Raw genomic sequence first — 57671 nt, forward strand, 5'->3', positions numbered from 1 at the left:
CGACAGGCACGGCTGCACAAAATTCGAAACCAGCTGAAAACCAAACCACCACACACGGGGGTGCGCAACGGCCTGGCCATAATTTCAACCAATCAATAAAACAATCGGCATCAACAAACTTGGCACACTATTGAGTTCTCAAACAACAGGTCACTATTCCAAAGCAGTACCACCAGCCTTCGCTGGATCGCTCCGGAGCAACTTTTCAAACTTACCGGCTGGATCTCTCGGAGTCAAATCGGCAAGCTTGACTTGATTTTTCCTTGCGGTTTCTTGTCAGCTTGGCGATCTCCACTCGGGGACCAGCGCGGGTACTAACTATACCCCTACTCAGCCGAGATGGCAAAGCCACTCAAAGAGGGGCACCTTGGCGCCACAACTACCCCGGAAACCCGGCTAAGCACCCAAACCCAACAACCCCCGGACGCAGTCAGGGAGCGTCCGGAGCATTGTTGCCCCGGACCCTCCCTGACCTTGAAGAACTGTTCGGCTTGAAGAACTACTCAGCCAGCGTGAACCAGGACGCGCCAAGCGGCGGGAGTGTTACGGTCAATGCCGCCGGCTGGCCGTCCGTTCCAGGTGAGGTGGCTTTCAGCGTTCCAGCGTTGATGACGCCCGAGCCACCGTAAGTCTCGGAATCGGTGTTCAGGACTTCAACCCACTCCCCTGCTTCCGGCACTCCCAGGATGTAATCGTTGTGCGGGCCTCCGGAGAAGTTCACTGCGCACACCAACGGCTTGCCATCGTGGTCCCAGCGAATGAAGGTCAGCACGTTGTGGTCGGCGTCTCCACCGTTGATCCACTGGAAGCCGGCAGGTTCGTTGTCGCGGACATGCAGTGCAGGCGTTGACTTGTAGAGGCCGTTAAGGTCACGGACCAGGAGTTGGAGTCCACGATGCGCCGGGATGTCAGCAAGGAACCAGTCGAGTCCGTACTGCTCGGACCACTCCGCTTCCTGGCCGAATTCGGTACCCATGAAAATGAGCTGCTTACCAGGGTGTGCCCACTGGTAGGCGAAGAAGGCGCGGAGGTTTGCCAGTTGCTRCCAACGGTCACCGGGCATCTTGCGAAGCATTGATCCCTTGCCGTGGACTACTTCATCGTGGCTGATGGGCAGGAGGAAGTTCTCCGAGAAGGCGTAGACCATGGAGAACGTGATGGTGCCGTGGTGCCAGCGGCGGTTGATGGGGTCTTCGGAGATGTATTTCAGGGAGTCGTGCATCCACCCCATGTTCCATTTGAGGCCAAAGCCGAGCCCACCGTGGTTGGTGGGTGCCGTGACACCGGGGAATGCGGTGGATTCCTCGGCAATGGTGACCGCGCCAGGGTGCGTCTTGTAGACGGTGGCGTTCACCTCCTGCATGAAGGAAATTGCCTCGAGGTTCTCGCGGCCACCGAACTTGTTGGGTCGCCACTGCCCTTCCTCGCGGGAGTAGTCGAGGTAGATCATGGAGGCCACAGCGTCCACGCGAAGTCCATCGATGTGGAATTCTTCGAGCCAATACAGCGCGTTGGCAACAAGGAAGTTCCGTACCTCGGTGCGCCCGAAGTCGAAGATCAGTGTGCCCCAGTCCGGGTGTTCGCCCAGGTTGGGATCTGAGTGCTCGTACAGTGCCTCGCCGTCAAAGCGAGCCAGCGCCCACGAATCCTTGGGGAAGTGGGCCGGGACCCAGTCCAGCAGGACGCCGATGCCGGCCTGATGCAGGGAATCCACCAGGAAACGGAACTCGTCGGGGTGCCCGAACCTGGATGTCGGGGCAAAGTAGGACGTGACCTGGTAGCCCCAGGAACCACCGAAGGGGTGCTCTGCCACGGGCATGAATTCCACATGGGTGAAACCGAGCCACTTCACGTAGTCAACCAGTTCCTTGGCCAGCTCCTTGTAGCCCAAGCCAAGGCGCCAGGATCCCAGGTGCACTTCGTAGACACTCATGGGTGAGTTGTGCGGGTCCTTTTCTGCGCGCGCAGTCATCCACTCGGCGTCCTTGAAGCGGTAGCTGGAGTCCACCACGCGGGATGCGGTCAGTGGCGGAACTTCCGTGCCGAAGGCCAAGGGGTCAGCCTTTTCCAGCCAGTGCCCGGACTTGCTCAGGATCTCGTATTTGTAGCACGCCCCTGCTACAACCCCCGGAATGAAGACTTCCCAAACACCGGACGAGCCGAGGGAACGCATTGCGTGGCTACGGCCATCCCAGCCGTTGAAATCACCCTTGACCCGGACCGCCTGGGCGTTCGGGGCCCAGACAGCAAAGGAAACACCATCTACTTCGCTCAACGAAGAGCGGTAGTGCTGGATGTGGGCGCCAAGGACATCCCAGAGGCGCTCGTGCCGGCCTTCGCCGATGAGGTGCAGGTCCACCTCACCCACGGTAGGCAGGTAGTGGTACGGATCATCAATGGTGACCGGTTCGGCGTCGTACACCACTTCCAGACGGTAGTCCGGAACATGGCCATGTTGCAGTGGATCCAGGACGACGGCCCAAATGCCGTTGGCCTCGTGCTCCATGGCAGCGCGTCCGGCCTCCGTCACCACCGTTACCGACTTGGCGAGGTGCTTCACGGTCCGGATGGTGACGTGGCCGTGATCGTCCAGGTGGGCGCCGAGCACGGAGTGTGGTGCGTGGTGGGCTCCAGCTGCCACGCGGGCCAAGGTCTCGGAGTCCACATGCAGGGGAACTCGGGGCCGTTCGGTGCGTGCAGAGCCTGTCATTTCATTACCTTCCGCTGTAGCCGCGGCGTGCTTGCCGCGGCTCGTGTTGTCGAGGATTTGCCGTGATGCGTTGACCGGAATGGACAGCCAGTCCGGCCGGTTCCGCAACTCATAGACCACCTCATATAAGGCCTTGTCCAGCCACAATGCCACAAAGAGTGGCGAGCGGCGGTCAATGGTTCCCGGCATGACTTCGCTGTAACCAGCCAGGAACGCGGTGGAGCAGTCGTCCGCCCATGTCGAGGGCACCTTGGCTTCGGCGTTCTCACGAACAGCGGCTCCTGCCGCGTAGTCGAAGGAGCGGAGCATTCCCACAACGTCCCGCAAGGGGAGATCGGGAGTGTTGCGCTCGTTAATGGTCCTGAGGGGCTCGCCTTCGAAGTCCAGGATGGCCCACCGACCCGGTGCCCCATTCTTTCCGGGAACCTTGAGGATCTGGCCAAGGTGGAGGTCGCCGTGGACGCGCTGCAGCTGACCCACATCGCGGGGATGCAGCGTGGCCAGCAGCTCTTCGAGATTGCCCTCATAAGGCCCGACGGCGGAAGCCGCTTCCGCCCATGACTGGCGGACACGTCGGGCCAGGGTACCAATGATGTTGGCGCCCTCCGTCTGGCCATCCAGTGTGCCGAAAGTTTCCGCGAGCCTGGCGTGGACCGTAGCTGTAGCAGCACCCAGTTCATGGGCCTCGTGTGTGAAATCGGCACCGGCTGCGGCCGCTTCGACAGCCAGCCGCCAGGCGTCCAGTCCGCGCAACAGGAATTCGTGGGCAACCGTGAGCTCGCCAGTGGCCGGACCGCTTGGGCCCTGGCCCTCCCAGGAACCCGTGATCCAGCCGAGCGTGGCCGGGACCTCGGTGGTCCCCGCCGCCGTCAGCGCGGCACCCAGCTCCACTTCGGGATTCCTGCCGGCCGCCAGCACGCGGAAGATCTTCACGATCGCCATTGAACCGCCGTCGTCAATGATGACGGACGTGTTGGACTGTTCCCCGGAAAGCACGCGGACCGAGGTGGGCCCTTCCGGAAGGGCCACGCGGCCACGCGTGAGATGGCCCGCGGCAAGACCGTCACCCACGGCGCCCTCGCGCCGCATGAGATCCAACCACGCGGTAATGAACTCGGGGTCGTAGACGGCGTCGTACACCAGTCGCAGCCCTTGTTCCGGGTCCGTGACCTCCCCCAGCAAAGCTGTGGGGGCCTCCGGCAACGGCTGGCTTCTGAAGCTCAACGGGACCTGGACAACGTCGGTCCGGTGACCGCCGTCGGCCGTCCGATACGTGACGGCGAGCAGTTCAACCTGCAATCCGGCGCTACCTTCCGGGTATGGGAGGTTGAAGCCGCCAACACGCTCCAGCGCAAAGTCGGGACTCTTCACCGGGAACCAGCGTTTGGTGGGAAGCCAGCTCCGGAGAAGACTTTCGATCGAGGGGTCAAGTGTTCCCTTTTTCATCTCATCCTTTGGTCGACACCACGGGAATCGCCTGGGTAAATGGCGATGAGGGGTTGGAAAACGCAGAGCGCAGCCGCAGCCAATAGAAGTTGTGGCTACCCAGCATGACCGTCAGTTGGCCGTTGTCCCCCACAGGCGGGAATGTTTGGCCACCGAAAATGTCGCGGAAGCCTCTGCCCGCGAATTCGGGCAGATCCAGCGTGGCGGCCACCGGGTGCTGCGACAGGTTGAAGACGCACAGAATCGTCTCTGCGTCCTCGCCTTCAGGATTGCCCGCCGGCAGTTCCCGGACATAGGCCAGAACAACCTCGTTGTCCGCTTCGATGTGGCGGAAACCTCCCAGGCCGAACACAGGGTGGTTCCTTCGCACGCTGAGGATCTGCCGGGTCCATCGCAACAGCGAGCCTGAATGCGCGGCCTCTGCTTCAACGTTGGCCATGCTGTAGTTGTAGACGAGGGACTGGATCACCGGCAGGTACAGTTTGCCCGGGTCCGCGCCTGAGAAACCCGCGTTCCTGTCCGGGTTCCATTGCATGGGGGTGCGGACGGCGTCGCGGTCATCGAGCCAAATGTTGTCCCCCATGCCGATTTCGTCCCCGTAATAGAGGAAGGGGCTTCCCGGCAGGGAGAGCAACAGAGCGTTAATGAGCTCAATCTCAGCCCGGGAATTGTCCAGCAGCGGAGCCAGCCTCCGTCGGATACCAATGTTTGCGCGCATCCTGGGGTCCGGTGCGTACCAGCCAAGCATGGCGGCGCGGTCGTCCGCACTGACCATCTCCAGCGTGAGTTCGTCGTGGTTCCGCAGGAAGGTCCCCCACTGGGCGCCCTTGGGAATCTCCGGAGTTTCCCTCAGGGTCTGGATGATCGGAGCCGCCTTCTGGTCCCGGAGGGCGTAGTAGAGCCGGGGCATGATCGGAAAGTGGAAGGCCATGTGGCATTCCGGGGCTTCGTCGGTGCCGAAGTACTCCACAACCTCCTGGGGTGGCTGGTTTGCCTCGGCGATGATCACGCGTCCGGGGTAATTGGCATCCACCATCCGCCGCAGATCTTGCAGGAAAGCGTGGGTGGCCGGCAGGTTCTCGCAGTTGGTCCCTTCCTCCTCGAAGAGGTACGGAACGGCGTCGGCGCGGAAGCCATCGATTCCCTGGTCCAGCCAGAACCGGATCACGTCATAGAGCGCCTCGATGACTTTGGGGTTCTCGAAGTTCAGGTCCGGCTGGTGGCTGAAGAAGCGGTGCCAGAAAAATTGGCGCCGGATGGGGTCGAAGGTCCAGTTGGATTCCTCCGTGTCCACAAAGATGATGCGCGCATCCTGGTATTTCTCATCCGTATCGCTCCAGACATAGAAATCGCCGTAGGGACCCGTGGGGTCCTTCCGCGATTCCTGGAACCACGGGTGCTGGTCCGAGGTGTGGTTCAGCGGGAGGTCGATGATCACCCGGACGCCGCGGGCGTGCGCCTCCGCCACGAGGCGTTTGAAGTCGCTGATGGTGCCAAACTCGTCCAGCACCGAGGTGTAGTCAGCGATGTCATAGCCGCCATCACGCAACGGTGAATGGAAGAACGGCGGCAACCAGAGGCAGTCGACGCCCAGCCATTGAAGGTAGTCCAGTTTCTCGATCAAGCCGTGGAAGTCACCGGAGCCATCCCCGTTGGCATCCGCAAAGGCCCGCACCAGTACTTCGTAGAAGACTGCCTTGCGGTACCAGTGCGGATCATGCTGGAGACCGGGGGCATTCAGCTCGAAGGTGTTCTTCGGAGTGAAGTACTGGCTCGGGTTTTGCGGAGAAAAACTCACTAAGGCTGCCTCCGGATGCTCAGGATGTGTGCGGGCTCCACGTGTGCGTCGAGCCTGACGTAGTTGTGTTCACCCCACCACCAGCTCTGCCCGCTGATCAAGTCATCCACCAGGAACCGGCCGTCCTCGTTGAAGTCCGCAGGGTCCAGCTGCAGGGCCGCCAAGTCCAGGGAGACCGTGCTTTCGCGGGCGCTGTGCGGATCCACGTTGACCACGATGATCAAGGTGTCCTTCGTGCCGTCCGGCAGCGTCTTGTGCTTGGAGTAGACGATCGTTGCGTCATCCGTGCTGCTGTGCAACGTCAGGTTCTGCAGGTCGCCCAGGGCAAGGTGGTCCTTGCGGATGGTGTTGAGCCTGGTGATGTACGGCGCGAGCGTGCGGCCGGACGCGGCAGCGCCTTCCCAGTCCCTGGCCTTGTACTCGTACTTTTCGTTATCGATGTACTCTTCCGCACCTGGCCGTGCCACGTGTTCGTACAGCTCGTAGCCGGCGTACACGCCCCAGAGCGGGCTCGCCGTGGCAGCCAGGACAGCTCGGATGCGGAAGGCCGCGGGACCACCGTACTGGAGGTACTCCGTGAGGATGTCCGGCGTGTTTACAAAGAAGTTGGGCCGGAAGAAAGCTGCGCTCTCGTGGCTGACCTCATGGAAATACTGCTCCAGTTCAGTCTTGGTGTTCCGCCAGGTGAAGTAGGTGTAGGACTGCTGGAACCCTGCCCTGCCCAATGCGTGCATCATGGGTGGACGAGTGAAAGCCTCGGCCAGGAAAACTACCTCTGGGTTCTTTTTGTTGATCTTTCCAATCAACCATTCCCAGAACCAGACAGGCTTTGTGTGCGGATTGTCCACGCGGAAAATCTTCACGCCATGGCTGATCCACAACTGGACGATCCTCAGGATTTCCTTGGAAAGGCCTGCGGGATCGTTATCGAAGTTCAGGGGATAAATATCCTGGTATTTCTTTGGCGGGTTTTCGGCATAGGCGATCGACCCATCCACACGGGTGGTGAACCATTCCGGGTTTGACGTCACCCAGGGGTGGTCGGGGGCTGCCTGCAACGCCAAGTCCAGTGCAACTTCGAGTCCGAGCTCGCGGGCGTGGGCAACAAAAGCGTCAAAATCTTCAAAAGTGCCCAAATCCGGGTGAATGGCATCATGGCCACCGTCCTTGGAACCAATGGCCCACGGCGAACCCGGGTCCTGGGGGCCCGGTGTCAGGGTGTTGTTGCGGCCCTTGCGGTGCTGGAAACCGATCGGGTGGATAGGCGGCAGATAGATGACATCGAAGCCCATCTCCGCAACGGCCTCCAGGCGCTTCGCTGCGGTGCGGAAGTTGCCCGAGGTCCAGATACCTGAGGCGTGATCCAAAACCGCGCCCTCGGAGCGGGGAAAGAACTCGTACCAGGAACCACGGCCCGCGAGGTCACGTTCCACCTGCAGCGGGAACGGCTCCGAAACCGTCACCAGCTCACGGATCGGAACGCGTCCGACGGCGGCCAGCACCTCTGGGCTGAAACCGGCGCCAAGGCGCTCCTCGGCAGATTTGGTGGTGTCGGCGAGGACGACTGAAGCGGCACGCAGGGTGCGCTTCTCCGCCGCGGTGCGACCGGCGTCGTCGTCGGYTGCTTCCGAAAGGAGGGCAGCGCCTTCGGCGAGCATCAACTCGACGTCAATGCCGGCGCCCACTTTGACTTCAGCGTTGTGGTGCCACGTTCCATAACGGTCGTGCCAAGCCTCAATGACGAAAGACCACGCGCCCGTGCCGGACGGCGACAGCAAACCCTCCCAGCGGTCCAAGCCTTTCCAGCGCTCATCCTTGGCCGGTGCCATGCGGACCCGCTGGCGCTCCTTGCCCTTGGGATCGAGCAGGACGGCGGAGACGCCGAGTTGATCATGTCCTTCACGAAAGACGGTCGCCCCGATGGCGAGATCCTCACCCGGAAGGGCCTTCGCGGGGAACCGGCCACCCTCAACCACCGGCTGGACGGCCGTGATGGGGAACCGGCCGAAGCGAAGTCCGGCGGTGATGTCCGTTTTCGTCTTGGATTTCAAAGCGGTCATGGTTCGCGAGGTATTCGTCACAACCACGACGTTAGCGACAAAAATCCAAGAATGCTAAGCACACGAGCCATCTTCACGACGCAAGATGACTTTTACCTAAAAGAAACCCAAACAAGTTCCGACTGCCATGTGAGTCCGTTAGTGTGGCGCTCGTGAAGGCAATTCGAAGATTTACAGTCCGTACCGTCCTCCCTGAGCCCATTCGGCCCCTGGCCCGCTTGGCGACCAACTTGCGCTGGTCCTGGCACCGGCCCACCAGGGAACTTTTTGCGAGCCTTAACCCGGCTCTCTGGGAGGCCGCGCAGCACGACCCCATCGCCCTCCTGGGGTCCATCAGCAGGGAGCAGCTGCAGGACCTGGCCAGCAACGGCGAAGTCGTAAACCGGGTGCAGGAAGCTGCAGCCGATCTGGACCGCTACCTCAGCGAGCCCCGCTGGTACCAGGGCCTGGGTGAAGAAGCCCCGGCCTGCATCGCTTACTTCTCGCCGGAATTCGGCATCACCGAGGTTCTCCCCCAGTACTCCGGTGGCCTGGGCATCCTCGCTGGTGACCACCTCAAAGCCGCATCGGACCTCGGGGTGCCGTTGATCGGCGTCGGGCTCCTTTACCAGGCCGGCTACTTCAAGCAGTCGCTGTCCCGTGACGCCTGGCAGCAGGAAACGTACCCGGTACTGGACCCGGACGGCCTGCCGCTGACGCTTCTGCGCCAGCCCTCCAAGGACGGCGCTCCGGGCAAGCCCGTGCACATTTCGCTTCCGCTTCCCAACGGCCGCGAGCTTCACGCGCACGTGTGGCGTGCCGACGTGGGACGCGTTCCGCTGCTGCTGCTGGACTCCAACGTCCCCTCCAACGACGAAGCCGCGCGCGGCATAACCGACCGCCTGTACGGCGGTGGCGGCGATCACCGCCTCCAACAGGAACTGCTGCTGGGCATGGGCGGCGTCAAGGCCCTGCGCGTCTACCAGGAACTGACGGGCACACCCGCACCGGAAGTCTTCCACACGAACGAAGGCCACGCAGGATTCCTGGGAATCGAACGCATCCAGGAAGCGATGTCCGACGCGACTGATCCCCTCACCTGGGACGAAGCCCTCGCTGCAGGCCGTGCATCCACCGTCTTCACCACGCACACCCCCGTACCGGCAGGGATCGACCGTTTCGAGACCCTCCAGATCAAGCACTTCTTCGAAGCCGGGCTCGCCCCTGCTGTGCCTGTGGACCGGATCCTGGAACTCGGCCGGGAAAACTACGACGGCGGCAACCCCTCCGTCTTCAACATGGCAGTCATGGGCCTGCGCCTCGCCCAGCGCGCCAACGGCGTCGCCAAGCTGCACGGCGTGGTTTCGCGGGAAATGTTCTCCGGCCTCTGGCCCGGATTCGACCACTCCGAAATCCCCATCACCTCCGTGACCAACGGCGTCCACGTCCCCACCTGGGTGGACCCGCGGATATCGACCCTGGCACGGCAACAATTCGGTCCAGAAGCCGAAGCCTTGGGCCGCTGGGACCTCGCCTACAACGTCAGTGACGAGGACGTCTGGGGCCTCCGCAAGCAACTGCGCACCCAGCTCGTCGAAGACGTCCGACGCAGGCTGCGCGCCTCGTGGAAGACACGCGGCGCCGCCGACGCCGAGCTTGGCTGGACGGACAACGTACTGGATCCGGACGTGCTGACCATCGGCTTCGCCCGACGCGTGCCCACCTACAAGCGGCTCACGCTCATGCTGCGCGACCCCGCACGTCTGAAGGCCCTCCTCCTGGACCCCAAGCACCCCATCCAGTTGGTTATCGCAGGCAAATCCCACCCCGCAGACGACGCCGGCAAGAAAATGATCCAGGACCTCGTCCGGTTCACCGACGACCCCGAAGTGCGCCACCGGATCGTGTTCCTCCCGAACTACGACATCGCCATGGCCCGCACCCTCTTCCCCGGCTGCGACGTCTGGCTCAACAACCCACTGCGGCCGCTGGAAGCCTGCGGCACATCCGGGATGAAGGCAGCCATCAACGGCTCACTCAACCTCTCCGTCCTGGACGGCTGGTGGGACGAAATGTACGACGGCGAAAACGGCTGGGCAATCCCCACAGCCAACAACGGCGCATCCGCCGACGAACGCGACGACATCGAAGCTTCCGCACTCTACGAGCTGCTGGAAACCCAGGTAGCACCGCGCTTCTACGGAACCACCGTGGCCCAAGGCGCCGGCGCAGCAGGACCCTCCGAATCCAGCCGCGAAACAGTTCCCACGCACTGGGTGTCCATGATCAAGCACACCCTGGCGAACCTGGGTCCGGCAGTCTCAGCCGAACGCATGCTCCACGACTACGTCAACAACCTGTACTGCCCCGCAGCAGTAGCCGGGCGTCGGGCCACCGCTGAATCGTTCAAGGAAGCCAAGGAACTCGCAGCCTGGACCTCCAAGGTCCGCAGCGCCTGGCCTGAGGTCGTCGTGGAACACGTCGACTCGGTCGGAGTGTCCGAAGAACCCCAGGTTGGCGACAGCCTGCAGGTCAACGCCTACGTGGCGCTGCACAACCTAACCCCCGACGACGTCTCCGTGGAAGTAGCGTTCGGACGCGCCGAGGAATCCGACGAGCTCGAGGACATCGTCGTAGCCGAACTGGAGTCCCTGGAGAACCTCGGCGGCGGACGCCACCTGTTCCACGGCGACCTGGTCATCAACCGCTCAGGCTCCTTCGGCTACACCGTCCGCGTGTTCCCGAAGCACTCGGCGCTGGCTTCCAAAGCTGAACTTGGGTTGATCGCGAACGCCTGATCCTTGCTTCGCCCGTTGGGCGGCCGTAACCCTCGGCGTGCTAGCTCGTTCCTCGCTTTTGACGCACGCTGCCGGGTCACGGTCGCCCATTGGGGTTTAGCTCTGCCGTGGTTCGCGGTCAATTCCGCTTTTGTGGCGCCTCGTGTCCTTCGGGTTCTCGGAGGTCCTTGCAGGAGTGTGCGGTCTTTCGTTCTTTAATTTTCGAAGACGGCGATGACGGCGAGGTCGCGGCCTGCGTAGCGCTCTGCGTCCTGCAGGATTTCGCAGACTACGGCGAAGGAGCGGTCCGTGCGGTAGGCCGCCGGGACTTGCCAGATCATCGTGACGGGAGTGCCGCCGTCGTCGGACAGGGCGTCGGCGAAGTCATGCAGGGAGTCATTGAGGGCGTCCAGGTTCACGCCGTAGTACTCCGGGAAGTCCAGGACCTGGGCGAAGACTTCCAGGACTGACTGCTTTGTTGCTGCCGGGGGGACCATCACGGTCCTGCGGCCTGCATCTGCTACCTGGTCCTGAAGTTCTTCGAGGGTCCAGGTGTCTGCGGAATAAATCTTCATGGGCTCCTACTTGCCTTCGACGATGAACTTGAACGAATCGTAATGGTCAGCGGTGTAGTACTTCGCCGTGTCCTTGCCAACAATGATTCGGCGGGCGCCGCGGTTGGACGCACCAGGTGTTTCGACTGTGTATTCCTTGTAGAAACCGCTGGATTTCTTGGGCAAGAGTCCTTCGAAGTTGCCGAAGTTTCCGTCGTCTTCCCGGTACGGGTAGGGGCCGCCTTTCGCGATCAGGGCAAGCGTCTGTTGCGCTTCCTTGGGCAGCTGCGAGGCGTTGATGGTGGGCAGCGCAGAGGGGTTTGCCACGGACGGCGGCGTTGACGCGGAGCCAGGCTCCGCCGTCGTGCTTTGCACGCTTGACGTTTCCTGAGGGGCTGTCAGCGGGCCGCCGCCCACCATTGCGACCACAAGCGCGACGACGGCAATCACCAGCGCTGCGAAGGCCAGCAGTTTACTGCTGCTCCGTTTCATGCAGGGGCTCCTAGGTGCGGTAAATGTTGATGGTGTTGGCTTGCAGGATATCCCGCTCGCCTGACGCCACCAGCGCACCCTTCCGGCGTTCATGCAGCACCGAGGTTGTGAAACGGAGTTCGAACATACGCTTGCCGATGCCCGTTTCACTGAGGATCTCGGGAAGCACCATCTTCACGTCCTGGTTGCTGCCGTTCACCACGACCAAGCCGCGGATTTCGCTGTCCTCGTGCCCCATCAGGAGCTGGATGGAGCGCGCGTTGGGATCATTCCAACGCGCGGGCGTCATGCGCTTTCCCTTGTCGTCGAACCACTGCAGGCTGGAATCATTAGTGTGGGCCGGGAAGTTCTCGGGCTGGTGGCGCAGGAACCACCGGCGGAGCCTCACAAGCTCCCTGGTGGTCTGGAACATGGCGTTGGCTTCCTGGGTACGGCTCCAATCCAGCCATGCCGTGGGATTGTCCTGGCAGTAAGCGTTGTTGTTGCCGTGCTGCGTGCGGCCGATCTCATCACCAGCGGTGATCATGGGAACGCCAATGGACAGCAGCAAGGTAGCCATCAGGTTCCGGACGGAAAGCGCGCGGGCCGCCACGATTTCCTCGTTCTCGCTGCGGCCTTCAACGCCATGGTTGTAGCTGCGGTTGTCTCCGTGGCCATCGCGGTTCTGCTCGCCGTTGGCTTCGTTGTGCTTGCGGTCGTAGCTCACCAAGTCCTTGAGCGTGAAGCCGTCGTGTGCGGTGATGAAGTTGATTGAGGCCAAACGTGTGCGGCCGGACGGCGCAAACAGGTTCGCCGAACCTGCCATCAGCTCAGCCAGCGACGCGACTGAGCCGCCTTGGCCGCCAGCCTCCATGGCAGCGCGATCGGAGAGCCAGAAGCGCCGGACGCCGTCGCGGAAATGATCGTTCCAATCGGACCATCCCTGCGGGAACCGCCCTGTCTGCCAGCCGCCGTAACCCACATCCCAGGGCTCGGCAATGAGCTTGACCTCTGACAGCACCGGATCCTCGGCAATGGCCCGCAGGAAGGGATGGTTGGGATCGAATTGGTTGCCAGCGTCCCGGCACAAGGTCACGGCGAGGTCAAAGCGGAAGCCGTCCACGTGGAAGTCGTTCACCCAGTACCTCAGGGAATCCAACGCCAGGTCCACCACCACGGGATCGCTGAAATCCAAGGTGTTGCCGCATCCAGTGGTATCCAGATAGCGCCCATGTGCATCGTGCCGGTAGTAGCGCTTCTCCCCGAGGCCACGGAAACTCAACGCGGGCCCGTCCGGTCCGGCTTCCGCGGTGTGGTTGTAGACCACGTCCAGAAGGACCTCGATGCCGGCCGCGTGGAGCAACTTAATCATGCCCTTGAGCTCGTCCTGCACAGCGTGGGGGCCTGCGTTCCGCGCAGCCTCCGTAGCGTAGTCGGAGTGAGGGGCGAAGAAGGCAGCAGTGTTGTAGCCCCAGTAGTTCGTCATGCCCAGGTCCTGGAGGTGGGACTCGTCCAGGTGGAAGTGGATGGGCAGGAGTTGCACGGCAGTGATTCCAAGCTCGGTCAGATGCTGGATCATCACGGGGTGTGCCATCCCGGCATAGGTGCCGCGGAGGTGCTCCGGGATATCCGGGTGGAGCATCGTCTGACCACGGACGTGGGCCTCGTAGATCACCGACGTACGCATGGGTGTCCGCGGCGGCGCGTCGTCTCCCCAGTCAAAATCCGATGCCATATGGACACTGGTGAGGAATTCGCCCCGCTGATCCACAGCGCGACCATAGGGATCCAGCAACAGCGACTGTTCGCCGTCGTCATCAACATCCAGTGCCGGTACTGACATCGGCAGCCCGCCCTCAGCTGGAGCGGCGCGGAAACCGTAGCGTGTGCCCGGCGGCATGCCGCTGACGATGCCAAAGTGCACACCATCCTCCAGGTTGGGAAGGGTGTGAACCCGCCAACCATCACCCGGTGCCTGGTACGCCACTTCAACGCGTTCCATGTCAGGTGCAAACACTGCAACGTTCACGTTGTCTGTCTGCTGCGTGACGGCATCAAAGAAGTCGGGCTGGGGCTTGCTCAGTCCGAATGGCCTGGGGCGCGATGCATCCAGGGCGGCTGCTGGGTCCAAAATAGGCATAACCATTGCTTGCAAGTTTAGTTCCATACAGGATGAGTGCTGAGTCAGCCTCCCGTGTGACGGCGCGCACCACGTCAAATTTCCGGTACGTACCGGCCGCGGTCGTAGTTCCGGGCCGCTCACGTGCTGCAACGCTTTGCCGGGGCAACAGCACATTCGTATCGGCTCCCCCGAATATGTCGCTGCGGCTGTAGGTTGACTGCAGCCTTGCCATACTGGGACTGACAGAACTGGAGGTTCAATCGTGCGCGTTGCACTCGCTCAAGTCATCACCGGCCGGGACCTGGCTGACAATCTGCGGCTTCTGGAAGAGTACGCCCGCCGCGCCAAGGACGGCGGCGCGGAGCTTGTTGTTTTCCCAGAAGCAATGATGCGCGCGTTCGGTAACTCCCTGACGGACATCGCCGAACCTCTCGACGGCCCCTGGGCGGGCCGGGTGCGCGAGCTCGCCAACGAATTGCAGCTGGTGATCGTGGCCGGCATGTTCACGCCCGGCTCTGCTTCGGACTCCGGTGGGCCCCGCGTGCGGAACACTCTCATGGTCACAGGCCCCGGCGTGGAGACCAGCTACGACAAGATCCACCTCTTCGACGCGTTCGGCTTCGCGGAGTCGGACACGGTTGAGGCGGGAACAGACCCAGTGACGTTCGACGTCGGCGGCGTCACCTTTGGTTTGGCCACCTGCTACGACATCCGTTTCCCGGCACTGTTCACAGCCAACGCGTTGCGCGGTGCCGTGGTGAACATCGTTGCGGCGTCGTGGGGAGCCGGACCGGGCAAGGCCGATCAATGGCAGCTCCTGTCCCGCGCCCGGGCGGTGGACACCACGACGTTCGTGCTTGCCTGTGGCCAAGGAGATCCTGCTACGCAAGGTGCTGAGGTCAAGGGTGCCGCGCCCACAGGAGTGGGGTACTCCGCTGTCGTGTCCCCCTTCGGGCAAGTCCTGGAAGCCCTCGACGGCGAACCTGGGCTCCTCTTCGCCGACCTCGACCCCGCCGTGGTGGAAGAAGCCCGTCAGAAGCTCCCAGTCCTGGCCAACCGCCGCGACTTCTGACGTTCTCTCACGTCCTGCGGCTCCTGGCCGGATCTTCTCTCACATCCGGCTACCTTTGGGGCCGATGCTCTCTCACATCCGCCCAAAGGGGACCGGACCCCCCGCGCCCGCGCCGGGTGCCGCCGTCGTCGTCATTCCTGAAGAACAGCAAACGCTCCCCCACGATGACGACGTGAGAGAGCGCTTGCCGAAACGGTCAGGAAGTGAACGAGCATCCGTAAAAAACCCGCGGGAAGCGATAGAGCATCCATAAAAAACCCGCGGGAAGCGATAGAGCATCCATAAAAAAGCCGCAGGAAGTGAGAGAGCATCCAAAGGCGGCGCAAGCGGCATCCGGAAGCGCGCGTCTAAGCGAGGAACGAGCGAGCGCGCGGAGGATGGCGCTTGCGCCGCCGCCCCGGGGGACTCGCTTGCGCCGGCCTCGGCGGACTGGCGCTAGCTAGCGCGCTGCCTCGACACCTCGTACAGCGAGATACCCACGGCCATGGATGCGTTGAGCGACTCCATGGCGGAGTCGATCGGGATCGAGACGATTTGGTCGCAGTTTTCGCGGACGAGCCGGCTCAGGCCCTTGCCTTCTGAGCCGACCACGATGCAAACGGGCTCGGTGGCTACCGTGAGGTCGGGCAGTGAGACGTCGCCGTCGCCGTCCAGGCCGAGGACGTAGATGCCCATGTTCTTGAACTGCTTGAGGGCGTTGTTCAGGTTGGACGCGCGGGCCACGGGTACGCGGACTGCTGCGCCGGCACTGGTCTTCCATGCCGATGCCGTGACGCCGACGGACCGGCGCTCGGGAACGATGACACCGTGGCCACTGAACGCGGAGACTGAGCGGATGATCGCACCGAGGTTGCGGGGATCGGTAATGCCATCGAGGGCAACGAAGATCGGGGCGTTGGAGATGTGCCCCTTCTTCCACTTGGCGATGGTGGTCTCGGCGAGGTCGTAAGCGTCCTCGTACTCGTACGGCGGGATCTGCAGGACCAGGCCCTGGTGGACTGCGTCCTCGGTCATGCGGTCCAGTTCGGGCTTGCCAGTTTCGAGGAGCGGGATGCCGCGCTCTGCTGCAAGCTTGAGGGACTCCTTGACGCGGTCATCCATTTCGATGCGGATCGCAACGTGGAGGGCCTTGGCGGGGATGCCGGCGCGCAGCGCTTCCACTACCGAGTTGCGCCCAGTGACCAGCTCTTCAGTTGCGCGACCCTTGGGGCCGGAGCGGGCGCCGGTACCCGGGCGTGCCGGACCGCGCTTAGCGGCCGAACGCTCCGAAAGCTGCTTGTTCTTGTACGCCTTGTGGTAGGTCCGCTCCTCGGCCTTAGGGGTTGGCCCCTTGCCTTCGAGGGCCTTGCGACCGTGGCCTCCGGTACCCGTGGAGGGGCCCTTCTTGCTCTTGCGGATTGCACCCGGGCGACCGTGGTTGGCCATTCTGTCCACCTTGCTTGAAATTAATGAGTCTGCATTCCAGTCTACTGACCCAATGCAATTCGGCGGTGGCGGCGGTTTGTCAGTCGCGTTTCAGGCTCCACGTAGCGCCTTCCGCACCATCTTCGACGACGACCCCGGCGGCCGCGAGGGTGTCGCGTATGGCGTCGGACGCGGCCCAGTCTTTGTTGGCTCTGGCGGCGGCGCGCGCCTCGAGTTGTGCTTCCACCAAAATCTCCAGTGCGGCATGTTCGCGGCTTTGCACGGCCTCCGGGCGCTTCACGGAATCCAGGCCAAGGACATTTGTCATGGCGTGGACGCTGGAGAGGGCGTCCTTGACGGCGCCCAGGTCGCCGGCGGCCAAGGCTGTGTTGCCCGCCCGAACGGTCTCGTGCAGCACACCCAGCGCCTGCGGGACGTTGAGGTCGTCGTCCATAGCAGCCACGAAGGCGGTGGGCATCGCGGCCTGGGCACCCTCGGTGTAGCTCGTCGGCTCACCGACCTGCTGCCCCACCTTCGCCGCGGCCTTGGCAATGAAGCCATCAATACGTTCGACGGCGGCGGCTGCTTCCTGAAGCGACGTAGGCCGGTAGTCCAGCACCGAACGGTAGTGGGCCTGCCCAAGGTAATACCGGACCACCCGGGGCGAGGCCAACTCAAGCATTTCGGCGGGACTCACCGTGTTGCCGATGGACTTGGACATCTTTTCGCCCTCGTAGGTGACCATGCCGTTGTGCATCCAGAAATTGGCGAATTCGTCGCCTGCAGCCTGGGACTGGGCCATCTCGTTTTCGTGGTGCGGGAAGCGGAGGTCCAGTCCCCCACCATGGATGTCGAAGCGCGTGCCCAGATATTTGGTGACCATGGCGGAGCATTCGAGGTGCCATCCGGGTCGTCCCGCTCCCCAAGGGGATTCCCATTTGGCGGTGACGGGTTCGCCGTCCTTGTAACCCTTCCACAGCGCGAAGTCGCGCGCATCGCGCTTGCCGCGGGGGTCGGCGTCGGGCGCTCCCTGCATGTCATCAATGTTCTGCCGCGTCAGCGAACCGTACTTGCTCCAGGAGCGGACGTCGAAATAGACGTCTCCCGAGTCGTCCAGTGCGGGGTAGGCATGGCCGCGGTCGATCAGCCGCTGGATCAGCGCGTGCATTTCCGGAATGTGCCCGGTGGCACGGGGCTCGTACGTCGGCCGCTGGACGCCGAGGGATTCGTAGGCGTTCTCGAATTCCTGCTCGTAGCGGTAAGCCAAAGCCCACCACTCCTCGTCTTTCCGCGCCGTCGGCTCGGCAGCCCAATCGGGGCCGAAGGATTGCTCGGACTTGGCCAGGATTTTGTCGTCGATGTCCGTGACGTTGCGGACTACTGTGACGCGGAGGCCACGGAATTCGAGCCAGCGGGTCAGTTGATCAAACGCGATTGCGGACCTGACGTGCCCAACGTGCGGCATGCCCTGGACAGTAGCCCCGCAGTAGTACACGCTGGCCTTGCCCTGTTCGAGGGGAACGAAGTCGCGGACTTCGGCGGAGGCGGTGTCATAGAAGCGCAGGGTCACCGCTCCAGATTAGCCGATGACGCGGCGTGACTTGCCTACTTGCAGTACTCGCCGATTTTGTTGAAATGCACGGTCAGCTGTTGTTGCTGTTCCTGAGTGGTTGCTCCCAGCGAGGAAGCCGCCGCTTTGTCCATGATGGCGGCCATCTCCTTGATGGGATCGCCGATTTCCGGAGCCAGCTTGTCCGCGATCTCGTGATAGTGGGCAGCGATCTGCTTGGACTGCTGCTGTTGGTTGCCGTCGGGCTTGAAGGTGTCACTGTTGAGAAACTCGCAACTGGCCTTCACATCCATCTTCGGCGTCCCTGCACAGCCGCCAAGCAGGAGCGCAGCAGCCACACTCGCGGACAAGAGTACGGCGGAACGCACGACGCCGGAACGCACCTTAGTCATTCAGCCCACCTTCAGTGGAACCGGGCTGGGTTTCTCCTTGGACGGGGTAGACGAGGGCGGTGGCAATCGCAGAAATCCCCTCGCCGCGGCCAGTAAATCCCAAACCATCGCTGGTGGTGGCTGTGACGCTGACTGGTGCGTTCGCGGCTTCGCTCAGGACCCTTTGGGATTCTTCGCGGCGGGGGCCGAACTTGGGGCGGTTGGCTACAAATTGGACGGCGACATTGCCGATCTCGAACCCTGCGCCCCTGACTATCCGTGCAGCCTCACCGAGGAGCTTTACCCCGGAGGCGCCGGCGAACTCGGGGCGGTCAGTGCCGAAATGGGTGCCAAGGTCACCAATTCCACACGCGGAAAACAGAGCGTCGGCAGCCGCATGGGCGACGCAATCGCCGTCGGAATGTCCTGACAGCCCCTGCTCACCTTCCCAAAAGAGGCCACCCAACCAGAGCGGCTGGGGATCGTCCTCCGGTGCGAATGCGTGCACGTCGATGCCGATTCCGGTACGAGGCAGGACCAGGTGTCCGGGAAGGCCTGCAGCTTGCGGAGCCGCCATCAGCCTTCCACCCAGCGCATTCCGAGAGGGCCCTCCAGGAGGCCTTCGGCAATGATGAGATCCAGGGGCGTAGTGATCTTCAGCGACTGGCTGGCCCCGCGGACGGCATGGACTGGAACGCCCAGAAGCTCAACCAGCATGGCGTCATCGGTGACGGCGGCGGCCTGCTTGTCATCGAAGAGCTCAGCGGCGTCGTGGGCGCGCCGCAACGTGGCGAGGTCGAAACCCTGGGGAGTCTGAACTGCTCTGAGCTGTTCTCTGGGCGCTGTTCCCGTGACTACTTCCGGGGCGATGCCAGAGTCTGAAGCGCTGGTCTGGGCCACCGTCTTGATGGTGTCCACCACAGGCATGGCCGGAATAACGGCCTTGGCGCCGGAGGCCAAAGCATCGGCCACGCGCTGGAACACTCGCTCGGGAGTCAGGGCGCGGGCTGCGTCATGAACGAGCACGGCTTCCGTCCCGTCCTCCAAAGCAGCCAAAGCCGCGCGGACGGAATCAGCACGGGTGGAGCCGCCGTCGACCACTGTTATTTCAGGGCCACCATCTACCAGTTCAACGGTGAACCCGGCAATCAGTTGGCGGAGTTCCGTATCCCCCTTGGGCACGGCGACGCAGATCTGGCGCGCAACATCGGCAGCGACAACGCCACGAAGGGCGTGCATCAGGATGGTTTCGCCACCCAACGGAACTTTGGCTTTGGGCATACCGTAGCCGAGGCGCTCGCCCGAGCCGGCAGCCACCACGATCACCGCCGTAACAGCGCGCTTGGAAGGAATACTCATGCGCCCAAGGTTATGCGGAATGTGCATGGAATACCCACATGCCCGGTAATTCCGCGCAGCTGCGGCTGGCTTGTGGCAAAAAGAAACCCGGCGGCGCTTTCGCACCACCGGGTATCAATTCTTAGGAAGCCAAGACTTCGTCGAGAACGCTTGCTGCCTTCTCTTCGTCTGTCTTCTCAGCCAGGGCCAGTTCTGAAATCAGAATCTGCCGCGCCTTGGCCAGCATGCGCTTCTCACCTGCGGAAAGGCCGCGATCGTGATCACGACGCCAAAGATCGCGAACGACCTCCGCCACCTTGATGACATCGCCCGAAGCAAGCTTCTCCAGGTTTGCCTTGTAACGACGTGACCAGTTGGTAGGCTCCTCAGTGAACTCGGCGCGGAGAACGTCAAATACGTGCTCCAAGCCTTCTTTGCCCACTACGTCCCTGACCCCAACAAGGTCAACGTTCTCTGCTGGAACTTCAATGGTCAGATCACCCTGAGCCACCTTTAGCTTGAGATACATCTTCTCTTCGCCCTTGATGGTGCGCATCTTGATTTCCTCAATTTTTGCTGCACCGTGGTGAGGGTAAACTACTGTCTCGCCGACCTCAAAAACCATGTGGACTTTCCCCTTTCCCGCAGACTAGTCTATCACGATTAAGGCATACGACTGGCACCCGACGGGGCCTCCAGCCGCGCCAATAAAGGGAAATAGGCCCCAAACGAGCTCGCGATACCCCTTGACGTGAGCCAGGAAAGATGCTTCACGGAAGCAAGCTGCGCGCCGGATCTTCCCGGTCGCGTTCGCCACAATGCCTTCTCGAATCCTTATTTCGGCCGCTTTGCCGATAGGCTATGGCTGAAAAGTGTTCCAATGACTCTTGAGGAGTAGGTGTCGTGCGCATTACTGCGATGAACCCTGTCCAGCGCGGCAAGCTGGCAATTGCGGCGGCTGCAATCGGCGTCGGTCTTCTGTCCGTTACCGGCTGTGGCTTCGTCAACGCCCAGCAGACTTCCCACCAGTACTCAGCATCGGACGGGATCAGAGCAGATCTCGGCCAGCTGCAGTTGCGCAACATGCTGATCGTCGCTTCCGGCGAGAACCAGCCCGGCCGCGTGATCGGCGCAGTGTTTAACAAGTCCAACTCGGATGCAACCCTGACCATCAGTGGTGCAAATGGGGCCCAGACGGAAATTCCCGTCAAGGCGAACTCGGAGACGTACCTGAATAGCGAATCCGACGCCGCGGTCCTTAGCTCCGCCGGCACCAAGCCCGGTGGACTGAGCCCGGTAACCATTCGCAGCGGTTCGGACACCGCAAAAATCAACGTTCCCGTAGTTGATGGCACGCTCCCGGAGTACAAGGAATACCTGCCCTCCTCAAGCGCCTCGGCAACCCCGTCTTCGACTTCCACGGCAACGTCGACTGCGACGCCGACGGCCACCGAATCTGCAGCTGCCGGCCACTAGCAGGCGGCGAGCTACAAGCAAGACAACAAAAGGAAGGGTTCCGCTGCGGCGGAACCCTTCCTTCGTCGTTGTCTGCCGTCAGTCTGCTGACTAAAGGCCGGCCGACTGAAGCTTTACGGCTCGAACTTGTAGCCCAGTCCACGCACCGTCACCAGGTACCTCGGAACGGACGGATCCGGCTCAATCTTGCTGCGCAGGCGCTTTACGTGGACATCAAGGGTCTTGGTATCGCCTACGTAGTCTGAACCCCACACGCGGTCGATCAGCTGGCCCCGGGTCAGCACACGCCCGGAATTGCGGAGCAGCATTTCAAGGAGTTCAAATTCCTTCAACGGCAGTGATACCTGTTCGCCGTTTACGCTCACCACGTGGCGCTCAATATCCATGCGGACGGGTCCGGCCTGCACGGTGGAGGTGATCAGCTCTTCGGGTTCACCCTGCCGGCGGAGCACTGCACGCACCCGCGCTACGAGTTCGCGTGAGGAGTACGGCTTGGTGACGTAATCGTCTGCACCCAGCTCCAGGCCAACCACTTTGTCGATCTCCGAGTCCTTGGCGGTCAGCATGATCACCGGCACGCTGGAACGCTGGCGCAGTTGACGGCACACCTCCGTGCCCGGCGTTCCAGGCAGCTGGAGATCCAGCAGGACGAGGTCGGCCCCATTCCGGTCGAATTCCACCAAGGCGTCGGTGCCGTTATCCACTACCTCGACGTCGAAACCCTCTTTGCCCAAAAGGTAGGACAGGGGGTCGCTGAAGGACTCTTCGTCCTCCACTATCAAAATCCTGCTCAAGCGCTGGCTCCTTGCTCTTGGGCGCCGCCGGCGCCCCTTGTTGATTCCCGTGATGCGGTTGTTTCGCGTGATGCGGTTAATTCGCGTGATGCGGTTGCTGAGTCGCGTGGTGGGTTTCGACGGCGGCACCCCCCGCTGGTAGCTCCGGGGACTCAGCAGTGGACGCAGCATGAGCCGGGAGGCCGGCGTCGTCGTCCTGGCCTTCCATCTCGGGCAACCGGATGGTGAACGTTGAGCCTTGACCAGGCTGGGACCACACGGTGACCTCGCCACCATGGTTGGACACAACATGCTTAACGATGCTGAGGCCCAGGCCGGTGCCACCGGTATGCCTGGAGCGTGCAGCATCCACCCGGTAGAAGCGTTCGAAGACGCGTTCCTGGTCCTCCGGTGTGAGGCCCTCGCCCTGGTCCGTGACTGAAATAGCCACGACCCCCTCCCGCGTCCGGACTCCAACGCCCACGCGGGTGTTCTCCGGCGAGTAGCGGATGGCGTTGTCGATCAGGTTGCGCAGGGCGGTAACCAGCAGGTCCCTGTCACCGAACACCAGGGAATCTGAATGGCCACCCACCAGGATCTGGATATTCTTGCTCTCGGCCGGGAGCTGCGAGCGGTCCACTGCCTCGGTAATCACAGTGTTGATGTCCACCGTGTGGCCCTGCTGGGCAACATTTGCGCCCTGAAGCCGGGAAAGCTCAATGATGTCCTGGACCAGTGCTGCGAGGCGTCCGGATTCTTTATGCATGCGCTTGGCGAAGCGGCGAACCGCTTCCTCATCGTCAGGCGAGGCTTCCAGTGCCTCGGCCAACAGCGAAATAGCGCCCACCGGTGTCTTGAGTTCATGGGAAACGTTGGCCACGAAGTCGTTGCGGATCTCCTCCGTCCGGGTGATCTCGGTACGGTCGTCGGCCAGGAGCACGATGTACTCCCAACCCAACATGGCTGCCCGCACTTGGACCACGATGGTGCCCTTGCCGAGCGGGCCGCGGGGAAGTTCGTATTGTTGCTCCAGGATCACGCCATCGCGGCGTACCTTTGCGGTCATGTCCAGGAGCTGCTTGTGAACCACCGTGTGGCCGCGGACCAGGCCGTAGGCATACGCTGCCGGACTCGCGCGGACCACGCCATCGATCGCATCGACCACCACAAACGCGCGGCCGACGACGGCAAGCACCTCCGCTGCACCTTCCGGAAGCAGGGGCTCGGTAACATCCAGGTCGACGATCCTGCGCTGCCGCTCGCTGATCCTGAAAGCGAGCATGCCAAAGACGCCCAGTGACAGGCCAACCAAGCCTGCAACGACACCTATAAGCAACGGATCCACGTGTCCAGCTTATGCTCTTGAATCTCGCCAAAGTGTTGATCCGATGCCAAACGGGGGCGGTTCAACTAACGTTCATCTAAAGGTGCGCAACCGTTCACTGGCTGCTGACACAGTTACTGGTTGGACTGCCAATGGTATTTGAAATCCGCGCCCCACCATGGGACAGGATTTCCAAGGAAAGGACGCCTTAGTGCGCAAGGTTTTTCAGGAGGAGCTCACCCAGGTCGGTGACGACCTCGTCGAGATTTCCAAACTGGTTCACGAAGCAATCACGAAGGCCACTACGGCCTTCGAAGGCGCCGACGTCGATCTTGCCCAGGACGTCATCGCTGCAGACGCACGCATCGACTTCCTGCAGAACAGCCTCGACGAACGTGCGATCGACATCCTGGCATTGCAGGGCCCCGTTGCCAGCGACCTCCGCATGATTGTTGGTTCGCTCCGCATGAGCGCATCGCTGGAGCGGATGGGTGACCTCGCCCGCCACGTAGCGCAGCTGGCCCGCCTCCGCTACCCCGCCACCGTCATTCCGGCGCCGCTGACCCAGACCTTCAAAGCGATGGCCCAGCACGACATCGACATCACGGCCAAGGTCATCGAACTCCTCGAGACCCGCAACCTTGAGGTGGCCCGGGACATCCTCAAGATCAACATCGCCGTGGACGACCTCCACCTCAGCGTCTTCAAGGCGATCGCTTCCCCGGACTGGAACGAAACTGCCTCCACCACCGTGGACGTGGCCTTGGCCAGCCGCTACTTCGAGCGCTTCGCCGACCACGGCGTCTCCGTTGCCCGCAAGGTCACGTACCTCGTCACGGGCGAATGGCAGCCTGAGGGCTTCTAGCAGCTTCCCAGCAACGTAAACAGCGACGGCGGCCGGTCACCAAAGGGAATCGCATCTGCCGCAGCCTCGGGGTCCAGGTACGTGCCGCCCGGGTTGATCGGCTGGAAGTCCTCGTCCAGTTCGTAGACCAGCGGGATGCCCGTGGGGATGTTCAATCCTGCAATGGCGTCATCGCTGATGCCATCAAGGTGCTTGACCAGGGCGCGCAGGGAGTTGCCGTGCGCGGTGACCAGGACGGTCTTGCCAGCCTTGAGGTCTTCCTTGATGTCCGATTCCCAGTACGGGAGGAGGCGGACAAGGACGTCCTTGAGGCATTCGGTGCGCGGAAGGGCGTCGCCGAGGTCCTTGTAGCGGACGTCGTGTGCCTGCGAGAATTCGCTGTCGTCGGACAGGGGCGGCGGCGGGGTGTCGTAGCTGCGGCGCCATTCCATGAACTGCTCTTCGCCGAACTCGGCGAGCGTCTGGGCCTTGTCCTTGCCCTGCAGCGCACCATAGTGGCGCTCGTTGAGTCGCCAGTCGCGCTTGACGGGGATCCAGCCGCGGTCGGCCTTGTCCAGTGCCATGTTGGCAGTGTTGATGGCCCGCTTCAGGAGCGAGGTGTACAGGATGTCCGGGAGGATGTTGTTCTCAACCAGGAGTTCCCCACCGCGCACTGCTTCTTCGCGGCCTTGGTCGTTCAGGTCTACGTCCACCCAGCCGGTGAACAGGTTCTTGGCGTTCCAGTCGCTGTGGCCGTGGCGCAGCAGAATCAGCTTGTAAGTCATGGTTTTCATCCTAGCCGAGGGGTCCTGTGCCTTGCCGGGCGTTACGTTTCTCAACGCGAGGTCACTTATGGCCCATTAGACGGCTCCGAAGGGGCCATAAGTGACCCCGCGTTGCAGGATAAAGTGGGGATCGTGGTGCAAAAAGCGGAACGGGTCAGTACGTCCCGAAGTCGAAGTGGGAAGCCTGTTGGCAACGTCACCCGCGGCACCACCAATCCGAACCGTATGCGCCGCCTCGATCGGTGGCTCGCCGGTCCGCAGGCGTGGCGGCTCCGCGCCGCCGTCGACCCCTTGGTTGTGGACCTGGGCTATGGCGCCTCGCCGGCCACCGCCGTCGAACTTTTTGAGCGTCTTCAGGCCGTCCGCGCGGATGTGCGCGTCTGCGGGATCGAGATCGAGCCTGACAGGGTGCGAACCGCTAAGGCGCTGGAACGTCCCGGGCTCAGCTTCCACGTGGGTGGTTTCGAACTGCCGGTTCCCGGTGACCCCATAGTTGTGCGGGCCTTCAACGTGCTCCGTCAGTATGAGGAAGCCGATGTGGCCGGGATCTGGCGGCTGGTTCAGTCCCGCTTGGCTCCGGGCGGCCTGTTCATTGATGGCACCTGCGATGAGATCGGTCGGTGCGTCACGTGGGTGGCACTGGATCCGGAAGGGCCCCGGAGCCTCAGTTTCTCAGTGCGGTTTGGCAATTTCGAGCTGCCGTCGGAAGTGGCCGAGAGGCTGCCTAAGGCCCTTATCCACCGCAATGTGCCTGGCGAACCCATCCATACATTCCTGCAGGCCATGGACAAGGCCTGGCTGGAAGCGGCGCCGCTGGCATCGTTCGGCAACCGGCAGCGCTGGACAGGAATGTGCCGCTTACTGCGCGACGCCGGATGGCCGCTTCAGGATGGTCCGTCGCGGTGGCGCCTGGGTGAAGTTACGGTGGACTGGGACGCGGTTGCGCCGAGGGCTGTTTACCAGGGGCCGTAAGGACCGACGTTGCGGTTGCCGCCGCTGCCTGCTTCCCGGACTGCTGGACGGACGTCCGCAAGGTACACACAGGAAGCCGTCACCGCGGCGATGCCGAACAGGCCGAGGCCGCTTCCACCGCTCAACAGGGTCAGCGCGCCGATGGCAAAGGCAACGCCGGTAAGGGCCAACCAGAACGTCTTGGTGCGCTTGGATGCGGCCACGAACAGCGTGGGCCGGTGGCGCAGGCAATCCACAAAAGCCCACAGTTCAAGGACAACGGCCACCAAGCCAAGGATGAAGTAGACCGCGTTGGTGACAATCGCGATCAAGAATTTTCCGTCCACGCCCCTTAGCCTAACTGTCCAGCGACTTCAGTGCTTGCTCAAGGTCGGACCAGAGATCTTCCACGTTCTCGATCCCGACGCTCAAACGGACCAGGTTCTCCGGGACACTGACCGGCTCAGCTGCGTGCCGACGTCGACGTTCGATCAGCGACTCAACCCCGCCCAAGGATGTCGCCGGGAGCCAGAGCTGAAGGGCACGGACCAATTCGTCGGCAGCTTCGGCGCCAGTGCGCGCATCGTCTCCGGCGATCTGGATGCAGAGGATGGAACCGAAGCCCTTCATCTGGTCCTTGGCGCGCTCATGCCCCGGGTCCGCGGGTAGGCCCGGATAGCGGATGGACTCGACCCTCGGATGGGTGCTGAGGCGCTCGGCCAGCACTGCCGCGGATGCTTGCGAACGTTCGATCCGCAGCGCAAGCGTGCGGAGTCCCCGCAGCGCCAGCCACGCTTCGAACGGGCCGGCGATGCCGCCGTGGATGATGCGGTGGTGAAGGAGCGTGGCCCGGAGTTCCGGATTGGAGGTCACCAAGGCGCCCAGGACGACGTCGGAATGGCCGGCGAGGTATTTGGTCACCGAGTGAAGCACGACGTCGGAACCCAGGCTGAGCGGCTGCTGCACCAAGGGCGTGGAGAAAGTGTTGTCCGTGACCACGATCGCGCCTACAGCGTGGGCGGCGTCGGTGAGTGCCCGGACATCGGCAATGCCAAGCATGGGGTTGGTGGGACTTTCCAGCCAGAGCAGGTCCGCGGCTTTGCCATCTGCCGGGCTGATCAAGGCCTTCACTGCTTCCGTGTCCGTAATGTCCACAATCCGGAGGTCCAGGAAGCCCTTCTCCGCGAGTTCGGTCGCCATGACCAACGAGCCCGAGTAGCTGTGTGATGGCATGACAACAACGCCACCGGCAGGTACCAAGGAGAGGGCCGAGCTGACGGCCGCAAGCCCGGATGCATAGAGCAAGCCGGGCAGGGCAGCGCCTTCCAGCTTGCCCAGGGCGTCCTCGAACGGGTCCCAGGTGGGGTTGGCGTAGCGACCATAACCGCGATCGCCGTCACCCAGAGAACCAGTTCCAAAGTATGTGGAGGACAGGACGATGGGCGGATTGACTGGCTCATCGTGTTTACGCTCGGGGCGGCCAGCGGCCACCACAACGGTTTCCGGGGACAAATCGGCAGCGCGCTGATCGGAAAGGCTCATGGTTTCAGGGTAGTCGTGGGCGAGCCTGTGGATGAAAGCCGTTACGGTTTGCCCCTGATCGGTAGGCTAGACAGGTGAGTATTCAGAGCCCCGGTCTTTTCATCGCGTTCGAAGGCGGAGACGGAGCGGGCAAGTCCACCCAGGCTGCCCGGCTCTGCGACGCCCTTGAAGCGCGGGGCCTGTCCGTGCTGCGCACCCGCGAACCGGGCGGGACTCCCATTGGAGAAAAGCTGCGCTCCCTTGTCCTGGACCATGGCCACGGCACCATCGATGCCCGCACGGAGGCCCTGATGTTCGCCGCGGCGCGTGCAGCGCACGCCAGCCAGGTGATCCGCCCGGCGCTTGCAGCAGGGCGGGTGGTCATCACGGACCGCTACATTGATTCGTCTGTTGCCTATCAGGGGGCTGGCCGCGGGCTTGGGGCAGAAGGCGTTTTGTCCCTCAACGAATGGGCCACGGAAGGCCTGCATCCGGACCTGACAGTACTGCTCGACGTCGAGCCTTCCGACGGCCGCGAACGCCGCACCGCCGGGGCGGCTGCTGAGGACCGTTTGGAATCCGAACCCGACGCGTTCCATTCCACCATCCGCCATGCTTTCCTCGACCTCGCAGCCGCTGCTCCCTCCGGTTACATGGTGCTGCCGGCCAAGTCCGACATTGCCTCGCTGGCCGCGCAGATCCTTGAACGGGTGGAGGCCTTGCTGGCTGAGCGCGGGCTGGGCGAGCGGGTTTCAGGGAACCATCTGTGAGCGTCTGGGACGACCTCCAAGGCCAGGCACCGGTCGTTGCCCAACTGAAGCAGGCAGCCCAGGGCGAATCCGGCCTCACTCACGCCTGGCTCTTTACCGGCCCTCCGGGCTCGGGCCGTTCCAATGCTGCCAAGGCTTTCGCTGCCGCGCTGAACTGCGAGCAGGACGACGTCACTTTGCGGGGCTGCGGCGAGTGCGCCGCATGCCACACGATCCTCGGCGAGACCCATTCTGATGTCACGTTCGTGCGGACCGAAAAGGTCACCATCACCATTGACGAGGCCCGCGAACTTGTTTCAAAGGCTGGTGACCGCCCCGCCACTGGCCGTTGGCGGATCATCATCGTTGAGGACGCGGACCGCATGGCGGAACGAACCACCAACGTCCTGTTGAAGGCCATCGAAGAACCAACTCCGCGTACCATCTGGATGCTGTGCGCGCCATCGCCAGCAGACGTATTGGTCACCATCCGTTCGCGCTGCCGTCCCGTCAGTCTGCGACTTCCGCCAGCCTCCGACGTCGCCGCACTGCTGGTGAGGCGCGACGGCATTGATCCCGAACTCGCGGACCGGGCAGCACGCGCCGCGCAAAGCCACATCGGGATCGCTCGCCGCCTGGCCCGGGATGCGGACGCCCGCGAACGCCGCCTCGAAACGGTTCGCATCCCGCTTGGGCTCCGTGGGGTTACGGCAGCGGTGATGATGGCGGAGAAGCTCGTCAAAATCGCCACCGATGAAGCCAACAGCTCCAATGATGAGCGCGACGCCGCCGAAAAAATCGCGCTCCTGGCAAGCCTTGGTGCCCCGGAGTCGGGCACACTGCCACCGTCCATGCGGAGCCAGGTGAGGCAGCTTGAGGACGACCAAAAGCGCCGTGCCAAGCGCTCCATCACGGACTCGCTGGACCGCACGCTGACAGATCTGTTGTCCTTCTACCGGGACGTCCTGATCATCCAATTGGGGAACGCGGTAGAGCTGGTCAACGTTGAGCTCAAGAGCGATCTTGAAGAATACGCCGCCCGCTCAACCCCGGAAGCGACCCTCGCCCGGATGGACGCGATCAACAAGGCCCGTGTCCGCATTACCACCACCAACGTTGCGCCGCTGTTGGCGGTCGAGTCCATGGCGACGAGCCTCATCCAGCAATAGGAGAATCCATGAAGTCCGCACCTCGCCGGCCCGCCGGTACCCCCTCAAGGGACCGGTCTGTCCAGCCTGCTGCGGCCGGGGGTGGCCGGCGGGGTTTCGCGGCCCTCTGTTTGGCCCTTGCTTCCGTGCTGGTGCTCAGTGCCTGCTCCTTGCCGTTCCTTCCAACACCAACAGCGAAGCCGAGCACCAGCACTGTCGACCCGTCCATTGCAGCGTCCGCGCCTAAAGGCCTCGAAAAGTACTACTCACAGTCCGTGAAATGGAGCTCGTGTGAGGACGGCTTCCAGTGTGCTGAGGTCAAGGTTCCCTTGGATTACGGCAATCCGGACTCCGCCGAGATCACGCTGTCCGCCATTAAATTGCCCAGCACTGGCACCAAGAAGGGCTCCATCCTGGTCAATCCCGGAGGCCCGGGCGGCTCGGGTGTCGATTTCCTCAAGGACGCGGGAAACACCCACTTCACTGAAAAGCTCCGCGGCAACTTCGACATGGTGGGCTTCGACCCCCGCGGCGTCAAGCGGTCTGCTCCGGTCACGTGCCTGTCAGATGCAGAACGCGATGCCGCCCGTGCGAAAGTATTCCGGGAGGACACTGACGAGGGCCTGGCCGCCGCTTTGGCCTTCAACAAGTCCCTGGCTGAGAAGTGCGTAGAGAAGACCGGACCCGTGCTGGAGCACATTGATACCGTCAGTGCTGCCAAGGACCTGGACGTCCTGCGTGCCGTTGTCAACGATGCCAAGCTCAATTACCTTGGCTATTCCTACGGCACTTTCCTCGGCTCCACGTACGCGTCGCTGTTCCCAGAGAACGTCGGGCACCTGGTATTGGACGGCGCCGTTGATCCGTCCATCAGCAATGAGGAACTGACTGCGGGGCAGGCAAAAGCGTTTGAAAAGGCCCTCCGCACGTACGTTGACGACTGCCTTGGTCAAAAGGACTGCCCCCTCAGTGGGTCCGTTGACAACGGGGTCCGGGAAATCAGGGATCTCATCAACGCAGTGGACCAGAACCCCCAAACAGCCAAGGACGGGAGGCTGGTGACCGGGACGGAGTTTGTCAACGGGCTCTTCCTCCCGCTCTACGACAACCAAAGCTGGCCAGCATTAACCCAGGCCCTGGACAGTGCCTTCTCCGGTGACGTCTCCCAGATGATGCGCATCGCCGATCTCGGCGCGGACCGCGAGGCCAACGGTACGTACAGTTCAAACTCCGCATTCGCGTTCCAGGCCATCAACTGCCTCGACTACCCGATGGTCACTGACACCGCGGGGATGAGGGCCGAGGAAGCCCGGCTCAAGCAGGAATCTCCAACTTTCGGCGCATTCTTCGCCTACGGAGGGGTCACCTGCAAGGACTGGCCGTACAAGAACACCCGCACACCTGCCCCGGTGGACTACAAGGGCTCCGCCCCTATCGTCGTTATCGGCACCACTGGAGACCCGGCCACTCCCCTCGAGTGGGCACAGTCCCTGCGCAAACAGCTTGAAAACGCCGCGCTGGTCACGTGGGAAGGCGAGGGCCACACAGCCTACGGTCGCTCGAACTCCTGCGTCAGCACCGCCGTCGACGATTACTTTGTTGACGGCAAGCTGCCGCAGGACGGGCTCCAGTGCTAGGTCCGCGTTGACCTAAGCCGTGCCGTTAGAGGTGCCTGGCTTCGCGTTTCTCCAGCAGGAGCGGGAGCTGCTTGATGGAATCCACGACGACGGTGGCCCCCGCTGCGCGGAGCGTCGCCTCCGAGTGGGAGCCTGTGAGGACGCCGGCAATCAGCGACGCGCCTGAGCGAACCCCAGAGAGCATGTCCGAGCTGGTGTCTCCGATCACGGCCACCTCACGAACATCGTCCAGGTCCAAGGCCAGCAACGCCGTCAGGATCATGTCCGGGTAGGGCCGGCCACGTCCGGCATCTGCCGGGCACAAGCTGAGATCAGCCAAGCCCATCCAACCCAGGGATTCGAGGACCATGTTCTGCGTGTGGCGGCCAAAGCCCGTGGCGAGGCAAACCTGCATGCCGGACTCCCGCATCCAGATAATGGCGTCCTCCGCGCCTGGAATCGCGCGGATACCACCATCTTCAATCAACTCGTCGTAAGCCTTCTCGAAGACCTTGTTTGCGCTCTCGGCCACTGTGGGGTCGCCAAAAAGGTCCCCGAAGACGGCCATTTTCGAAAAGCCCATGGTGTCGCGTGCGTAACCGAGCATGCTCTCGAAGCGGCTGCTGCCGGGTTCTACGCCGTGCTCGGCCAAGGCACGGGACAGGGCCCGTTCCGTCCGCCCCTCGTCAGTAATGGTTGTCCCCACCATGTCCACCACAGCCAGCCGCAGCCGGGTGGGAGTGTTGTTGGTGTCCCTGGTCATTGCATCCCCGGTCATAGAGCGGCTCCTTCGGCTGGTTTGCGTGGCTGGATGTAACCGACCATCGTTGATTTCCCAGCCTCCGGCGGCGGAGAGAAGGCCGCCTGAACCCGGCCCGACATGCAGGTGAACATCCCCGCAACGGCCGCCACCGCCCTCGTTTTGACCCGGGCGCGGTGCCTCTATTACAGTTATGTCTTGCGTGATCGCCCGGGAAACCGGTGATGAACGCGGTGCTTCCTTAGCTCAGTCGGTAGAGCGTTTCACTCGTAATGAAAAGGTCATCAGTTCGATTCTGATAGGAAGCTCGGTAGAAGAGGCCCCGATCCCACTAACCACAAGGGATCGGGGCCTCTTGCATTCCCTCGCCAATCACTCGGAAGCTGCCTAAGGGTAGCCAATGGTGTAGCCGGCGACACCCATATTCATCCACGCCATACCAATTGGGTGACGCCCCCGAAATCCAAGCGTCCTCAGTCCGTTTCCGCGTCCTCAGGGAATTTGCGCGTCATCAGCCGAAATCTGAGGTGGCGCGCGCGGCCAGGCCAGTACCGCCGTCGCGCGTTAACGGCAGGTGCCCCGCCCCAGGTAAGGGAGCGGGGCACCTGGTTCAGGCTTCGGGCTTAGGCGAAGTCGGAGACTGCGGGGTCGGGGCCGATGCGGCCTTCGGCGCCGCGGTCCAAACCATTGATTGCCTCGACGTCGGCCTCGTCCAGTTTGACGTCCAAGGCGGCGAAGTTCTCCTGGATACGGGACTCCGTAACGGACTTGGGGATCACGACGTTGCCGATGGCCAGGTGCCAAGCTATGACTACCTGGGCCGGGGTGGCGTCATGCTTGGCTGCGATTTCGGCCACTGTGGCGTTCTCCAACAATTCCCCACCTTGGCCAAGCGGCGACCAAGCCTGCGTCAGGATGCCCTGGGAGGCGTTGAACGCGCGCAGTTCGGCCTGGTTAAAGAACGGGTGAAGTTCCACCTGGTTGATGGCCGGAACAACCCCGGTTTCATCGATGATGCGCTGCAGACCCTCAACCGTGAAGTTGGAAACACCGATGGACCTGACCCGGCCGCGCTTCTTCAGCTCGATCAGGGCCTTCCAGGTGTCCACGAACTTGTCCTGCTTGGGCTGCTGCCAGTGGATGAGGTAGAGATCCAGGGTCTCAAGGCCCAGGCGGTCCATGGATTCCTCGAACGCGGCAAGCGTGGGCTCATAGCCTTGGTCGGCGTTCCAGAGCTTGGTGGTGATGAAGATTTCTTCGGCGGAAAGGCCAGAGGAAGCGATAGCGCGGCCTACGCCAGACTCGTTCCCGTAAATYTTTGCGGTGTCGATGTGGCGGAAKCCSGCTTCGAATGCCTGGCGSACAACTTTTTCGGCTACATCGTCTTCAACTTGCCACACCCCGTAGCCGAGCTGGGGGATGGTGTTGCCGTCGTTGAAAGTAAGTGTTGGTGACGAAGTCATGTGTGCCATCCTGCCAGCAACGAGTTGCCTGAGGCACCAAATATTACAGAGATCAGCTATCCGCTTAACTGCTTGCAATCTAGAAATACAGGCGAGCGCCAGTATTTGCAAACGCTTCCTTTATTGGATCCCTTGCGCCTGCAGTTGGCGTTCGGCGTCGGCCACCTGCTCGAAGACCGACTCCGCCCGGCGCCTAACGGACAACGCGCCCACCGGTACGGGTCCAACGGCGAGCCGAAGCATGGCCGCCGCTTCTGCCGTAGTGGCCAAGGAATTTCCAGCCTTGGACAGAGCGCGGTGAACACCGGCGAGTGAACCAGGAACGTCCAAGCCATCGCTCGGCGCCCTCTTTTGGGCTTCGACACAGATGATCCTCACACGAGGAGACAACTCAGCCAGCTCATTCGCGATCTCCACGAGCTCGTTGTAGAGCTGGTCGTCGTCGACACCCTCAAGGACCTGGTGGTACCGGTCCAATCCGCGGTGAAAGCGATCGTGGGCGCGGCGCCAGAGCCCCTTCCCCAGCTCAAGATCGTCCTTCCGCCCTTGCCGGACGGCCCCAAAGAAACCCACAGTCAAGCTCAGAGGTACTGGCMCGGGCCATGGTCCGGATCTTCTGGCCGGCCCTGGGCGGCCGCACCGGGAACACCCGGTGCAGCGGCCCGCTGGGGTTGACCATTTTCGCCGATGACAATACCGGGCGCAATGACAGTTCCCGGGGGAAGCTGACGCAGTTGCATCTGTGCCTTGGCGGCCTGCTGTGCCGCTACAGCAGCCTGGATGCCATGGAACAGGCCCTCCAACCAGCCGACAAGCTGGGCCTGGGCGATACGAAGCTCTGCATCCGATGGTGCCTTCTCATCGGGGAAAGGAAGACTGATGCGTTCCAGCTCTTCGATGAGCTCTGGAGCCAATCCATCCTCGAGTTCCTTGATGGAGCGCTCGTGAATCTCTGCCAGCCTGCCCCGGGCTGCATCGTCCAGCGGCGCACTCTTCACCTCTTCAAGGAGCTGGCGGATCATGGTCCCGATCCTCATTACCTTGGCCGGCTCGTCAACAAGTTCCTGGAGGTTCGTGCCCTTGGGCTTGCCATCCTTGACAGGGACTCCCTTGCCAGGCTGCTGTTCGCCGGGCGCGACTGTGCCCTCCTCCAAGGTGGTTCCCTCCACGGGGGTGTCGTCCGAAGCCTCATCCGTGGGCTGAATGTCGTTCAGATCGCTCATCCGTTCATACTCTCATGCGGTTTACGGGAACCAGGGTCCAGGACCGGATTTTGGACTTCGTTCGTAGCGAAACTTCAGCAGCAGCGGCCCTGGGGATTGCTGTCCTGCCGGTCCATCCGGTCCCGCCAGAACTCGCGTTCGGTCATGGCAGGACCGGAGTGGCCCGTGGACGTGAAGTGCTCAAGGTACTTCCGGTAAGCGTCAGCGCCCATGAGTGAGCTCATGTACGCTGCTAAGCCCCGTAACCCCTTTGCTATGGAAATCACTGGTGATGCCCGGCCTTTTGTGTCCGCTGAGCGGCCGGCAAGGCATTCCATTCGGCCAGCAAATCCTTCTCTGCGGAGGTCGGGAACAGCCCGGCAGGGGCAAAGACCTTGGAAGGCAAAGCCGGATCCTCGTGGTCCTTCCCGCCACCGGCACGGAAAGCCCTGACTGTCGCCACCACTGCAGTGATGATCACAACGATGCTCAAAGCGACAAAGATGACCGAAAGCACGCCTTGAATCGCAGTATTGCGGACCACCGCTTCCATGGCTGCGACTGTCTTTGCCGTCCCGAACTGCGTTTTGCCATCTGCCAGGGCTTTCGCAAATGCCTGGTTGTTGGCGAAGTAGCCCACTGCCGGAACCGGCGAGAAGATCTTGTGGAAGCTGGCTGTGACGGTGACAACGGCTGCGAAGGCCAAGGGCACTGCCACTATCCAGAGGTAACGGAAGGCCCCGCGCTTGGCCGCGATGGCCATGCACACCGCCAGGGCAATTGCGGCCAGCAGCTGATTTGCGATGCCGAACAAGGGGAAGAACGTATTGATGCCGCCCAGTGGATCCGTCACGCCCAGCAACAGTACGGCGCCCCAGGCTCCCACCATGATGGCCGTGCACAGCCAAGCGCCCGGGCGCCAGGCGGGCTCCTTGAACTTTGGCACGAAGTTGCCGATGGAGTCCTGCAGCATGAAGCGTGCCACGCGGGTTCCGGCGTCAACGGCCGTCAGAATGAAGAGTGCCTCGAACATGATGGCGAAGTGGTACCAGAAAGCCATCATTGCTGGGCCGCCGATGAACTGCTGCATGATGTGGGCCAGGCCAACCGCCAAGGTAGGGGCTCCACCCGAGCGCGAAATGATGCTCTCCTCTCCCACGTCCTTGGCAGTCTGCGCCAAAAGATCAGGAGTGATGTTGACGTTGGCCAGGCCAAGGCTGTTCACCCACTGGGCAGCGGATTCAACGGTGCCACCGGTAAGTGCCAGTGGCGCGTTCATGGCGAAGTAGATGCCGCGATCGATCGAAATGGCAGCTACCAGCGCCATGATGGCCACGAAAGACTCCATCAACATTCCGCCGTAGCCGATGAAGCGGGTCTGACGTTCCTTCTCGATCAGTTTGGGAGTGGTCCCCGACGAGATCAGTGCATGGAAACCGGACAAGGCACCACACGCGATGGTGACGAAGAGGAACGGGAAGAGCGCCCCCGAGAAGACCGGGCCGTTCTCACGGCCCGCGAACTCGCTGAACGCCGGGACGCTGATTTCCGGGCGGACCACGATGATGGCGACAGCGAGCATCACGATCACGCCGATTTTCATGAACGTAGACAAATAGTCACGCGGCGCAAGGAGCAACCACACAGGCAGGATGGCCGCGATGAAACCGTAGACGATGAGGCCCCAGGCGATGGTGAGCTTGTCCAGGTGGAACAAGGCCGCGCCCCAATCGGTGCCGGCCACGGCACCCCCACCAATAATGGCTGCCATCAACAGAACGAAGCCAATGATGGAGACTTCCATGACCTTGCCCGGACGAAGATAACGCAGGTAGACACCCATGAAGAGTGCAATGGGAATTGTCATGCCCACCGAGAACACGCCCCACGGGCTTTCGCCCAGGGCGTTAACCACCACCAAGGCAAGAATGGCCACGATGATGATCATGATGAGCAGCGTTGCCACGAGCGCCGCAGTGCCACCAATGACACCGAGTTCCTCACGGGCCATCTGGCCCAGTGAGCGGCCACCGCGCCGCATGGAGAAGAACATGACCAGATAGTCCTGCACCGCGCCGGCAAGAACGACGCCGATGATGATCCAGATAGTGCCGGGGAGATAGCCCATCTGTGCTGCAATGATCGGACCCACCAAGGGTCCGGCCCCCGCGATGGCCGCGAAGTGGTGACCAAACAAGACGTTGCGGTCAGTGCGGACGTAGTCCTTGCCGTCGGCCTTGTATTCGGCCGGAGTGGCGCGCCGGTCGTTGGGCCTAAGGAGGTACCGCTCAATGACCTTCGAGTAGAAGCGGTAGCCGATCAGGTAGGTGCACACGGCTGCGAAAACAAACCAAATGGCGTTGACGGTCTCGCCGCGGACCAATGCCAGCATGAACCAGGCAACGGCCCCCAGCAGGGAAATCGCTACCCAGATTGCGATCCTCGCCGGAGTCCACCTCCGGTCATCGGCTTCCAGAACAGACTCGTCCACGGCGGTTGGGGGCAGCGTATGATCGGCGCCCTTCACTTCTTCTGTTCGATCAAGTTCTGTTCGATCAAGTTCTGCTCGGTCAAGTTCCGTTTGGTCAGGTTCTGTATGGTCAGGGGTCATGCCCGTGTCTCCTCCTTGAGAACTGCTGCGGTGGTGGCCGCGGGTGCGCTGAACAGTCAGGGCACGCTAACAAAGAGGACATACAGAACGTGCAGGTGACACCGGAACGCCCATGGTCCTGCGATAAGCGGTAGTACCCCTGCGGTGGGCGTACTAACTGAGCCCTCTGTTGCCCTGCGACTGAACCATGCGCGCCTCGCAAAGATCCAGCCAGCGCACTTCCGCCTCGGCTTGAAAGATCAGGGAATCGAGCACCAGGAGCCATGCGGTGTCTGAGGAGCGTTGGTTGGCTGAGACGGCCTTCCGCGTTTGCGTATGTTCCTGCAGGGCGCGAACGGAAACTTCGCGCTGGGACTGGATGACTGCAGAGGCGTCCACGCCCGGCAACGTCACGGCGAGCGCAAGCTTTATCGCAATTTCATTCCTCGGCGGGTTGTCGCGGTCGACGGCTCCCTCAAACCAGGCCGCAACTTCCTCGACCCCGGCTTCAGTGATGCTGTAAACCACGTGGCCGCCGCCGTCGTCGCCGTCTTTGCTGACAAGGCCATCGCGCTCAAGCCGGTCCAGCGTGGTGTACACCTGACCGATGTTCAGTGGCCAGGCAGCACCCGTGCGGTCCTCGAATTCCACGCGCAGCTCATAGCCATACCGGGGCTGGTCCTGAAGCAGGGCAAGCAGACTGTGCCGGATGGACATGAGGCTCCTCGCTACTGGGGGTGGTTGGCGGACGTCCTGCGTGGAAGGGGCTGCTGTGACTGTTAGAGGAGCAGGAGGACCTTTCCTACGTGCTCTCCGGAATCAAAGTATTCATGTGCCTCGCGGACCCGATCCATCGGAAATGATTTGGCCACCAGGGGCTTGATGCGGCCATCTGCGAGCATGGGCCACACGGACTCCCGTACGGCGGACATGATGATGCCCTTTTCGGCCACCGGCCGGGGCCGAAGGGCCGTGCCGATCACGGCGGCGCGCTTGCTGAGCAGTTGCCCCAGATTTATCTCGGCTTTGGTTCCGCCCTGCAGGCCGATGACGATCAGCCGGCCGTAGTCGGCGAGCGCTTCGATGTTTTGTTGCAGGTACTTGGCGCCCACGACGTCGAGGATCACGTCCGCGCCTTTGCCTCCGTTTTGAGCCTTGAGGCTTTCAGGGAAGTCTTCCTCGTTGTAATTGATGGCGATGTCGGCACCGAGGAAGGCCTTTGCTGTGCCAACTTTTTCGTCAGAGCCGGCGGTGGTGGCTACCTTTGCCCCGTACGCCTTGGCGAGCTGGATGGCCATGGTGCCGATGCCGCCGGTGGCGCCGTGGATGAGGACAGTCTCCCCGGGTTGTAGCTGGGCCGTCATGACGAGGTTCGAGTACACGGTTGCCGCCACCTCGGGCAGTGCCGCAGCGGTGACCAGGTCTACGCCGTCGGGTAGTCGCAGTACTTGCTCTGCGGGCACGGCGACCTGCTGGGCATATCCCCCGCCCGATAACAGCGCCACTACTTTGTCTCCCACTGAGAAGGCTTTGGTGACTCCTGGCCCGAACGCGGCGATGCGGCCGGAGACCTCCAGCCCGGGAATTTCCGAGGCCCCTGGCGGCGGCGGGTAGAAGCCGCGGCGCTGCTGGACGTCGGCACGGTTGAGGCCAGCAGCTACGACGTCGATCAGTACTTCGCCCTCGCCCGGCACCGGTGCCGGTACGTCACGGACTTCGAGGACTTCGGGTCCGCCTGGTTCGGAAATAAAGACGGCTTTCATGACGAACTCCCGGTTTCTTGCTTGTACATCCAGGCCCGGGGCAGGGACTGGAGCACGTGATGTTTTGGAACAGCCAACTCCCTATGAAACACTACTAGGCAGGGAAGGTTGTCCGAGCGGCCTAAGGAGCTGGTCTTGAAAACCAGTGTGCGGTAACCCCGTACCAAGGGTTCAAATCCCTTACCTTCCGCCAGCAGATGCCCCGGGTTCACGAACCCGGGGCATTTTTGGCTTAAAACCGGGCCAGAAGTTGGACACTCATCCGGATCTGAGAACTGACACCCAGAAGATCATTGAAACTGTCATAGCCCCCGCATAGTGTTCTGCTTGTCCTCACAACGTCGACAACAGCCGTGGCTTTCGCCGCGGAGCAAACACAGGAGCCTCACTTATGCCTAGGCCTGACATCACCACCGGCGCACCGTGCTGGATTGATCTGATGACATCTGATACGGAAAAAGCCAAGTCCTTCTACAGCGCACTCTTTGGCTGGACTTACCAGACGGGCGACCAGGAGAAGTACGGGGGCTACATCACAGCTTCCAAAGATGGGCGCATGGTTGCGGGCATCATGCAGAAGCAGGAAGACATGGGTGCCATGCCGGATGTGTGGTCAACGTACTTGCGCACGGACGACATCAAAGCCACCACCGAGGCCGCTGCCGCCAACGGTGGCCAGGTCTACCTCGAGCCCATGGATGTTCCCGAACAGGGCAGCATGGCCATGTATGGCGACTCTTCAGGTGCCTCAATCGGAGCCTGGCAGTTCGGTGAAATGAAGGGCTATGAGGTCGCGGCAGAGTCCGGTGCCCCGGCATGGCACGAGCTACTCGCGAAGGACTACGAGTCGGCCGTCAGCTTCTACCAAAACGTCTTCGGTTGGGATACTGCGGTCATGAGCGATACCCCGGAGTTCCGCTACACCACTTTGGGCGCTGGCGACGATGCCAAGGCCGGCATTATGGACGCTGGCGGTTTCCTTCCGGAGCAGGTTCCGTCCATGTGGAGCGTGTATTTCGCGGTTGACGATACCGACGCCACCGTGGAACAGGCCAAAGCCCTGGGCGCTACCGTCATGGAAGCTGCAGAAGATACTCCCTTTGGACGGTTGGCCACGTTGTCGGACCCTACAGGTGCCGTCTTCAAGGTGATCCAGAATATGACGCCAGCCAGCTAAACCACTGAACGCCCGGTTCCTGCTGGCTGCCTCCCGAGCAGAGGCAGCCAGCAGGACCCGTGCAGTGCCGGTTACTTCTTAGCCAGCTCCGGTTCCTCCGCGCGCTTGGCGTCCTTCTCGAGTTGCGTTTGGAACTCCTTACAGCGAACCAGATGTGCAGCAAAAGCAGCTAGCTGCCCAGAATGCTACGAGCGATTTCGTCCGCATCCCGCAGGGTTCGCTGGCCGCTGGCGAAAGCCTTCCCTGTCGCTGGACGCGCCTCTGCGGCAATGGCTGTTCCCCACTGAGTGGCCGACAATTGCAGCCCCAAAACATACATCCCCCGGGTCACAGAGCCGTTTGACGCCACAGGCCTATACGGGTGCGGTTCCACATCCAGTCCCGTGGTCTGCACCGGCGTACCCTCGGCGCTCATCATGATTTTGGTTCGGACGAGGCCGTCGGCCATGAGTTGTTCCAGGAGTGGAGAAATATTCATGCCCACCCGGTTGGCCGGCGACATCGCTTCAATCAAAGTGGGCGCCTCGGCGGGCTTGTCGTGGACCCACGGCGAGACCGCCCGGAAAACCTTGGCGCTTCTATCCACACTGAACTTCGGGTCCGGCCCAACGAAACCAACGACGCCGGCACGCGCCAAAGCAGCCAGCTGCTCCGAACGCAGTGCCGGGGCCCCGCTCGCAAGGCCTTCGACGAACGATTCGAACCATCCGCGCAATTCAGCGACCCACGATTCGTCCGTGATACCACCATCAGCCACAACGGACTTCAGGATCGCCCTGCCAGTGTGCAGGGCGCCAATTGCCATTTTCACGGGATCCGCTTCGCCCAGTGCGGAGCGTCGTGCATCGTCGTCAAGATATGCCGTTACGGCCAGATCCAGTTCCCGGCGGGACGCGAACGTCCGGCCGGCCAACGGCGCAGCGAGCCCGCGGACATTGAGTCGGCGGGAGGCAACCACATGCTTGTCCACCAAGGCTGCGACATCGCTTTCCCACTTGGCAGTGGTGTGGGCGTGGGGCTGCAAAGCATCCACGAGGTCTGCGAGGAACTGCGCCGCATCGCGAATAGCGGCAGGCTGCGACCTTGCCAGGGTGGAGTAATAGGCCCACAGGGCGTCGCGGTGCAGCAGTGGCCAAAGATCATGGTCGAATCCGGGCTGGATACCGGCTGCTCTGAAACGGTCCACCGCTGCCTCAGTCAGATAACGCATGGTGATGCTGCGGGGGTAATACCCTGTCAGGCCGGCCTTTGCCCGATACGGGGTGCCCCGCCGGGACGCTGCGATGATCCGGGGTTCCCTGCCAGAGGGCCGGTACTCGAGAACTCCGGCTCCCGGTACGCCGGCTTCGACGAACTTGCCCCCGCGCCCCTCAGTCAGCTGGCCCATGACATCGAAGAAATTCAGTCCCATCCCACGCACCAGGACGGGCTCGTTATCCGGCACCCGCTGCCAGTCGACGTCGGCCGGCGGTGCAGGCGGGAAATAGAGGAGGCCGTGTTCATCGGCCGCCCGTTGGAACGAACGCTGCTCGGGATTCAAACGGGACTCGATATGCCCCAGCGCGAGGACCACGGAGCCGACGGTGAGCGTAGAGCCGTCGGCGAGTTCGACGTCGAACGCTTGCCCAGTTGTGATGCCTGAGCTGGCCGGGACCGGGCGTGCCGCTACGGCCGACGTGTCATGGAAGGTGACCTCCACGCCGTCGGGTATTCGCTGAAGCAGCTCTGCCAAAGTCTGCCGCAGGTACCGTCCGTAGAGCGCCCGGCTGGGAAAATCGTGGGACTCGAGTGTGGCCAACTCCGCCTTTTCGGCATCGTCCAGGCCCTCTCCATCACGACGTCGGGCAGCGCGCCACTGGTCGAAGGAACCGCCTGCGAGGGGCGGCGCGAGCTTGGGGTCTTCAGGGATGAGCGTCGGATAGAACGCCTGCGTGTTCATCAGGTACAGCCTGGACTGCTCCGGCTGCCACACATGGCCTGACGCGGCAGGAAAAGGATCCACAACGTGGATGTGCAGTGTGCGGGACTGTGTATCGGTCCGGTTTGCGCGGCTGGTGGCCCCCGCAGCCCAATTCGCGAGCAACCGCTCAAGGACACTTGTGCCCCGGGGGCCGGCCCCAATGAGGGCAACACGATTGATTTGCGATTTAGCCACGCTCAAGCCTAACTTCTGCGTGACTTGCTTCCAGTTGAAAAGTGTTGCTTGGATGGGGCGATGACCACCACAGAAGCTGATCAGACGCCCCTTCCTGACAATGACACGGATCCGGAGACCAAGTCCGGGCCTCGCCATGCTGCGACCATTGCACCCGAACCCACGGATGAGAACGTGTGGTTGGAGGACATTCACGGCGAAGAACAGCTGGCCTGGGTCCGCGAACAAAACGCGCGAACCGAGGATTTGCTGGAGGACACAGACTACGCAGCGGTTGAAGCCGGCATTCTGGAGGTCCTGGACTCGACGGACCGGATTGCCATGGTGAACAAGCGCGGCGATTACTACTACAACTTCTGGAAGGACCAGGAGCACCCCAAGGGTCTTTGGCGGCGAACAACCTGGGAGAGCTACGTTTCCGAGGCACCCGAATGGGACATACTGCTGGATATCGATGCCCTCGCCGCCGCGGAAGGCGTCGAGTGGGTGTTTCATGGAGCCGGGTTCCTCCGTCCTTTGGACGGGGGCACGTACCGCTTCGCGATGCTTTCGCTGTCCCCCGATGGTGGTGACGCCAACCGTCACCGCGAGTTCGACGTCGAATCCCGCACCTTTGTTGACCCTGCCGCTGGCGGATTCGATCTGCCCACGGCAAAAGGCAACGTGAGTTGGCTGGATGCGGACACGCTGCTGGTCTCCAGTACGGCAGAGGGGTTGCCTGCAACCACCTCCTCGTACGCCCGGACCGGCGTGAAACTGCGTCGCGGCCAATCCCTTGCCCAGGCCGAGCGGATCTTCGACATCCCCGAAGACCACATGCTGGCCATCGTGGCCCACGACTCAACCCCGGGCTTCGAACGGACCTTCGCCGTAGATTACATCGACTTCTACAACCGCAATACGTGGCTGCTTCGCGACGACTCGTGGGTTGCGATCGACGCGCCCACCGACGTGAACATCAGCGCCCACCGAGAGTGGCTGATGTTCCGTCCTCAGAAGGACTGGGACGTTTCCGGCGTTACCTACCCAGCCGGTTCCTTGCTCGCCGCGGACTTCGAGGGCTACTTGGCTGGATCGCGGCAATTTGTGGTGCTGTTTACCCCCGATGATCACACGTCGCTGCAGTCATGGAGTTGGACCAAGGACTATCTGCTGCTCAACCTCCTGCGCGACGTCTCTTCCGAAATCAGGGTGCTGGACCCTTCCCGTGTGGATTCCGACGCCGGCTGGGTCGCCACCGTACTGGACGCGTGCCCGCCGCTTCACGACGTCAATGCGTATGCCGTGGACGACGAAGACGATTTCGGGGCGGGAAATGACTACTGGTTGGTCGCCACGGGTTTCACTACGCCCACTACCCTCACCCGCGGCACCCTCAGCGCTGGCGAGGTTCCTTCATCCGGCGTGGCTTCATCCGGCAACCCGACTGCAGGCGTGGCGAGCCAGCATGCGGTGGTAAAGCGTTCCCCGTCGTTCTTCAACGATGGTGACTATGAGGTCCAACAACATTTCGCGGTCTCGGCGGATGGGACCAAAGTCCCCTACTTCCAGGTGGCATCCAAGAACCTGGTCCTCGATGGACAGAATCCTACGCAGCTTTCCGGCTATGGCGGCTTCGAAGTTTCACGCACCCCCGCCTACAGTGGCACCATTGGCAGGGCTTGGCTGGAGCGCCGCACTTCCGCTGCTGCCTTGGCTGACGGTCCCGGCTCGCACACACGCGGCGGCGTATATGTTGTGGCGAACATCCGTGGCGGCGGCGAATACGGACCCTCATGGCACCGGGCCGCGCTGCAGGAAAGGCGGCACCGCGCCTACGAAGACTTTGCCGCCGTGGCACAGGACCTGATCTCCCGCGGCGTGACCAGCCGCCGTCGACTCGGTTGCGTGGGCGGCTCAAATGGCGGGCTGTTGGTGGGCAACATGCTGACCCAGTACCCCGAATTGTTCGGTGCGGTGTCCTGCGGCGTGCCATTGCTGGACATGCGCCGCTACACCAAACTCTCCGCAGGATATTCATGGATCGCGGAATATGGAGACCCCGACGTGCCCGAGCAGTGGGAGTTCATCCGCACCTTCTCGCCATATCACCTGCTTCATGACGGCGTCGAGTACCCCGAAACCTTCATTTGGACTGCGACCTCGGATGATCGGGTAGGCCCCGTCCAAGCCCGAAAGATGGCAGCGCGGATGCAGGCAATGGGTATCCCGAATGTCTGGTTCCACGAGGCACTCGAGGGCGGGCATGCGGGCGCCTCGGACAACAGGCAGGCCGCCGCACTCCAAGCGCGAAGCAACCACTTCCTCTGGCGTGTGCTGGCCGGGAGCAACTGACGTTCCATTTCGATGGCTCGCTGCACGCTATGCCGTGCGAACGGCATGTCCGGCAGCGAGGCATCGAAATGGGCAGCTTATCGAAGGCGGTTTTGCACTGGACGGCACGTTCTGCGTATCCTTGGTGGGCTAGCAATAGCAAATGGAGACGTGCCAGAGCGGCCGAATGGGCTTCACTGCTAATGAAGTGTGGGGCACAACTCCACCGGGGGTTCAAATCCCCCCGTCTCCGCGAATTGGTCCCGGTTTTCGAACCGGGACCTTTTGCGTTTAAGACCCCCTGCTCCGCGAAACCTCCCATAATCAAGCGGTACCACGGGCGTGGCACCCACACGGACCACTCACACCACTTGAGCGGTACAACAAGGCAGTTCCATACGGGCTGACAGACCAAGAGCGGCAGGCTCTTGAGCCTCTGCCACAGACACACCAACAGTTCGACACGACTATCTGACACGAGACTCTCACGTCTTGATAGGCTCCGATCACCAGTCGGGGCCTTTGTCATGCCCCTGGAAGGACCAACGTGACTTCATCTTTGCCGCCCTACAGCCTGCCAATCATTGAGCCGAACGTGGACCTGATGCTGGCGATGTCAATGCTCTTGCCATGGCAATGAATGCGGCGCTTGCTGCTTTGCTCGCTGGCGCGTCGTTTTACCAGCGGACGCTGGCAGCCACAGACGACATGGACGCCCTCAAGTCTGGTGTCTATGGGGTTACCAATGGAAGGATCGCCGAGAGGCTAGGTCTGCCCAGTTCTCGCCCTGGCGCTCTTACTACGGTGTCGGTGGGTAGTTCGGGTGCGCTCACTCGCATCTACCAGTCCATTGAAGTGTCTGGCACCAGACTGTTCCTTCAGTCCCGACTCAGCGGTCTCACGTCAGCATGGACAGAGGTGCCCAGCTCAATATTCTGGCACGACACCGCACTCACCTCGACCGCCGACCTCGCCACGATTGCCCCCGGCGTCTACGTCGTGTCCAATGTAGTGGTCGCCCGCGCGCTAGGTCTGCCACGCGAACGGCCCGGAATCTTCGTGAAGTTCCCCGTCGGCGACGGAAGCATTCAAACGTTCACCTCAATGGAGGATGGCGACGTCGCACCGATTGAGTTCAAACGAGCCCGCACCCTCGCCGGTGCAGATCAGGCGTGGGCGCCAGCCGACGGCGTTGGTTCCAACGATCCCGGTCCCATTCGTCGTTCGATCCTTCAACAGCGGCTAACTGCTCGCAAAGGTGGCCGGATAGGCACCAACGGTAACGGTGCTATTGCCCTCCGCTTCGACGACGCCCCAGTGGAATTTCGTACCAGGGTCCTACCGGAACTAGTAAAGCGTGGACTTCCGTTCACTCGCGTCTCAACCTCAGAGTCGATCTGTGGGACACCGATTGATCCGTCCGAGTTCACGACAATGCAAAAATACTGCATCGAGAGCGGCGGCGAAGTGTGGAATCACGGCTCCAACCATCTCAATGCAACAGGCGACGCAGCCATCGAAACCACCCTGATCGGCGCCCTGCAGACACTCCGGGTAAAAATGCCACGCATTCCGATCGACTGTTTCGCACCCCCAGGCGGCTCGGCCATGTCCTACGACGGGTACATGCCTTCGGACACCATCGCCGGTTGGACCGACACGTACGCAGGGTCACTCATCTCGGCATATCACGCACTCGCCTCCGGGTACTTCATGGATTCCTACTACCGACCCATCGACGGCGTCCTCCGAGACGGCCAAATCCACTACAGCGTCGATTCCTACACCCTCACCGCAGCCAAAACGCTGATTGACCGATCACGGGACTGGAAGGTCGGCGTCGTGATGATGTGGCACTCCAACAACATCGGCTCCCCGGGTATATGTCTCTGGCTGACTTCACAGCAACCATGGACTACCTCGATGCAGCGCGCGACGCCGGCCACGTCATGGTCCTGACGAAGTCCGGGCTTGCCGTGGCTGACAGCTCCACAAGTCACCGTGACGACATCCTCACCGCAACCTCAGGCAACCCCTACTCGGCAACCATCTTGTACCCGCAGTACCGGCAGAACATACCCGGATCCACGCGCGAGCTCACGGCCACGGTGACGGGCGCTGCTGGAGCAACTGTGACATCGATGGTGGGCGAGTCCACGAAAACCCACACGATCCCGGCCCGTGGCACGCTCCAGCTCAGGCACCCCGCCACGATCCCCAATGATCTAACCAGCCTCAAGGTGAGCATCGACGCGACCACCACCAATGCACACCTGTATGCGGTGTGACCCTTAGGCGGACCAGTGAACGAATGGCTCGCCAGGGCTAGTCTTGGACCTTCACGACGAGGGCCCACTCCTCGTGCAGCCCGTCCACGTCCATGTCCGAATGCACCCAATGATTGTGTGTAAGAAGCGTCCTACATGCGACATTGTCCGGATGAACGAGTGCAGTGACAGTCAGAGACTTGAAGTCCGACGCGTCTTGCGCCAGCTCAATAAGATCGCCTATCACGTGCGTGTACGTCTGTTGTCCGGCGCCCTGCCGAGTGAACAGCAGGTGTGTGGCGAGTACGTAGAACGATGCACGATGGTGTCCATCCGTAGACCCTACGAACCTGGCCCAGGCGACGGATTTCACGAGTTCATACTCATCCAGGTAGCAGATGTGCATTCTCTCCGGATACTTCGCACGGGGGCGAAGGTTGCGAACGATGGATTGGACTTCGATCGCGTACTGCTCTGGATGCGGTGTTCGGCGCTGTTTCGCTTCACGAAAAGGTATGGGACCGCACCAGAATAGGTGTAGGAACTGACGATGCTTATGCTCGGCTTCGACTAGTTCAAGCAAAGGTCTAGCGGCGACGCGGTACGGTGAGAGCTGCAGCTATGTGCTTGCGCTTCTCGATGCGGTGAGGGTCGTTGGTAATGGTATCGACTCTCTCCGCATACTGCTCAGGGGTTTCYCGCGCCGGGCCAACGTCCAGAGAGCGAGCGCCCTGGTGGTCGCATGAGGATGTGTGCGAGTGCTTGTGATCATCATCCCAATCGCTGATATCGCTCATCGTGCACCTCGTCTCGTTAGATCCTGACAGTAGTTGAAAACGCGTGTTACGGCAATGCAACATTCCTCACACGACGCCATGCACGGCGTCGAACCGCTGCCCAATCCGGCCAGCTACGAGCCTTTGAGGATCTGGCTGTATTCGTTGGCAGCCTCCACTGCTTCCAACGTCGACTTGTCGACTTCGGGGATGACTTCCACGACGAAGTCTGTTTCTGGACGACCCGTCATCAGCGCTGCCGCGTCTTTGACCATCGTTTCCACCTGTTCCAGGCGCTTTGCCTGCGTGTAGAGGCCCTGAATTTCGGGTACCTCGATTGCCCACCGGCCGCCGGAGCGCTGAGCTTCATGTCATTCTCCAATTTGCTCGATGAATTTCTTGGCAGTGATCTCGTTGTGGCGGGGAACGGGGACCGACTTTCCGTTGTCAATTCTGTGGACGCTGCGGTTGCTACCCTCGCGGACTAACTCCAGGGGGTAGCTGCGCCACGTCACCCCCGCTTGGCTCCGTGGCTGACTTCCGCGCCAGCGTGCCGGTGCAGGGTCAGGCTGTCCACTGTGCTGACCAGCATGAGGACAGCCATGGCTATGAAGGCCCCCTTGTAGGCCGCCACGTGGTCCGCCCCGAGCACATCCGTTGTCTCGAACAGCCTCAGGAACAAGGCCCCCACGGCGATACCTGCCGCAGCCGCCAACTGTACGAGCGTGGCGGAGATAGCGTTTGCCGAGGGCAGCTGCCCCGGGACGATATCGGCATACTGCACGGACGCGTAAGCGGAGAATCCGATGGATCGGAAGGCACCGCTGAGCAGCAACAGAGCGAAAATCAGGGGCTCGGGTGTTTGGGCATTAAGGAACGCACACAAGGCAAACGTCACGGCTGACGCGAACGATGCAAAGACGAGCACCGGCTTAAACCCGAAGCGCCTTATCAGGGGTGTGGTGGCCGGCTTGATCCCGATGTTGCCCACGAAGACTGCGGCGACCATAACCCCGGCCTTCAAGGGATCCCAGCCAAATCCATCCTGAAACATGAGAGGCAGCAGGAACGGAACCGAGCTGATGGTGAGCCGGTAAATGAATCCGCCCGTGGATGTCGCCCTGAAAGTCCTGGTGCCAAATACGCTGAGGTTGAACAGCGGAACCCTTGCTTTGCTCATCCACCAGACGGCGCCAGCCAGGGACACCACGCCGGCAGTCACCACCACACCAGCCAGCACATTGGATGCGTGTCCACCCAGCGTCTCCAGTCCCACCACAAGGGAACCCACGCCCAAGGTAGTCAGCAACAGGCCAAACCAGTCAAGTCGGCGGTTGGCATCAAATTGAGTCCGCGGAACCAACCTCAGTGCCGCAATGAAGGCAGCCAGGCCGAGGGGCACGTTAATGATGAAGATCCAGTGCCATGACAGGAAAGTGGTGAGCGCGCCGCCAACCATGGGAGCCAAAACGGGGGCAAGGAGGCCTGGCCATACCAAATAGGCGGTGGCGCGGAGAAGCTCGGATTTGGGCGTGCCCCGCAAAACGACCAGAGTGCCCACAGGAACCATCATGGCGCCGCCCACGCCCTGCGCCACCCGACTCAACGTCAGCATGGTCAAGTCGGTGCTTACTGCGCAGAAAAGGGAGGCAATAGTGAACACCGATATCGCCAGGCAGAATATCCTGCGGGCGCCGAACCGCTCGGCAAGCCAACTGCTCAACGGGATCCCCATAGCCACCGTCACTAAATAGGCGGTCATCGTGATGTTGATATCAGCAGGCGCCACCCGGAAATCGGCCGCAATGCTGGGGATGGCCGTGGTGAGGATAGTTCCGTCGAGAAACTCCATGAAGAACGTTGCCGCGACCAGCAGTGCCAGGCGCGGGCGCCAACTTGTTTCATTGGCCGCTTCGACGTCGGTGTTGCTCGGGTTTGTGCTCATGGCTCCGGTCCAAGTCTTGTCTGGTGGCCCGCAGCAGCAGGCGGGCGTGTTTGCTCGATCCTCGTGTTTGCTCGATCCTATAGAGACACCGTGGGAGCGTTCACAACATGACGCTTTTCAGCGCACAACCGCCCTTGAAGCACTACCCCCGTTAAACGTTTCCCAGTTGAGCGTTTCCCGCCAGCGCCCTACGCCGAGTGCGCGCTACCCCGCCTGGGCCAGGGCGAGCGGTAGCACGGCACCTACTCCGGACCGCCTGAGCGCCCTCGCCGCAACGGTCACTGTCCAGCGGCTGTCGATGAGGTCATCCACCAAGAGCACTGGCTGGTCACCAATGCCTGCCAGGGCCTGTGCCAGTTCCGGGCCGACGGCCAAACGGTCCCATACTCCCGCGAGCCTGTAAGCGCTGTTGCCGCCACGTGATCCTGTGGGACCACCGTGCTCTGGCTGCAGTTGACCCAGGTATGGCATCCGCCCTATGCCCGCGATTCCCTGCGCCAGGGAGTCCACAAGTTGTGGCTTGCTCCTTGAGGGAATGCTGACAACGGCTGCCGGGCGCCCCACCCCGCTCCAGGCAGTTCCACCGTCGGCCCCCGACCATTCGCGCAGCACCTGAACGCAGGCCTGCAGCATAGCGGGGTCCACGGCCCTATCGGGTGCTCCGGCGGCAAAGAGCTCGCGGAGCGCACCACCCCAACCCAGGTCTGTCAGCCTTGCCAGGACACGGCCTTCGGAAATGCTTTCGTCCGGCTTGATCTTGCCTTTGACTCCCACACCCAGCCTGTCCATCCCGCTGGGCCACTGGAGCCGCGGTTCCACGGCGATCCCGGCTCGACGAAGCGTCTGGCCTGCTGCATCAACCGCGGCAGCTGCGATGTCCACTGGGAACCAGCGTCCAGCACAGTTGTCACAACGGCCGCAAGGGGCGGCGGTCTCGTCGTCGAGCACCGAGGTGATGTATTCCATGCGACAACCTGCGGTGTCCTGGTAAATCACCATGGAATCCTGCTCATCCACCCGCGCTTCCGCAATACGCGCGTATCGCTCTGCATCGTAGCTCCATGACCGTCCGGTCGCCCGCCAACCGCCACCCACGCGTTCAACTGCCCCGTCAACGGCCAGGACCTTGAGGAGGAGTTCCAGAGGCGTGCGCCGAAGGTCCACGCGGGCTTCCAGCGCCACCGTGGACATGGCCGAATTCGCCTCACCAAGCACCCTCAAGACGGCGTCGGCCTTTTCTGCTGAGGGCATGGATGCGGTGGCAAAATACTGCCATATTTCGCGGTCCTCGGAGCCTGGAAGCAACAGGACGTCGGCGTTGGCGGCGCCTCGGCCAGCTCGGCCAACCTGTTGGTAATAGGCAACCGGCGAGGACGGCGCTCCGAGGTGAATCACGAACCCAAGGTCGGGTTTGTCGAATCCCATCCCTAATGCCGAGGTGGCCACAAGCGCCTTGACCTGGTTGTCCTTGAGGAGTTGCTCTGCCCGCTCCCGATCGGCAGGATCCGTGCGGCCGGTGTAGGACAAGACATTGTGTCCAGCCTCGGAAAGAAGCCGGGCAGTGTCCTCTGCGGCTGAGACGGTCAGCGTGTAAATGATTCCGCTGCCAGGGAGGTCCGCCAGGTGCGTCAGCAGCCAGCCCAGGCGATCACGGGAGTCGGACAAGTTGAGAACGCCGAGCCGCAGTGACTCGCGGCCCAGTGCACCCCGGATGGTCAACACTCCGTCTCCGAGTTGTTCCTCAATATCGTGAACCACACGGGAGTTGGCGGTAGCCGTGGTGGCCAGGACTGGAACCGACTCGGGCAGTTGGGCAATGAGATCCGCGATGCGCCGGTAATCGGGTCTGAAGTCGTGGCCCCAATCGGAGATGCAGTGGGCCTCATCAATAACGAGCAATCCGGTCCTCCGGATCAGCTCGGGCAACTGGTTCTCCCTGAACGAGGGATTGGTGAGGCGCTCGGGCGACACCAGGAGAACGTCTACCTGGTCAGCTGCCAACTGGGCCAGGACAGTATCCCACTCAAGCGCGTTGGCCGAGTTGATGGCCACTGCCCGGACTCCCGCCCGTGCGGCCGCTGCCACTTGGTCCCGCATCAGCGCGAGAAGAGGAGACACGATCAGCGTGGGACCCGCGCCCCGTTGGCGCAGCAACAATGAGGAGACGAAGTAGACGGCGGATTTTCCCCAACCCGTGCGTTGAACCACCAACGCACGGCGCCCGGCGTCCACCAATGCCTCTATGGCCTCGAACTGGCCGTCATGGAAGTCTGCTTCCGGATGCCCCACAAGCTCACGAAGACAAGCCAAAGCCTTCTGGCGGGTAGGGGATTCCACGGAAACAGCAGCATTTGGGGAGTTGTTGGCCATGGATCCAGTATTCCAGCAGCCCCTGACAGCCAGAACCGGTGGTCGCGGCTATGTGGAAAACTGCCCGTCACCGGACTGGCTTTCCACATAGCAGCTTCCCCGGTTCATGCTCAATTGCGCTGCCACAGTAGGATTGAGCCCGTGACTAGCGAGCAGAACAAGAACTTCGACCTCTCGGCTTCCTTCAAGGCGTACGACGTCCGGGGCATCGTGGGGGAATCCATCACGGCTGAAATCGTCGAGGCAGTCGGTGCTGCCTTCATCGACGTTCTGGGCCTTGAGGGTGAAACTGTCCTTGTTGGCGGAGACATGCGCCCGTCCTCGCCGGAGTTCAGCCAGGCCTTCGCGAACGGTGCTGCCAGGCGCGGCGCCAACGTCCAGTTGCTGGACCTGATCTCCACCGACGAGCTCTACTATGCCTGCGGTGCCCTGAACGCAGCCGGTGCCACATTCACCGCCAGCCACAACCCCGCCGAGTACAACGGCATCAAAATGGCCAAGGCCGGGGCTCAACCGATTTCCTCCGAGAGCGGCCTGAAGGAAATCCAGGCCCTCGCCGAGCAGTACCTGAACGAAGGCAGCATCCCCGCCGCGGCTACGCGCGGGCAGATCGGTGTTCGGGACGTGCTGAAGGACTACTCCGAATACCTGCGCCAGCTCGTGGACCTTTCCGGTTCCCGTCCGTTGAAGATCGTCGTGGACGCGGGCAACGGTATGGCCGGGCTGACCACCCCGGCGGTGCTCGGTAACAAACTCCTCCCGGCCCTGCCGTTCGAGATCATCCCGCTCTATTTCGAACTGGACGGCTCGTTCCCGAATCACCCGGCCAACCCGCTGGAACCGGAAAACCTCCGCGACCTCCAGGCGGCCGTGATCAAGCACGGCGCCGACATCGGCCTTGCCTTCGACGGCGACGCTGACCGCTGCTTCGTGATCGATGAAAAGGGCGAGCCCGTCTCGCCGTCGGCAATCACCGGCATGGTCGCGCGCAGGGAGATCGCCCGCGCCCAGGCTTCCGGGGAACAGGCCCCGGTGATCATCCACAACTTGCTCACCTCCAAGGCCGTTCCCGAACTCGTGGCCAAGGACGGCGGCCGGGCGGTCCGGACGCGCGTCGGGCACTCCTTCATCAAAGCCGTCATGGCCGAAGAAGGTGCCGTGTTCGGCGGGGAGCACTCTGCTCACTTCTACTTCCGGGATTTCTGGAACGCGGACACCGGAATGCTCGCCGCCATGCATGTCCTGGCAGCCCTGGGCGAGCAGGACGGTCCCCTCTCCGAACTCGGGCGTCAGTACGAGCCCTACGTTTCCTCCGGTGAAATCAACTCCGAGATCGACGACAAAGCAGGCGCGATCGAGCGGGTCCGCCTTGATTTCCAGAACGATGACGTCGAGATCGACCACATGGACGGCAGCACCTTCAGTGCCAAGGACGGCAGCTGGTGGTTCAACCTGCGCCCCTCCAACACCGAGCCCTTCCTCCGCTTGAACGCCGAAGCCAAAGACCTGCCCACCATGGAAAAAATCCGCGACCGCGTCCTGACTCTGGTCCGGGCATAGGGACCGGCAAACATGAGCGAGCAGCCCATCGACGACGCCGATTCCACCGGGACCGTCCAGGAGCGTGAACTCCGGGAGATTCTGGGTACTGCACTGGGAACTGCCCAGGAGCACATACTGCAGAACGGCGGCTTTCTCCCCTTTGGCATCACGCTTTCACATGAGGGTGAGGTGCGGATTGTCATGGTTTCTCCAGGAGAGCCGGACGAAGACGGTCACATTGACGCGGGGGCAATGTTGACGGACGTCGAGGAATTACTTCGCCAGGGACGGAACGATTACCGGGCCGTGGCCATCGCAAGTGATGTCGCGCTGCCCGAGCACGGCTCGGATGGCATCCACGGCACTGCCGAGCACCGGGATGGTGGGGTCATGGCAGCCGTCATCCCCTACGTCCACACCGCTGAAGGGTTCGACTTCGGCGCCCTTGAGCCTGACACCCACGAGCCCTCGCTCTGGGTGGACTAGACCTGACTACGTAGGCTGATCCCATGAAAATCAACGCGTTCGCAGATGTCAGCCTCCGCGCCGTTATGGTGTTGGCGTCCGCCCCTGAGGGCACCTTGCTGACAACCCAGGCTGTGGCCGACGCCGTGGGAACTCCGTACAACCACGTCAGCAAGGCCATGGTCCGATTGCGGAGCCTTGGATTGATTGATGTGGAACGAGGCCGCCTGGGTGGCTCGCGCCTTAATGAAGCGGGGAGACAAGCGACCGTTGGCCAACTCCTTCGCCACTTGGACAGCCGGCAGGATCCGGCGGAATGCCAGTCCCCCACCCATGACTGCCCCCTCATCACAGAGTGCGGTCTCCGTCACGCAATGAGTCGGGCCCGCGAAGCGTTCTATCGCGAGCTGGACACCGTCGTCATCTCATCCCTCCCTCATGCCCGGCAGATGAATCCGGTCTTCCAAACAATTGGCCTCCGGCCCGAATTCAGGTCCCCCGCAACCCTGCCCTGACCGGTCGTCCGAGCAGGCCTGCGCTTCGATTTGCACATCTTTTCTACAAGGAGTAGAAATTGAGATGTAAATATAGGCATTCGAAATGCTTGTATTGTGACGGTCCGAATGACCCAGCCGGGCCCCTACCTCAGGAGAACCATGCTCTCGGAAAAATCCCGCCCCATTATTGAAGCCACTCTTCCGCTGGTGGGCTCGCGTATTGGTGACATCACCGCCGATTTCTACACGCGTCTCTTTGCAGCGCACCCCGAGTTGCTCGATGGACTCTTCAGCCGCTCCAACCAGCGCTCGGGTGATCAGCAACAGGCACTCGCCGGGAGCATCGCCGCCTTCGCCACCCATCTGGTGAACAACCCGGGCACCCTCCCGGAAAAGGTCCTGGCCCGGATCGCCCACAAGCACGCCTCACTGGGCATCGCCGAAGAGCAGTACGGAGTGGTCTACGAGCACCTCTTCGCAGCAATCGCGGCCGACCTGTCAGACGTCATTACACCGGAAATCGCCGAGGCATGGACCGAGGTTTACTGGCTTATGGCAGACGCCCTGATCAAGCTCGAAAAGGACCTCTATGCCTCCCAGTCAAACAATAAAATGTGGATGCCCTGGCGCGTGGTTTCCAAGGTACCGGCTGGCAAGGACGCCATGACATTCACCTTGGAACCTGCCGACGACACTCCGGTAACACCGGCCCTGGCCGGCCAGTATGTGAGCGTCAAGGTTGCCCTCCCTGACGGCTTGCGCCAAGTGCGGCAGTATTCATTGTCAGGCGACGCCGGCACCAGCCGGATCTTCACCACCAAGCTAAACGACGGTGGTGAGGTGTCCACCGCCCTGCATACCGCCGTCGAGCCTGGCGATGTACTCGAAATCTCCAACCCCTACGGCGAGATCACCCTCAAGGACGGCGAGGGGCCGGTTGTGCTCGCATCAGCGGGCATCGGGTGCACGCCGACGGCCTCGATCCTGCGTTCTCTGGCTGAGGCTGGCACCGATCGCCAGGTTCTTGTCCTGCACGCCGAACGCTCCATGGACAGTTGGGCCTTGAGCGGCCAAATGACTGCAGACGCCGCAAGCATTGACGCCGAACTGCAGCTCTGGCTCGAGTCGCCGCAGCCCAGCAACGAAGAGCACCGCGCCAAGGCAGGCTTCATGTCCCTGAGGGAAGTCGACGTGCCGGCAGACGCTTCCCTGTACCTCTGCGGGCCGTTGCCCTTCATGAAGAAAATTCGTGACGAAGCAATCGAGGCCGGGATTCCGGCCACCCGGATCCACTACGAAGTTTTCGGCCCCGACGTGTGGCTCGCGAACTAAGGCAGAGCCGCAAACACTGTAAAAGCGCCAGAAGCACGACGGCGGCCCGCCACCTTTCATCCAAAAGGTGACGGGCCGTCGTCGTTCACTTAAGAACGCCGTTGTTCCTAAGAGGTCTAGCCCAGACGGGTCTTCAGACCGTCCAGCTCGGACTGAAGTGCCGCCGGGAGCGACTCGCCGAAGTTGGCGAACCATTCCTCGATGGACGCCAGTTCGGTTGCCCATTCCTCGGGGTCGACACGAACAGCCGACTCAACCTCAGCCGGGGTCATGTCCAGGCCCTCGAGGTCGATGGATTCACCGGTCGGTACGAAACCGATCGGGGTTTCAACGGCGTCAGCCTTGCCTTCGAGGCGTTCGATGGCCCACTTGAGCACACGCGCGTTGTCTCCGAAGCCAGGCCAGGCGAAGCCGCCTTCAGCCGTGCGACGGAACCAGTTGACCAGGAAGATCTTGGGCAGACGCTCCGGGTTTGCCTTGGCGGACAGGTTTACCCAGTGGTTCAGGTAGTCACCTGCGTCGTAGCCGATGAACGGCAGCATTGCCATGGGATCGCGGCGGACAACACCGACGGCGCCAGCTGCAGCAGCGGTGGTCTCCGAGGACAGCGTGGAACCCATGAAGATGCCGTTGGACCAGTTGCGGGCCTCAGTGACCAGGGGAATGGTGGTCTTGCGGCGGCCGCCGAACAGGATCGCGGACAACTCCACGCCGTCCGGGCTGAAGTACTCTTCGGCCAACATGTCGATCTGGTCGATCGGCGTGCAGAAGCGGGAGTTGGGGTGTGCGGCCGGGGCGTCGGAGTCCGGAGTCCAGGACTCGCCGCGCCAGTCGGTCAGGTGCGCCGGAGTTTCCTCGGTCATACCTTCCCACCACACGCCGCCGTCATCGGTCAGCGCAACATTGGTGAAGATGCTGTTGCCCTTGGCAATGGCACGCATGGCGTTGGGGTTGGTGCCCCAACCGGTGCCTGGCGCGACGCCGAACAAGCCGGCCTCAGGGTTGACGGCGCGGAGCTCGCCTTCCTTGCCGAAACGCATCCAGGTGATGTCGTCACCGAGGGTCTCCACCTTCCAACCCTTGATGGTGGGATCCAGCAGGGCGAGGTTGGTCTTGCCGCAAGCAGACGGGAAGGCAGCGGAGACGTAGTAAGTCTTCTGCTCCGGCGAGGTCAGCTTGAGGATGAGCATGTGCTCGGCCAGCCAGCCTTCGTCGCGGGCCATCACGGAGGCGATACGCAGTGCGTAGCACTTCTTGCCCAGCAGGGCGTTTCCGCCGTAGCCGGAACCGAAAGACCAGATGGAGCGCTCTTCGGGGAAATGGACGATCCACTTGTCCGTGTTGCACGGCCACGCGACGTCGGCCTGGCCGGCTTCCAGCGGAGCGCCCAGCGAGTGGAGGGCCGGAACAAAGAATGCATCTGTTTGCGTGATACGGTCCAGGACGTCCGTGCCAATGCGGGCCATGATGCGCATGGAAGCTACAACGTAGGCGGAGTCAGTGATCTCAACGCCGAACTTCGGGTCCTCTGCATCCAGATGGCCCATGACGAACGGAATGACGTACATGGTGCGGCCGCGCATGGAGCCGGCGAACAGGCCGCGCAGCTTCTGCTTCATCTCCGCCGGGGCCATCCAGTTGTTGGTAAAGCCTGCGTCGCGCTCGTTCTCGGAGCAGATGAAGGTCTGCTCCTCTACACGGGCAACGTCGGCCGGGTCAGAGAACGCCGCGAAGGAATTCGGGAACGTTTCCGGGTTCAGCCTCTTCAGGGTGCCGGCCTCGACGAGTTCGTCGGTCAGCTTCTTGTTCTCTGCTTCGCTGCCATCAACCCAGTGGATGCGGTCCGGCTGAGTCAGCTCGGCTACTTCCTCAACCCAGGCCAGCAGGCGTGCATGCGTAGTAGGTGCCTTCTCAAGCAGCGGCAGTCGCGCCAGATCGCCCATTGCGGTTCCCTTCCTCGGGTTCAGTGGTGTGTCCTAAACGATAGGGGTCCCGGACCAGACCAATCCCCTGTCAGACGTCAGATGTCCAGTGGGGACGAAACGAAAAACCCCTAGAATTCAAGGTTCCAGTTTCACAGAAGCGCGATTTAAGTGAGGAAGGTCACATAGACCGGTCTAGTTGTCTAGATTACAGCTTTTCGATTTGGAACTTCACATGAACTTCTGTAAAGTTTATTGAGGTTCGAGGGGGTC

Annotated in this window: 47 protein-coding genes and 3 tRNA genes; 19 read left to right on the forward strand and 31 right to left on the reverse strand. The window is 62.1% G+C overall.

Translation table 11 applies throughout. The features are described 5' to 3' along the window. Nucleotides 1–499: 499 nt before the first annotated feature. The 3 genes from AC1DCM_RS17565 to AC1DCM_RS17575 are packed head-to-tail and all read right to left on the reverse strand — an operon-like array spanning nt 500 to nt 8014. The gene (locus AC1DCM_RS17565) at nt 500–4156 is read right to left on the reverse strand and encodes a 1,4-alpha-glucan branching enzyme (protein WP_477519182.1); all 3657 of its coding nucleotides are present in this window, start codon (nt 4154–4156) and stop codon (nt 500–502) included. Between the two features lies 1 nt (nt 4157). Further along, nucleotides 4158–5954, reverse strand: a complete 1797-nt coding sequence (gene treS / locus AC1DCM_RS17570; protein WP_442019344.1) for a maltose alpha-D-glucosyltransferase — start codon at nt 5952–5954, stop codon at nt 4158–4160. Next, on the reverse strand, nt 5954–8014 hold the full coding sequence (locus AC1DCM_RS17575) for an alpha-1,4-glucan--maltose-1-phosphate maltosyltransferase (RefSeq protein ID WP_477519183.1): 2061 nt from the start codon (nt 8012–8014) through the stop codon (nt 5954–5956). Before AC1DCM_RS17575 ends, treS begins: the two co-directional genes overlap by 1 nt. Before the next feature lie 152 nt (nt 8015–8166). Here AC1DCM_RS17575 and glgP point away from each other — a divergent pair, with 152 nt between their 5' ends. Continuing rightward, nucleotides 8167–10791, forward strand: a complete 2625-nt coding sequence (gene glgP / locus AC1DCM_RS17580; RefSeq protein WP_477519184.1) for an alpha-glucan family phosphorylase — start codon at nt 8167–8169, stop codon at nt 10789–10791. 194 nt (nt 10792–10985) lie between these two features. Here glgP and AC1DCM_RS17585 read toward each other — a convergent pair whose 3' ends face one another. From AC1DCM_RS17585 to glgX, 3 genes are read right to left on the reverse strand one after another with little or no spacing between them, the layout of a single operon-like run. Next, entirely contained in the window at nt 10986–11345 is a 360-nt protein-coding gene (locus tag AC1DCM_RS17585; RefSeq protein ID WP_477519185.1) for a barstar family protein, read from the reverse strand. A 6-nt stretch (nt 11346–11351) separates the two neighbouring features. After that, entirely contained in the window at nt 11352–11816 is a 465-nt protein-coding gene (locus AC1DCM_RS17590) for a guanyl-specific ribonuclease (protein ID WP_477519186.1), read from the reverse strand. A 10-nt stretch (nt 11817–11826) separates the two neighbouring features. After that, nucleotides 11827–13941: a glycogen debranching protein GlgX gene (glgX, locus tag AC1DCM_RS17595; RefSeq protein WP_477519211.1), complete on the reverse strand. Its 2115-nt coding sequence runs from the start codon at nt 13939–13941 to the stop codon at nt 11827–11829. A 238-nt stretch (nt 13942–14179) separates the two neighbouring features. Between glgX and AC1DCM_RS17600 the strand changes: the two genes are divergently transcribed. Beyond that, complete coding sequence (locus AC1DCM_RS17600; protein WP_477519187.1) at nt 14180–14989, forward strand: carbon-nitrogen hydrolase family protein; 810 nt, start codon at nt 14180–14182, stop codon at nt 14987–14989. A 435-nt stretch (nt 14990–15424) separates the two neighbouring features. Here AC1DCM_RS17600 and rlmB read toward each other — a convergent pair whose 3' ends face one another. The 6 genes from rlmB to AC1DCM_RS17630 form a co-directional block, all read right to left on the reverse strand. Further along, nucleotides 15425–16414: a 23S rRNA (guanosine(2251)-2'-O)-methyltransferase RlmB gene (gene rlmB, locus AC1DCM_RS17605; protein WP_442004785.1), complete on the reverse strand. Its 990-nt coding sequence runs from the start codon at nt 16412–16414 to the stop codon at nt 15425–15427. Between the two features lie 79 nt (nt 16415–16493). After that, the gene (gene cysS / locus AC1DCM_RS17610; RefSeq protein ID WP_442019338.1) at nt 16494–17963 is read right to left on the reverse strand and encodes a cysteine--tRNA ligase; all 1470 of its coding nucleotides are present in this window, start codon (nt 17961–17963) and stop codon (nt 16494–16496) included. A 35-nt stretch (nt 17964–17998) separates the two neighbouring features. Then, nucleotides 17999–18355, reverse strand: a complete 357-nt coding sequence (locus AC1DCM_RS17615) for a hypothetical protein (protein ID WP_442019337.1) — start codon at nt 18353–18355, stop codon at nt 17999–18001. Continuing rightward, nucleotides 18348–18911, reverse strand: coding sequence for a 2-C-methyl-D-erythritol 2,4-cyclodiphosphate synthase (gene ispF, locus AC1DCM_RS17620; protein WP_477519188.1), 564 nt, complete (start codon nt 18909–18911; stop codon nt 18348–18350). The genes AC1DCM_RS17615 and ispF overlap by 8 nt, the downstream gene beginning before the upstream one ends. Continuing rightward, the gene (ispD, locus tag AC1DCM_RS17625) at nt 18911–19693 is read right to left on the reverse strand and encodes a 2-C-methyl-D-erythritol 4-phosphate cytidylyltransferase (protein WP_431118420.1); all 783 of its coding nucleotides are present in this window, start codon (nt 19691–19693) and stop codon (nt 18911–18913) included. Before ispD ends, ispF begins: the two co-directional genes overlap by 1 nt. Before the next feature lie 121 nt (nt 19694–19814). Beyond that, nucleotides 19815–20297: a CarD family transcriptional regulator gene (locus AC1DCM_RS17630; protein WP_011690592.1), complete on the reverse strand. Its 483-nt coding sequence runs from the start codon at nt 20295–20297 to the stop codon at nt 19815–19817. A 293-nt stretch (nt 20298–20590) separates the two neighbouring features. Here AC1DCM_RS17630 and AC1DCM_RS17635 point away from each other — a divergent pair, with 293 nt between their 5' ends. After that, on the forward strand, nt 20591–21148 hold the full coding sequence (locus tag AC1DCM_RS17635) for a hypothetical protein (protein ID WP_442004801.1): 558 nt from the start codon (nt 20591–20593) through the stop codon (nt 21146–21148). A gap of 113 nt (nt 21149–21261) precedes the next feature. Here the strand turns inward: AC1DCM_RS17635 and AC1DCM_RS17640 are convergent, their stop codons facing one another. After that, the gene (locus AC1DCM_RS17640) at nt 21262–21942 is read right to left on the reverse strand and encodes a response regulator transcription factor (protein ID WP_216921232.1); all 681 of its coding nucleotides are present in this window, start codon (nt 21940–21942) and stop codon (nt 21262–21264) included. A 76-nt stretch (nt 21943–22018) separates the two neighbouring features. Next, complete coding sequence (locus AC1DCM_RS17645) at nt 22019–23257, reverse strand: sensor histidine kinase (RefSeq protein ID WP_442019346.1); 1239 nt, start codon at nt 23255–23257, stop codon at nt 22019–22021. 199 nt (nt 23258–23456) lie between these two features. On the opposite strand from AC1DCM_RS17645, the gene phoU reads away from it, so the two are divergent. Further along, nucleotides 23457–24110, forward strand: a complete 654-nt coding sequence (gene phoU / locus AC1DCM_RS17650; protein WP_442019334.1) for a phosphate signaling complex protein PhoU — start codon at nt 23457–23459, stop codon at nt 24108–24110. Here phoU and AC1DCM_RS17655 read toward each other — a convergent pair. Then, on the reverse strand, nt 24107–24874 hold the full coding sequence (locus AC1DCM_RS17655) for a phosphoglyceromutase (RefSeq protein ID WP_477519189.1): 768 nt from the start codon (nt 24872–24874) through the stop codon (nt 24107–24109). The two genes, phoU and AC1DCM_RS17655, sit on opposite strands and share 4 nt — an antisense overlap. A 132-nt stretch (nt 24875–25006) precedes the next feature. Here AC1DCM_RS17655 and AC1DCM_RS17660 point away from each other — a divergent pair, with 132 nt between their 5' ends. After that, on the forward strand, nt 25007–25846 hold the full coding sequence (locus tag AC1DCM_RS17660) for a class I SAM-dependent methyltransferase (RefSeq protein WP_442017330.1): 840 nt from the start codon (nt 25007–25009) through the stop codon (nt 25844–25846). Here the strand turns inward: AC1DCM_RS17660 and AC1DCM_RS17665 are convergent. Together AC1DCM_RS17665 and AC1DCM_RS17670 are read right to left on the reverse strand one after the other, a co-directional pair. Further along, nucleotides 25831–26172 (reverse strand): DUF2516 family protein, encoded by a 342-nt coding sequence (locus tag AC1DCM_RS17665; RefSeq protein ID WP_216921243.1) that lies wholly within the window; start codon nt 26170–26172, stop codon nt 25831–25833. The genes AC1DCM_RS17660 and AC1DCM_RS17665 overlap by 16 nt on opposite strands. Nucleotides 26173–26182: 10 nt before the next feature. Further along, nucleotides 26183–27367 (reverse strand): trans-sulfuration enzyme family protein, encoded by a 1185-nt coding sequence (locus AC1DCM_RS17670; protein ID WP_442017331.1) that lies wholly within the window; start codon nt 27365–27367, stop codon nt 26183–26185. Between the two features lie 74 nt (nt 27368–27441). Here AC1DCM_RS17670 and tmk point away from each other — a divergent pair, with 74 nt between their 5' ends. From tmk to AC1DCM_RS17685, 3 genes are read left to right on the forward strand one after another with little or no spacing between them, the layout of a single operon-like run. Next, on the forward strand, nt 27442–28116 hold the full coding sequence (tmk, locus tag AC1DCM_RS17675; protein WP_442017332.1) for a dTMP kinase: 675 nt from the start codon (nt 27442–27444) through the stop codon (nt 28114–28116). Further along, nucleotides 28113–29264 carry a DNA polymerase III subunit delta' gene (locus tag AC1DCM_RS17680; protein ID WP_442017333.1) on the forward strand — a complete coding sequence of 384 codons (1152 nt, stop codon included), beginning with the start codon at nt 28113–28115 and terminating at the stop codon, nt 29262–29264. Before tmk ends, AC1DCM_RS17680 begins: the two co-directional genes overlap by 4 nt. 8 nt (nt 29265–29272) lie before the next feature. Further along, on the forward strand, nt 29273–30880 hold the full coding sequence (locus tag AC1DCM_RS17685) for an alpha/beta hydrolase (protein WP_477519190.1): 1608 nt from the start codon (nt 29273–29275) through the stop codon (nt 30878–30880). Nucleotides 30881–30905: 25 nt separating this feature from the next. Here the strand turns inward: AC1DCM_RS17685 and AC1DCM_RS17690 are convergent, their stop codons facing one another. Next, nucleotides 30906–31637: an HAD family hydrolase gene (locus tag AC1DCM_RS17690; protein WP_442004774.1), complete on the reverse strand. Its 732-nt coding sequence runs from the start codon at nt 31635–31637 to the stop codon at nt 30906–30908. A gap of 217 nt (nt 31638–31854) precedes the next feature. Here AC1DCM_RS17690 and AC1DCM_RS17695 point away from each other — a divergent pair. After that, nucleotides 31855–31927 (forward strand) — tRNA-Thr (locus AC1DCM_RS17695). Between the two features lie 315 nt (nt 31928–32242). Here the strand turns inward: AC1DCM_RS17695 and AC1DCM_RS17700 are convergent. From AC1DCM_RS17700 to AC1DCM_RS17730, 7 genes are all read right to left on the reverse strand, one after another. Then, complete coding sequence (locus AC1DCM_RS17700; protein ID WP_442017335.1) at nt 32243–33082, reverse strand: aldo/keto reductase; 840 nt, start codon at nt 33080–33082, stop codon at nt 32243–32245. Between the two features lie 120 nt (nt 33083–33202). Continuing rightward, entirely contained in the window at nt 33203–33655 is a 453-nt protein-coding gene (locus AC1DCM_RS17705; protein ID WP_442017443.1) for a hypothetical protein, read from the reverse strand. 8 nt (nt 33656–33663) lie between these two features. Beyond that, on the reverse strand, nt 33664–34305 hold the full coding sequence (locus AC1DCM_RS17710) for a bacterial proteasome activator family protein (protein WP_477519191.1): 642 nt from the start codon (nt 34303–34305) through the stop codon (nt 33664–33666). Nucleotides 34306–34379: 74 nt separating this feature from the next. Then, entirely contained in the window at nt 34380–34622 is a 243-nt protein-coding gene (locus AC1DCM_RS17715) for a YbdD/YjiX family protein (protein ID WP_442017337.1), read from the reverse strand. Next, a complete protein-coding gene (locus AC1DCM_RS17720; protein ID WP_442017338.1) occupies nt 34568–36895 on the reverse strand; it encodes a carbon starvation CstA family protein in 2328 nt (775 codons plus the stop codon). The genes AC1DCM_RS17715 and AC1DCM_RS17720 overlap by 55 nt, the downstream gene beginning before the upstream one ends. Before the next feature lie 153 nt (nt 36896–37048). Further along, nucleotides 37049–37591: a PadR family transcriptional regulator gene (locus AC1DCM_RS17725; RefSeq protein WP_442017339.1), complete on the reverse strand. Its 543-nt coding sequence runs from the start codon at nt 37589–37591 to the stop codon at nt 37049–37051. A 62-nt stretch (nt 37592–37653) separates the two neighbouring features. Continuing rightward, nucleotides 37654–38637, reverse strand: a complete 984-nt coding sequence (locus AC1DCM_RS17730; RefSeq protein WP_442017340.1) for an NAD(P)H-quinone oxidoreductase — start codon at nt 38635–38637, stop codon at nt 37654–37656. A 102-nt stretch (nt 38638–38739) separates the two neighbouring features. On the opposite strand from AC1DCM_RS17730, the gene AC1DCM_RS17735 reads away from it, so the two are divergent. Both AC1DCM_RS17735 and AC1DCM_RS17740 read left to right on the forward strand, forming a co-directional pair. Then, nucleotides 38740–38830: transfer RNA gene (locus AC1DCM_RS17735), tRNA-Ser, on the forward strand. A 198-nt stretch (nt 38831–39028) separates the two neighbouring features. Further along, nucleotides 39029–39814 carry a VOC family protein gene (locus tag AC1DCM_RS17740; protein WP_442017341.1) on the forward strand — a complete coding sequence of 262 codons (786 nt, stop codon included), beginning with the start codon at nt 39029–39031 and terminating at the stop codon, nt 39812–39814. Nucleotides 39815–39983: 169 nt separating this feature from the next. Here the strand turns inward: AC1DCM_RS17740 and AC1DCM_RS17745 are convergent, their stop codons facing one another. Next, nucleotides 39984–41969 (reverse strand): FAD/NAD(P)-binding protein, encoded by a 1986-nt coding sequence (locus AC1DCM_RS17745; RefSeq protein WP_477519192.1) that lies wholly within the window; start codon nt 41967–41969, stop codon nt 39984–39986. Between the two features lie 60 nt (nt 41970–42029). On the opposite strand from AC1DCM_RS17745, the gene AC1DCM_RS17750 reads away from it, so the two are divergent. The 4 genes from AC1DCM_RS17750 to AC1DCM_RS17765 all read left to right on the forward strand — a co-directional run bounded on the left by AC1DCM_RS17750 (nt 42030) and on the right by AC1DCM_RS17765 (nt 46570). After that, a complete protein-coding gene (locus AC1DCM_RS17750; protein ID WP_442004745.1) occupies nt 42030–44303 on the forward strand; it encodes a prolyl oligopeptidase family serine peptidase in 2274 nt (757 codons plus the stop codon). Nucleotides 44304–44447: 144 nt separating this feature from the next. Next, nucleotides 44448–44535, forward strand: a tRNA-Ser gene (locus tag AC1DCM_RS17755). Between the two features lie 377 nt (nt 44536–44912). After that, entirely contained in the window at nt 44913–46241 is a 1329-nt protein-coding gene (locus tag AC1DCM_RS17760; protein WP_477519193.1) for a polysaccharide deacetylase family protein, read from the forward strand. After that, nucleotides 46193–46570, forward strand: coding sequence for a hypothetical protein (locus tag AC1DCM_RS17765; protein ID WP_477519194.1), 378 nt, complete (start codon nt 46193–46195; stop codon nt 46568–46570). The genes AC1DCM_RS17760 and AC1DCM_RS17765 overlap by 49 nt, the downstream gene beginning before the upstream one ends. 37 nt (nt 46571–46607) lie before the next feature. Here the strand turns inward: AC1DCM_RS17765 and AC1DCM_RS17770 are convergent, their stop codons facing one another. From AC1DCM_RS17770 to AC1DCM_RS17785, 4 genes are all read right to left on the reverse strand, one after another. Next, entirely contained in the window at nt 46608–46955 is a 348-nt protein-coding gene (locus AC1DCM_RS17770) for a hypothetical protein (protein ID WP_442004743.1), read from the reverse strand. A 504-nt stretch (nt 46956–47459) separates the two neighbouring features. After that, a complete protein-coding gene (locus AC1DCM_RS17775; RefSeq protein ID WP_442004741.1) occupies nt 47460–47600 on the reverse strand; it encodes a hypothetical protein in 141 nt (46 codons plus the stop codon). A gap of 236 nt (nt 47601–47836) precedes the next feature. Continuing rightward, nucleotides 47837–49270 (reverse strand): MFS transporter, encoded by a 1434-nt coding sequence (locus AC1DCM_RS17780; protein WP_442004740.1) that lies wholly within the window; start codon nt 49268–49270, stop codon nt 47837–47839. A gap of 204 nt (nt 49271–49474) precedes the next feature. After that, nucleotides 49475–51640 (reverse strand): RecQ family ATP-dependent DNA helicase, encoded by a 2166-nt coding sequence (locus AC1DCM_RS17785; RefSeq protein WP_442004739.1) that lies wholly within the window; start codon nt 51638–51640, stop codon nt 49475–49477. 141 nt (nt 51641–51781) lie between these two features. On the opposite strand from AC1DCM_RS17785, the gene AC1DCM_RS17790 reads away from it, so the two are divergent. The 4 genes from AC1DCM_RS17790 (at nt 51782) to AC1DCM_RS17805 (ending at nt 55476) form a co-directional block, all read left to right on the forward strand. After that, nucleotides 51782–53200, forward strand: coding sequence for a phosphomannomutase/phosphoglucomutase (locus AC1DCM_RS17790; protein WP_442004738.1), 1419 nt, complete (start codon nt 51782–51784; stop codon nt 53198–53200). A gap of 12 nt (nt 53201–53212) precedes the next feature. After that, nucleotides 53213–53668 carry a hypothetical protein gene (locus AC1DCM_RS17795; RefSeq protein ID WP_442004737.1) on the forward strand — a complete coding sequence of 152 codons (456 nt, stop codon included), beginning with the start codon at nt 53213–53215 and terminating at the stop codon, nt 53666–53668. A 23-nt stretch (nt 53669–53691) separates the two neighbouring features. Next, nucleotides 53692–54162 (forward strand): RrF2 family transcriptional regulator, encoded by a 471-nt coding sequence (locus AC1DCM_RS17800; protein ID WP_442004736.1) that lies wholly within the window; start codon nt 53692–53694, stop codon nt 54160–54162. Nucleotides 54163–54303: 141 nt separating this feature from the next. Beyond that, nucleotides 54304–55476, forward strand: a complete 1173-nt coding sequence (locus AC1DCM_RS17805) for a globin domain-containing protein (RefSeq protein WP_477519195.1) — start codon at nt 54304–54306, stop codon at nt 55474–55476. 116 nt (nt 55477–55592) lie between these two features. Here AC1DCM_RS17805 and AC1DCM_RS17810 read toward each other — a convergent pair whose 3' ends face one another. Further along, entirely contained in the window at nt 55593–57419 is a 1827-nt protein-coding gene (locus AC1DCM_RS17810; RefSeq protein ID WP_477519196.1) for a phosphoenolpyruvate carboxykinase (GTP), read from the reverse strand. Nucleotides 57420–57671: the final 252 nt, after the last annotated feature.

The organism is Paenarthrobacter sp. 10N417 (assembly GCF_056394745.1).

Excerpts from the sequence above, each read along its gene's own strand:
- AC1DCM_RS17585 (WP_477519185.1), bottom strand. The coding sequence starts at position 11,345 with ATGAAGATTTATTCCGCAGACACCTGGACCCTCGAAGAACTTCAGGAC.
- AC1DCM_RS17590 (WP_477519186.1), bottom strand. The coding sequence starts at position 11,816 with ATGAAACGGAGCAGCAGTAAACTGCTGGCCTTCGCAGCGCTGGTGATT.
- glgX (WP_477519211.1), bottom strand. The coding sequence starts at position 13,941 with ATGGTTATGCCTATTTTGGACCCAGCAGCCGCCCTGGATGCATCGCGC.
- rlmB (WP_442004785.1), bottom strand. The coding sequence starts at position 16,414 with ATGGCCAACCACGGTCGCCCGGGTGCAATCCGCAAGAGCAAGAAGGGC.
- AC1DCM_RS17615 (WP_442019337.1), bottom strand. The coding sequence starts at position 18,355 with ATGACTAAGGTGCGTTCCGGCGTCGTGCGTTCCGCCGTACTCTTGTCC.
- ispF (WP_477519188.1), bottom strand. The coding sequence starts at position 18,911 with ATGGCGGCTCCGCAAGCTGCAGGCCTTCCCGGACACCTGGTCCTGCCT.
- ispD (WP_431118420.1), bottom strand. The coding sequence starts at position 19,693 with ATGAGTATTCCTTCCAAGCGCGCTGTTACGGCGGTGATCGTGGTGGCT.
- AC1DCM_RS17630 (WP_011690592.1), bottom strand. The coding sequence starts at position 20,297 with ATGGTTTTTGAGGTCGGCGAGACAGTAGTTTACCCTCACCACGGTGCA.
- AC1DCM_RS17635 (WP_442004801.1), top strand. The coding sequence starts at position 20,591 with ATGAACCCTGTCCAGCGCGGCAAGCTGGCAATTGCGGCGGCTGCAATC.
- AC1DCM_RS17655 (WP_477519189.1), bottom strand. The coding sequence starts at position 24,874 with ATGACTTACAAGCTGATTCTGCTGCGCCACGGCCACAGCGACTGGAAC.
- AC1DCM_RS17670 (WP_442017331.1), bottom strand. The coding sequence starts at position 27,367 with ATGAGCCTTTCCGATCAGCGCGCTGCCGATTTGTCCCCGGAAACCGTT.
- AC1DCM_RS17685 (WP_477519190.1), top strand. The coding sequence starts at position 29,273 with ATGAAGTCCGCACCTCGCCGGCCCGCCGGTACCCCCTCAAGGGACCGG.
- AC1DCM_RS17690 (WP_442004774.1), bottom strand. The coding sequence starts at position 31,637 with ATGACCGGGGATGCAATGACCAGGGACACCAACAACACTCCCACCCGG.
- AC1DCM_RS17715 (WP_442017337.1), bottom strand. The coding sequence starts at position 34,622 with ATGGAATGCCTTGCCGGCCGCTCAGCGGACACAAAAGGCCGGGCATCA.
- AC1DCM_RS17720 (WP_442017338.1), bottom strand. The coding sequence starts at position 36,895 with ATGACCCCTGACCATACAGAACCTGACCAAACGGAACTTGACCGAGCA.
- AC1DCM_RS17725 (WP_442017339.1), bottom strand. The coding sequence starts at position 37,591 with ATGTCCATCCGGCACAGTCTGCTTGCCCTGCTTCAGGACCAGCCCCGG.
- AC1DCM_RS17730 (WP_442017340.1), bottom strand. The coding sequence starts at position 38,637 with ATGAAAGCCGTCTTTATTTCCGAACCAGGCGGACCCGAAGTCCTCGAA.
- AC1DCM_RS17740 (WP_442017341.1), top strand. The coding sequence starts at position 39,029 with ATGCCTAGGCCTGACATCACCACCGGCGCACCGTGCTGGATTGATCTG.
- AC1DCM_RS17750 (WP_442004745.1), top strand. The coding sequence starts at position 42,030 with ATGACCACCACAGAAGCTGATCAGACGCCCCTTCCTGACAATGACACG.
- AC1DCM_RS17760 (WP_477519193.1), top strand. The coding sequence starts at position 44,913 with ATGGCAATGAATGCGGCGCTTGCTGCTTTGCTCGCTGGCGCGTCGTTT.
- AC1DCM_RS17765 (WP_477519194.1), top strand. The coding sequence starts at position 46,193 with ATGGACTACCTCGATGCAGCGCGCGACGCCGGCCACGTCATGGTCCTG.
- AC1DCM_RS17770 (WP_442004743.1), bottom strand. The coding sequence starts at position 46,955 with ATGCACATCTGCTACCTGGATGAGTATGAACTCGTGAAATCCGTCGCC.
- AC1DCM_RS17775 (WP_442004741.1), bottom strand. The coding sequence starts at position 47,600 with ATGGTCAAAGACGCGGCAGCGCTGATGACGGGTCGTCCAGAAACAGAC.
- AC1DCM_RS17780 (WP_442004740.1), bottom strand. The coding sequence starts at position 49,270 with ATGAGCACAAACCCGAGCAACACCGACGTCGAAGCGGCCAATGAAACA.
- AC1DCM_RS17785 (WP_442004739.1), bottom strand. The coding sequence starts at position 51,640 with ATGGCCAACAACTCCCCAAATGCTGCTGTTTCCGTGGAATCCCCTACC.
- AC1DCM_RS17795 (WP_442004737.1), top strand. The coding sequence starts at position 53,213 with ATGAGCGAGCAGCCCATCGACGACGCCGATTCCACCGGGACCGTCCAG.
- AC1DCM_RS17800 (WP_442004736.1), top strand. The coding sequence starts at position 53,692 with ATGAAAATCAACGCGTTCGCAGATGTCAGCCTCCGCGCCGTTATGGTG.
- AC1DCM_RS17805 (WP_477519195.1), top strand. The coding sequence starts at position 54,304 with ATGCTCTCGGAAAAATCCCGCCCCATTATTGAAGCCACTCTTCCGCTG.
- AC1DCM_RS17810 (WP_477519196.1), bottom strand. The coding sequence starts at position 57,419 with ATGGGCGATCTGGCGCGACTGCCGCTGCTTGAGAAGGCACCTACTACG.